This is a genomic window from Rhodococcus sp. NPDC058639 (assembly GCF_042717545.1).
GTDB lineage: Bacteria > Actinomycetota > Actinomycetes > Mycobacteriales > Mycobacteriaceae > Rhodococcus.
Map to the genome: position 1 here is coordinate 544144 of NZ_JBHXRF010000001.1, position 56143 is coordinate 600286.

The 56143-nt window shown below is 66.4% G+C and carries 55 protein-coding genes (2 of these 55 running past the window's edge); 32 read left to right on the top strand and 23 right to left on the bottom strand.

Annotation, left to right across the window (positions count from 1 at the left end; genetic code table 11):
• The 4 genes in view from ACFWU2_RS02595 to ACFWU2_RS02610 are tightly spaced (each overlapping or abutting the next) and all read left to right on the top strand, a layout consistent with a single transcriptional unit that may run on beyond the window.
• On the top strand, positions 1-726 hold the 3' portion of the coding sequence (locus ACFWU2_RS02595; RefSeq protein WP_378599838.1) for an ABC transporter permease. It extends 1545 nt beyond the left edge of the window; 726 of the gene's 2271 nt are visible here — the last part of the coding sequence; its start codon lies beyond the left edge, outside the window; it ends in the stop codon at positions 724-726.
• Positions 719-1462 (top strand): ABC transporter ATP-binding protein, encoded by a 744-nt coding sequence (locus ACFWU2_RS02600; RefSeq protein ID WP_378599843.1) that lies wholly within the window; start codon positions 719-721, stop codon positions 1460-1462. The genes ACFWU2_RS02595 and ACFWU2_RS02600 overlap by 8 nt, the downstream gene beginning before the upstream one ends.
• A complete protein-coding gene (locus tag ACFWU2_RS02605) occupies positions 1459-2163 on the top strand; it encodes an ABC transporter ATP-binding protein (RefSeq protein WP_378599847.1) in 705 nt (234 codons plus the stop codon). Before ACFWU2_RS02600 ends, ACFWU2_RS02605 begins: the two co-directional genes overlap by 4 nt.
• On the top strand, positions 2160-2528 hold the full coding sequence (locus ACFWU2_RS02610) for a hypothetical protein (protein ID WP_378599852.1): 369 nt from the start codon (positions 2160-2162) through the stop codon (positions 2526-2528). The genes ACFWU2_RS02605 and ACFWU2_RS02610 overlap by 4 nt, the downstream gene beginning before the upstream one ends.
• A 91-nt stretch (positions 2529-2619) precedes the next feature.
• Here the strand turns inward: ACFWU2_RS02610 and ACFWU2_RS02615 are convergent, their stop codons facing one another.
• Complete coding sequence (locus ACFWU2_RS02615) at positions 2620-3933, bottom strand: bifunctional o-acetylhomoserine/o-acetylserine sulfhydrylase (protein ID WP_378599856.1); 1314 nt, start codon at positions 3931-3933, stop codon at positions 2620-2622.
• 464 nt (positions 3934-4397) lie between these two features.
• On the opposite strand from ACFWU2_RS02615, the gene ACFWU2_RS02620 reads away from it, so the two are divergent.
• The gene (locus tag ACFWU2_RS02620; protein WP_378600257.1) at positions 4398-5204 is read left to right on the top strand and encodes an IclR family transcriptional regulator; all 807 of its coding nucleotides are present in this window, start codon (positions 4398-4400) and stop codon (positions 5202-5204) included.
• 55 nt (positions 5205-5259) lie between these two features.
• Here the strand turns inward: ACFWU2_RS02620 and ACFWU2_RS02625 are convergent, their stop codons facing one another.
• The 4 genes from ACFWU2_RS02625 to ACFWU2_RS02640 all read right to left on the bottom strand — a co-directional run bounded on the left by ACFWU2_RS02625 (position 5260) and on the right by ACFWU2_RS02640 (position 9909).
• Positions 5260-6039, bottom strand: a complete 780-nt coding sequence (locus tag ACFWU2_RS02625) for an SDR family oxidoreductase (RefSeq protein ID WP_378599859.1) — start codon at positions 6037-6039, stop codon at positions 5260-5262.
• Positions 6040-6098: 59 nt separating this feature from the next.
• A complete protein-coding gene (locus tag ACFWU2_RS02630; RefSeq protein WP_378599863.1) occupies positions 6099-7031 on the bottom strand; it encodes a diiron oxygenase in 933 nt (310 codons plus the stop codon).
• A gap of 118 nt (positions 7032-7149) precedes the next feature.
• Positions 7150-8628, bottom strand: coding sequence for an MFS transporter (locus ACFWU2_RS02635; RefSeq protein ID WP_378600262.1), 1479 nt, complete (start codon positions 8626-8628; stop codon positions 7150-7152).
• A 192-nt stretch (positions 8629-8820) separates the two neighbouring features.
• Entirely contained in the window at positions 8821-9909 is a 1089-nt protein-coding gene (locus ACFWU2_RS02640; protein ID WP_378599867.1) for an adenylate/guanylate cyclase domain-containing protein, read from the bottom strand.
• A gap of 136 nt (positions 9910-10045) precedes the next feature.
• On the opposite strand from ACFWU2_RS02640, the gene ACFWU2_RS02645 reads away from it, so the two are divergent.
• Positions 10046-10879, top strand: coding sequence for a DUF6319 family protein (locus ACFWU2_RS02645; RefSeq protein WP_378599872.1), 834 nt, complete (start codon positions 10046-10048; stop codon positions 10877-10879).
• A gap of 42 nt (positions 10880-10921) precedes the next feature.
• Positions 10922-11584, top strand: coding sequence for a serine protease (locus ACFWU2_RS02650; RefSeq protein ID WP_378599876.1), 663 nt, complete (start codon positions 10922-10924; stop codon positions 11582-11584).
• Between the two features lie 34 nt (positions 11585-11618).
• Here ACFWU2_RS02650 and ilvD read toward each other — a convergent pair whose 3' ends face one another.
• Positions 11619-13331 carry a dihydroxy-acid dehydratase gene (gene ilvD / locus ACFWU2_RS02655; protein WP_378599881.1) on the bottom strand — a complete coding sequence of 571 codons (1713 nt, stop codon included), beginning with the start codon at positions 13329-13331 and terminating at the stop codon, positions 11619-11621.
• Positions 13328-13900, bottom strand: coding sequence for a TIGR03086 family metal-binding protein (locus ACFWU2_RS02660; RefSeq protein WP_378599886.1), 573 nt, complete (start codon positions 13898-13900; stop codon positions 13328-13330). The genes ilvD and ACFWU2_RS02660 overlap by 4 nt, the downstream gene beginning before the upstream one ends.
• A gap of 129 nt (positions 13901-14029) precedes the next feature.
• On the opposite strand from ACFWU2_RS02660, the gene ACFWU2_RS02665 reads away from it, so the two are divergent.
• From ACFWU2_RS02665 to ACFWU2_RS02680, 4 genes are all read left to right on the top strand, one after another.
• Complete coding sequence (locus tag ACFWU2_RS02665) at positions 14030-15034, top strand: aldo/keto reductase (RefSeq protein WP_378599891.1); 1005 nt, start codon at positions 14030-14032, stop codon at positions 15032-15034.
• A 40-nt stretch (positions 15035-15074) separates the two neighbouring features.
• Complete coding sequence (locus ACFWU2_RS02670; protein ID WP_378599896.1) at positions 15075-16415, top strand: nitrate/nitrite transporter; 1341 nt, start codon at positions 15075-15077, stop codon at positions 16413-16415.
• A 13-nt stretch (positions 16416-16428) separates the two neighbouring features.
• Complete coding sequence (locus ACFWU2_RS02675) at positions 16429-17079, top strand: GTP pyrophosphokinase family protein (RefSeq protein ID WP_378600268.1); 651 nt, start codon at positions 16429-16431, stop codon at positions 17077-17079.
• 322 nt (positions 17080-17401) lie between these two features.
• Entirely contained in the window at positions 17402-17869 is a 468-nt protein-coding gene (locus tag ACFWU2_RS02680) for an iron chaperone (RefSeq protein ID WP_378599901.1), read from the top strand.
• An 81-nt stretch (positions 17870-17950) separates the two neighbouring features.
• On the opposite strand, the gene ACFWU2_RS02685 is transcribed toward ACFWU2_RS02680, so the two are convergent.
• The 6 genes from ACFWU2_RS02685 to ACFWU2_RS02710 all read right to left on the bottom strand — a co-directional run bounded on the left by ACFWU2_RS02685 (position 17951) and on the right by ACFWU2_RS02710 (position 25491).
• Positions 17951-20452, bottom strand: coding sequence for an ATP-dependent Clp protease ATP-binding subunit (locus ACFWU2_RS02685; protein WP_378599905.1), 2502 nt, complete (start codon positions 20450-20452; stop codon positions 17951-17953).
• A 375-nt stretch (positions 20453-20827) separates the two neighbouring features.
• Positions 20828-21676, bottom strand: coding sequence for a 3-hydroxybutyryl-CoA dehydrogenase (locus tag ACFWU2_RS02690; protein WP_378600273.1), 849 nt, complete (start codon positions 21674-21676; stop codon positions 20828-20830).
• 61 nt (positions 21677-21737) lie between these two features.
• On the bottom strand, positions 21738-22895 hold the full coding sequence (locus ACFWU2_RS02695; RefSeq protein WP_378599909.1) for an acyl-CoA dehydrogenase: 1158 nt from the start codon (positions 22893-22895) through the stop codon (positions 21738-21740).
• A gap of 143 nt (positions 22896-23038) precedes the next feature.
• Complete coding sequence (locus ACFWU2_RS02700; protein ID WP_378599913.1) at positions 23039-23782, bottom strand: TetR family transcriptional regulator; 744 nt, start codon at positions 23780-23782, stop codon at positions 23039-23041.
• A 212-nt stretch (positions 23783-23994) separates the two neighbouring features.
• Positions 23995-24795, bottom strand: a complete 801-nt coding sequence (locus tag ACFWU2_RS02705; RefSeq protein ID WP_378599917.1) for a 3'-5' exonuclease — start codon at positions 24793-24795, stop codon at positions 23995-23997.
• A 102-nt stretch (positions 24796-24897) separates the two neighbouring features.
• A complete protein-coding gene (locus tag ACFWU2_RS02710; RefSeq protein WP_378599920.1) occupies positions 24898-25491 on the bottom strand; it encodes a hypothetical protein in 594 nt (197 codons plus the stop codon).
• Positions 25492-25592: 101 nt separating this feature from the next.
• Here ACFWU2_RS02710 and ACFWU2_RS02715 point away from each other — a divergent pair, with 101 nt between their 5' ends.
• The 7 genes from ACFWU2_RS02715 to ACFWU2_RS02745 all read left to right on the top strand — a co-directional run bounded on the left by ACFWU2_RS02715 (position 25593) and on the right by ACFWU2_RS02745 (position 33025).
• Positions 25593-26657: an ATP-dependent DNA ligase gene (locus ACFWU2_RS02715; protein WP_378599924.1), complete on the top strand. Its 1065-nt coding sequence runs from the start codon at positions 25593-25595 to the stop codon at positions 26655-26657.
• Complete coding sequence (locus ACFWU2_RS02720; RefSeq protein ID WP_378600276.1) at positions 26657-27712, top strand: DNA polymerase domain-containing protein; 1056 nt, start codon at positions 26657-26659, stop codon at positions 27710-27712. Before ACFWU2_RS02715 ends, ACFWU2_RS02720 begins: the two co-directional genes overlap by 1 nt.
• Before the next feature lie 149 nt (positions 27713-27861).
• Positions 27862-28392 carry a DUF6764 family protein gene (locus ACFWU2_RS02725; protein ID WP_378599929.1) on the top strand — a complete coding sequence of 177 codons (531 nt, stop codon included), beginning with the start codon at positions 27862-27864 and terminating at the stop codon, positions 28390-28392.
• A 158-nt stretch (positions 28393-28550) separates the two neighbouring features.
• Positions 28551-29762: a serine hydrolase domain-containing protein gene (locus tag ACFWU2_RS02730; RefSeq protein ID WP_378599934.1), complete on the top strand. Its 1212-nt coding sequence runs from the start codon at positions 28551-28553 to the stop codon at positions 29760-29762.
• Between the two features lie 126 nt (positions 29763-29888).
• Positions 29889-30113, top strand: coding sequence for a dodecin (locus ACFWU2_RS02735; protein WP_169622896.1), 225 nt, complete (start codon positions 29889-29891; stop codon positions 30111-30113).
• 128 nt (positions 30114-30241) lie between these two features.
• A complete protein-coding gene (locus tag ACFWU2_RS02740) occupies positions 30242-31921 on the top strand; it encodes an FAD-dependent oxidoreductase (RefSeq protein WP_378599939.1) in 1680 nt (559 codons plus the stop codon).
• 159 nt (positions 31922-32080) lie between these two features.
• Complete coding sequence (locus ACFWU2_RS02745; protein ID WP_378599944.1) at positions 32081-33025, top strand: Ig-like domain-containing protein; 945 nt, start codon at positions 32081-32083, stop codon at positions 33023-33025.
• 118 nt (positions 33026-33143) lie between these two features.
• On the opposite strand, the gene ACFWU2_RS02750 is transcribed toward ACFWU2_RS02745, so the two are convergent.
• Positions 33144-33914 carry a DeoR/GlpR family DNA-binding transcription regulator gene (locus ACFWU2_RS02750; protein WP_378599949.1) on the bottom strand — a complete coding sequence of 257 codons (771 nt, stop codon included), beginning with the start codon at positions 33912-33914 and terminating at the stop codon, positions 33144-33146.
• Positions 33915-34224: 310 nt separating this feature from the next.
• Here ACFWU2_RS02750 and fgd point away from each other — a divergent pair, with 310 nt between their 5' ends.
• From fgd to ACFWU2_RS02770, 4 genes are all read left to right on the top strand, one after another.
• Positions 34225-35229, top strand: a complete 1005-nt coding sequence (gene fgd, locus ACFWU2_RS02755; RefSeq protein WP_378599953.1) for a glucose-6-phosphate dehydrogenase (coenzyme-F420) — start codon at positions 34225-34227, stop codon at positions 35227-35229.
• Positions 35230-35251: 22 nt separating this feature from the next.
• Positions 35252-36901 carry a glucose-6-phosphate isomerase gene (pgi, locus tag ACFWU2_RS02760; RefSeq protein WP_378600280.1) on the top strand — a complete coding sequence of 550 codons (1650 nt, stop codon included), beginning with the start codon at positions 35252-35254 and terminating at the stop codon, positions 36899-36901.
• A gap of 2 nt (positions 36902-36903) precedes the next feature.
• Positions 36904-37203 carry a WhiB family transcriptional regulator gene (locus ACFWU2_RS02765; protein WP_378599957.1) on the top strand — a complete coding sequence of 100 codons (300 nt, stop codon included), beginning with the start codon at positions 36904-36906 and terminating at the stop codon, positions 37201-37203.
• Between the two features lie 104 nt (positions 37204-37307).
• On the top strand, positions 37308-37943 hold the full coding sequence (locus ACFWU2_RS02770) for a trimeric intracellular cation channel family protein (protein ID WP_378599961.1): 636 nt from the start codon (positions 37308-37310) through the stop codon (positions 37941-37943).
• Between the two features lie 18 nt (positions 37944-37961).
• Here the strand turns inward: ACFWU2_RS02770 and ACFWU2_RS02775 are convergent, their stop codons facing one another.
• A complete protein-coding gene (locus ACFWU2_RS02775; RefSeq protein WP_378599964.1) occupies positions 37962-38795 on the bottom strand; it encodes an SDR family oxidoreductase in 834 nt (277 codons plus the stop codon).
• Positions 38796-38839: 44 nt separating this feature from the next.
• Here ACFWU2_RS02775 and ACFWU2_RS02780 point away from each other — a divergent pair, with 44 nt between their 5' ends.
• The 4 genes from ACFWU2_RS02780 to ACFWU2_RS02795 are packed head-to-tail and all read left to right on the top strand — an operon-like array spanning position 38840 to position 42918.
• Positions 38840-40459 (top strand): methylmalonyl-CoA mutase family protein, encoded by a 1620-nt coding sequence (locus tag ACFWU2_RS02780; RefSeq protein WP_378599967.1) that lies wholly within the window; start codon positions 38840-38842, stop codon positions 40457-40459.
• Positions 40459-40860 (top strand): cobalamin B12-binding domain-containing protein, encoded by a 402-nt coding sequence (locus tag ACFWU2_RS02785; protein ID WP_378599971.1) that lies wholly within the window; start codon positions 40459-40461, stop codon positions 40858-40860. The genes ACFWU2_RS02780 and ACFWU2_RS02785 overlap by 1 nt, the downstream gene beginning before the upstream one ends.
• Before the next feature lie 46 nt (positions 40861-40906).
• Positions 40907-41863, top strand: coding sequence for an LLM class F420-dependent oxidoreductase (locus tag ACFWU2_RS02790; protein WP_378599978.1), 957 nt, complete (start codon positions 40907-40909; stop codon positions 41861-41863).
• Entirely contained in the window at positions 41860-42918 is a 1059-nt protein-coding gene (locus ACFWU2_RS02795) for a CaiB/BaiF CoA transferase family protein (protein WP_378599982.1), read from the top strand. The genes ACFWU2_RS02790 and ACFWU2_RS02795 overlap by 4 nt, the downstream gene beginning before the upstream one ends.
• A 79-nt stretch (positions 42919-42997) precedes the next feature.
• Here ACFWU2_RS02795 and ACFWU2_RS02800 read toward each other — a convergent pair whose 3' ends face one another.
• Positions 42998-44044 carry a 2Fe-2S iron-sulfur cluster-binding protein gene (locus ACFWU2_RS02800; RefSeq protein WP_378599986.1) on the bottom strand — a complete coding sequence of 349 codons (1047 nt, stop codon included), beginning with the start codon at positions 44042-44044 and terminating at the stop codon, positions 42998-43000.
• A gap of 103 nt (positions 44045-44147) precedes the next feature.
• On the opposite strand from ACFWU2_RS02800, the gene ACFWU2_RS02805 reads away from it, so the two are divergent.
• The 5 genes from ACFWU2_RS02805 (at position 44148) to ACFWU2_RS02825 (ending at position 49373) form a co-directional block, all read left to right on the top strand.
• Entirely contained in the window at positions 44148-45599 is a 1452-nt protein-coding gene (locus ACFWU2_RS02805; RefSeq protein WP_378599991.1) for a class I adenylate-forming enzyme family protein, read from the top strand.
• Positions 45577-46482 (top strand): acyl-CoA dehydrogenase family protein, encoded by a 906-nt coding sequence (locus tag ACFWU2_RS02810; protein ID WP_378599996.1) that lies wholly within the window; start codon positions 45577-45579, stop codon positions 46480-46482. Before ACFWU2_RS02805 ends, ACFWU2_RS02810 begins: the two co-directional genes overlap by 23 nt.
• Positions 46469-47557, top strand: a complete 1089-nt coding sequence (locus ACFWU2_RS02815; RefSeq protein ID WP_378600001.1) for an acyl-CoA dehydrogenase family protein — start codon at positions 46469-46471, stop codon at positions 47555-47557. Before ACFWU2_RS02810 ends, ACFWU2_RS02815 begins: the two co-directional genes overlap by 14 nt.
• 1 nt (position 47558) lies before the next feature.
• Entirely contained in the window at positions 47559-48326 is a 768-nt protein-coding gene (locus ACFWU2_RS02820) for an enoyl-CoA hydratase/isomerase family protein (protein WP_378600007.1), read from the top strand.
• 123 nt (positions 48327-48449) lie between these two features.
• Complete coding sequence (locus tag ACFWU2_RS02825; protein WP_378600012.1) at positions 48450-49373, top strand: alpha/beta hydrolase; 924 nt, start codon at positions 48450-48452, stop codon at positions 49371-49373.
• Between the two features lie 101 nt (positions 49374-49474).
• Here ACFWU2_RS02825 and ACFWU2_RS02830 read toward each other — a convergent pair whose 3' ends face one another.
• From ACFWU2_RS02830 to ACFWU2_RS02860, 7 genes are all read right to left on the bottom strand, one after another.
• Positions 49475-49801 (bottom strand): hypothetical protein, encoded by a 327-nt coding sequence (locus tag ACFWU2_RS02830; protein WP_378600017.1) that lies wholly within the window; start codon positions 49799-49801, stop codon positions 49475-49477.
• Between the two features lie 39 nt (positions 49802-49840).
• A complete protein-coding gene (locus tag ACFWU2_RS02835) occupies positions 49841-50602 on the bottom strand; it encodes an SDR family oxidoreductase (RefSeq protein WP_378600022.1) in 762 nt (253 codons plus the stop codon).
• Positions 50603-50634: 32 nt separating this feature from the next.
• Positions 50635-51906 carry an amidohydrolase family protein gene (locus ACFWU2_RS02840; RefSeq protein ID WP_378600025.1) on the bottom strand — a complete coding sequence of 424 codons (1272 nt, stop codon included), beginning with the start codon at positions 51904-51906 and terminating at the stop codon, positions 50635-50637.
• A gap of 65 nt (positions 51907-51971) precedes the next feature.
• Complete coding sequence (locus ACFWU2_RS02845) at positions 51972-53318, bottom strand: cytochrome P450 (RefSeq protein WP_378600030.1); 1347 nt, start codon at positions 53316-53318, stop codon at positions 51972-51974.
• Between the two features lie 45 nt (positions 53319-53363).
• Positions 53364-53555 (bottom strand): ferredoxin, encoded by a 192-nt coding sequence (locus ACFWU2_RS02850; RefSeq protein WP_378600033.1) that lies wholly within the window; start codon positions 53553-53555, stop codon positions 53364-53366.
• A 411-nt stretch (positions 53556-53966) separates the two neighbouring features.
• Entirely contained in the window at positions 53967-54719 is a 753-nt protein-coding gene (locus tag ACFWU2_RS02855) for an SDR family NAD(P)-dependent oxidoreductase (protein WP_378600038.1), read from the bottom strand.
• Positions 54716-55483, bottom strand: coding sequence for an SDR family NAD(P)-dependent oxidoreductase (locus ACFWU2_RS02860; RefSeq protein ID WP_378600042.1), 768 nt, complete (start codon positions 55481-55483; stop codon positions 54716-54718). The genes ACFWU2_RS02855 and ACFWU2_RS02860 overlap by 4 nt, the downstream gene beginning before the upstream one ends.
• A 53-nt stretch (positions 55484-55536) precedes the next feature.
• On the opposite strand from ACFWU2_RS02860, the gene ACFWU2_RS02865 reads away from it, so the two are divergent.
• On the top strand, positions 55537-56143 hold the 5' end (the start) of the coding sequence (locus tag ACFWU2_RS02865; RefSeq protein ID WP_378600047.1) for a class I adenylate-forming enzyme family protein. Its footprint extends 830 nt past the window's final position; only the first 607 of its 1437 coding nucleotides appear in the window; the start codon lies at positions 55537-55539; its stop codon lies off the right edge, out of view.

The window sequence follows — 56143 nt, forward strand, 5'->3', positions numbered from 1 at the left end:
ATGCTCGGTCAGAGCCTCGTGCGGCTCAAGCTCGGCGTCTTCACACTCTCGGCCGGCATCGCAGGGCTCGGTGGGCTCTTCATGGCGAGCGCGATGGGATCGGTGTCCAACGAGAGCTTCTCGATCATGGTGAGTCTGTCGTTGCTGATGCTCACCGTGGTCGCAGGTATCGGCTACGTGTCGGGCGCATTGTTCGGCGGTTTGATGTCCGGCGTCGGATTCGCGGTCATCATGACCTCGTTCTCGAATCTCGCGTCCGCACAGCCGGACCTCGCGGGCATGTGGACGTTCCTCGGGCACGTCGCGGCGGTGAGCCCGGCACTGATCGGTATCGGCGTCGCGGCCAACCCCAGTGGCAGTGTCCACCAGGTCGTCGAGGGCTACCGTCACCTCGCGAACGCGAAGCCTGTTCTGGCGGGTGGCGCAGCGGTGGTGCTGGTGTCGTACCTGCTCGCGCTCGTCGGAGTACTCGACAACTGGTGGTTCGCGTCGATCACGATTGCGACGGTGTTCATGCTGCCGGTGATGGGGCAGTGGCTGATGCCGGAGGCGGTGCTCGGTGAAGAAGAGGCCGCGCGACGTCGCCCGCTGATCCCGGAACGTATCGGGCTCGACGAGCCGTACAGCGCCGAGGCACGTGACGAGATCGATCGTGAACTCGGAATCTCGGAGTACCTGTCGACCCCGCCTGCCCGGGCGGACAAGGAGCTGGTCACCAATGGCTGACACGCCGATTCTCGAAACACGCGGTATCACTGTCCGATTCGGAGGCCATGTCGCCGTCAAGGACGTGAGTATCGAAGTCGGGCGCGGCACCGTGACCGGTCTGATCGGACCGAACGGTGCCGGCAAGACCACGCTGTTCAACACCATCACCGGGCTGCAGAAGCCGACGGCAGGCCGAGTGTTCGTCGACGGCCGGGACGTGACCACCCTGCCGCCGTACAAGCGGGCGCGAATGGGCCTCGCGCGCACCTTCCAGCGTCTCGAACTGTTCGTGTCGCTGTCGGTGCGGGACAACCTGCGGGTGGCAGGCGACATCCACAATGCGAACTCGCGCGGGCGGATCGACGTGGAAGCGGAAGCCGATCGGTTGCTCGGGCTGACGGGTCTGCGCGACATCGCGGATCAGGATGTGTCCGACATCCCCACCGGGCGGGCACGCGTCGTCGAGGTGGCGCGAGCACTGATGACCGATCCGCAGATCCTGTTGCTCGACGAACCGGCGTCCGGTCAGACGGAGCAGGAAACCGAGGAGTTCGCCGCGTTGCTCACCGGTCTGGCCGAGGACGGGCTCGCGATCTGCCTGGTGGAACACGACATTCCGCTGGTGATGAAGATCTGCTCCACGATCCATGTGCTCGATTACGGCGCAGTGCTGGCAAGTGGGGTTCCCGACGAGATCAAGAACGATCCCGCGGTGATCAACGCCTACATCGGAACCGAGAAGGAGGCGATATGAGTCCCGAACCCTTGCTCGAACTGGCCGGTGTACGTGCGGGATACGGTTCCATCGAAGTGCTGCACGGTGTGGACCTCGCCCTCGCACCGGGAGCGGTCGTCGCGCTGCTCGGACCCAACGGTGGCGGCAAGACGACGACGCTGAAGGTGTGCTCCGGCATCCACCCGGTGTCGTCCGGCGAGCTCCGGCTCGGTGGACATGTCGTGAACGGGGCATCGGCAGCCGAGTTGGCGCGCCTGGGGGTCTGCTCGATTCCCGAGGGGCGCGGGGTCTTCCCCAACCTGACGGTGCGAGAGAACCTGTGGATCGCCACCGGCACGGGTGTCACACTCGCCGAACTCGAGGACGTGGCGTACGCACGGTTCCCCATTCTCGGTGAACGCCGGACTCAGCTGGCGGGATCGATGTCGGGTGGAGAACAGCAGATGCTCGCGTTGTCGCGGGCGCTCGGGACGAATCCCACCGTGTTGCTGCTCGACGAACTCTCCATGGGCCTGGCGCCCCGGATTGTCTCGCAGATCTACGACATCGTGGGAGAGCTTGCGGCGGAAGGGGTCTCGATTCTCGTTGCGGAACAGTTCGCTCGGGCTGTCCTGCCCATCGCCACCAGCGCCGCGCTGATGCTGCAGGGACGCGTGGTGCGCGCGGGTGATCCGGCGGAGATCGAAGAAGAACTGTCTACCAGCTACCTAGGAGGATGACGATGACCACTGCGGTCGACGAACGACGTGAGCAATTCAAGCAGGATGTGGCTGCGCTGGGGCTGGGCACCACGGGCAGCGGATCCGGCGGGAGGGGCCGGATTGCCGGCATGGTGCTGATGATCATCGGGGTGGCAGCCGTATTCGTCGTCTACATCGCCTCGCTGACCCTGTCGGACCTGCGAGACATCGCCTCGTATCAGCTGCTGAGCATGGGATTCATCGCGGTGACGCTGGTCGGCGCTGCCGTCTACGTGGCGTCGGTGGTCGCAAAGGTTCTGAGGTTGTGGCTGGTGCGTCAGCTCCTGGAGGGCAACGCGCAGACCGAGCGTATCGTCGAGGCCCTCTCGCGCGACAAGATCTGACACGGTGAGCCGGGCACACCCGGCGCCCGAAACGGCAGGCCCGGCCTCGGTTCGTCGAGGCCGGGCCTGCCGTCGGTTCGAGCCGAGGGTGTCAGGAACCCGCTGCCTCGAGGCCGGTGGTGATGTCGGCGAGGATGTCGTCGATGTTCTCGATGCCGACGGCCAGGCGGACCAGGCCGGGGGTGACGCCCGCCGCAAGCTGCTCTTCGGCGGTGAGCTGCGAGTGGGTGGTGGACGCCGGATGGATCACCAGCGAACGGACGTCGCCGATGTTGGCGACGTGGCTGTGCAAGGTCAGCGCGTTGACGAACTTCTTACCGGCGTCGATACCGCCCGCGAGTTCGAACACCACGATGGCGCCGGGCCCCTTCGGCGTGAGCTGCTCGGCCCGACCGTGCCAGGGCGAGGACTCCAGGCCCGCATATGCCACCGAGGTGACCTCGGGCCGGGCCTCGAGGAACTCGGCGACCTTCTGCGCGTTGGCGACGTGGCGTTCCATCCGCAGGCTCAGGGTCTCGATTCCCTGCGAGATGAGGAACGCGTTGAACGGCGATACCGCCGAGCCGAGGTCGCGCAGCAACTGCACGCGTGCCTTGAGGGCGTACGCGGGAGCGCCGAGATCGGCGAAGACCACACCGTGGTAGCTGGGGTCGGGCGTGGTGAAGCCGGGATGGCGGCCCTGCGTCCAGTCGAAGGTGCCACCGTCGACGATCACGCCGGCGATTGCCGTGCCGTGGCCGCCGAGGTACTTGGTTGCCGAGTGCACCACGATGTCGGCACCGTGCTCGAGGGGACGCAACAGGTACGGGGTGGCGACCGTGTTGTCCACGATCAGCGGCAGGCCGTTGTCGTGCGCAACGCCGGAGATGCCGGAGATATCGAGGATGTGGTTCTTCGGGTTGGCGATGGTTTCGCCGTAGAACGCCCGCGTGGTGGGCCGCACGGCGTCGCGCCACTGGTCGAGATCGTCCGGGTCCTCGACGAACGAGACCTCGATCCCGAGCTTGGGCAACGTGTAGTGGAAGAGGTTGTACGTGCCGCCGTACAGGTACGGGCTCGAGACGATGTGGTCACCGGAGCCGGCGAGGTTGAGGATCGCGAACGTCTCGGCAGCTTGCCCGGAGGACAGGAGCAGCGCGGCGACGCCACCTTCCAGCGAGGCGATGCGCTGCTCGACCGCGTCCTGGGTCGGGTTCATGATGCGCGTGTAGATGTTGCCCGGCTCGGCGAGACCGAAGAGCGCTGCGGCGTGATCGGTGTTGTCGAACGTGTAGCTGGTGGTCTGGTAGATCGGCAGCGCACGGGCTTTGGTGTCTCCCCCGGCGGGCTGGCCGACGTGGATCTGTTTGGTCTCGAAGCTCCACGACGCGGTGGGATCGACTGCTTCGGGGGTGTTGTCGCTCATGGGTCTGCTGCTCCGGATTCGGTGAGTGGAACGGGTCGTCGAGACGCTGACCTTGCGGCTCCGCGCGCGATGCCGCCGAAAGCGGTCCGCGGGGGCCGGGGTGGGTGCGGGCGGTCAGCCGGCCGGGCACCCGCACATACACAGGAGACAGGCATGACGGTGCGGTCGCTGTGCCAACCGCTCGTACGTCTTGCTCACGGCTTCGACAATAACGGCTGGCGACGATTCCGACCAGGCCCGTAGGAAACCGGGGCCAGGTCAGGGGGTGTGGCCGGTGAACGTTACCTACAGCCTGTGTGTTGCCCTTTCGGAGCCGTGTGTGATCCTGCTAACGTGCTGGAACAGATTCTAGTTTCGTGGGGCGCGCAGGGTCGTGGCCAGTGCTTTTGGAGGTAAATTTGACCGCCGTCGACTTCTCGATCGGGCATGCACCCACTCCGGTGAAGCGCGAATTACCACCGTCGATGATCGATCGGATGACGCTCATCCTCGAGAGTTTCGACAGCAGGGGAGCGCTCACGCTCGAGGAGGTCACCTGCCGTTCGGGGCTTCCCCGCTCGACGGTGCACCGCATCCTCGACCAGCTGGTCGGCCGCGGGTGGATCGACCACGCGTCGTTCGGATACTGCCTGGGGGCACGCGCGCTCGGACTCGGCGGTAGCGACACGGGGCATCGGCGTATCCGGGAGGCGGCAGCGCCGCATCTCCACGAACTCGCGCTGCAGACGGGCGCGGTCGTGCATCTGACCGTCCTCGACGGCAACGAGGTTCTCTACCTCGACAAGGTCGGGGGACAATTCGCGTCGAGTGTGCCGTCGCGTGTCGGCGGCCGTTTTCCCGCCTATGCCACCGCATCCGGCAAAGCGATACTCGCCTGGCTCGAGCCCGAGCGCGTCGACGCTCTCTACGGCAAGCGTCTGCCGCCGTGCACCGACCGCACCATCGGCGACAACGCGACGCTCCATCAGGAACTGAACCGCATCCGCAAGCGTCGGGGTGTCGCTTTCGAACGCGAGGAAGCCGCGCCCGGCATCGGATGCGTCGGCGTGGCGCTGCGGGGCGTCGACGGCCCTGTCGCGGCGCTCTCCCTGGCCGCAGACGCGCGTTCGACCCGCCTCGAATGGGTGGCGCCGATCGTCGCCGACGCGGCCCGCAAGATCACCCGCACGCTCTTTCCGGATCACGATCGGGAAGAGACCGTCCCCGGCACGGCATTGCCGGCGTCCGGCTCACTCGACCGGGTGGTCGCCAAGGCTGCCGGAAGCCGGTAGAGCAGAGAACTCCGGGCGGAGGGCCGAGTTCGCAGCGGAAGGCAGGCGGGCGACGTCAGCGCTCCGGGTGCAGCGCCATGTACCGCGCGGGCAGTTCTCCGCCGCCGTGCACGGCGAGGTCTGCTCCGTTCACGTACGACGCCAGCGGTCCGGCGAGAAACAGGCATGCACCCGCGATGTCCGACGGAACGGCCATGCGTTGCATCGGCAGTGTCTTCGTCACGGCGGCACCACCGTCTGCTCCGTACACCTCCGCTGCGGCTTCGGTCCGGATCAGTCCGGTGGTGATGTGGTTGACCCGTACTGCCGGAGCCCACTCGAGGGCGAGCGCCTTCGTCAGCGCGAGCAGTCCCGCCTTCGCGGCCGTATATGCGGCGGTGCCGGGCTGCGGGTCGTGTGCCGACACGCTCCCGATGTTGATGATCGACCCACCGTCGTCCTGCCGGCACATGACGGCGTTCGCCGCCTGGGCGACGTAGAACGGGGCGAGCAGGTTGAGGGCGACGATCTTGTCGAAGAAGCGCGTCGATACGGTCGCGGCGTCCGAATCGGGGGATCCGCCGGCGTTGTTGACGAGAACGTCGAGACGGCCGAATTTTTCGACGGCCGTCTCGACGAGAGACTTCGCCTGCCCGGCATCACGGATGTCGGCAGCGGTGAACGCAGCGGAACGGGAATCCACGGTGGGCAGCGTGTCGGGCGCGGTGCGACCGCATACGAGTACGTCCGCGCCGGCGGCCAGGAAGGTCTCGGCGATGACGTATCCGATGCCCTTGGTGCCGCCGGTCACGAGGACCGCACGGCCGGTGAAGTCGGCAGGATTGTCGAGGAACATGCCCGGCAGACTATGCCGAAATGCGCGGCGGCGGACCGCCGTTCCCGCTCACCAGTCGACTACAGCAGGTGCACCTTCTTGTAGAGGAACTTCGACGGGCCGCCGACCAGGCCGACGGTGTCGAGGAACGTCATGAGCTTGGCACCGGACTTGCGCACCCGGTCGTGGTGGTACGTGTTGTTCCGTGCTTCGTGAACGGCACGCTCGGCGTCGAGGCCCGCGTTGGCGTAGACGTCGGGGTGGATCATGCTCTTGACGACGAAGTACACGACCACTGCGGTGTTGATGCGTTCGATTGCGAGCCGCAGGCGGCTCGCACCGTTGAGTCGCCGTCCGACCTCTTCGCGAGCGAAGCGGATGTGGCGCGCCTCCTCGAGCACGTGGATCTTCGAGACCGCGCGTGTGACGGGCTGGACGCGTTCGTCGCGCATGAAGTCGCGCTGCATCATGTCGAGGATTTCCTCGGCGGCCATCACCGCGGCGTACGCGTTGGCGCCCTTGAAGAAGTGACCCCACAGCCGTCCGAGGTGGTGGATGTAGCGGGGCGGACCGTAGCCCGGCATGTTCAAGCGCTCGCCGGCCCGGGCGAACATCACGGAGTGGCGGCACTCGTCGGCAACCTCAGTGAGCGCGAACTGCACGTGGCGGCTGTGCTTGTTGCGGTCGTACACGTCGCGCAGGAGCATCTGCATGAGCAGGATCTCGAACCACAGGCCGGTGCTCGACACGCTCGCGGCCTCGTGCTTGGTGAGCTCGATGCGCTGCTTGTCGGTGAGTTCGTCCCACAGCGCGGTGCCGTAGAGGGTGCTCCATTCGGGGGTCATGCCGAATTTGTCGTCGGGGACGGGTGCCTCCCAGTCCACTTCGACGACCGGGTCGTACGACTTGCGGGCGGACGAAGCGAGCAGGCGACCGGCCGTTTCCTCACGATCGGAAAGCCGGATGCCGGGTACGAAACCCTTGCTGGATTCGCGGGTGAGCGATGCGGTCATGTCTCCACCTTTAAGTGTGACGACGGGTAACTGTTAAGTGAGGTTAGCGTGATCGCGCGCACAGCACAACGTCTGCGCCCGACTCCGTGTCGGATGCCGGAGAGGAGTGCCGGGGTAGCTACGAGCGCGCGGGTGCCCAGAGTGCCGACGCGAGTGCGCCTACCAGCAGAATCGCGGCCATCGCCCACAAGCCCTGCTGCATGCCTGCCAGGAACGCGTCCCGGGCGAACGCCGCGAGCACGTCGCCCTGCGGGCCCGCCTGTTCGGCGACCTCGACTGCCGCAGCCAGCGAATCCTGCACTGCGCCTCTCGCCGGTTCGGGAATCGACGGTGCGATCGGATCGATCCGGTGCCCGTACGCGCCCGCGAGCACACTGCCCGCGAGCGCGACGCCGATGGCAGCGCCCACCTCACGGGTCGCGTCGTTGACGGCCGACGCGACACCCAGCTGGTCCTCCGGGGTGTTGGTGACGATCGCGTGGGTCGCGGGCGCGGTGCAGACACCGATTCCGATACCGGCGATCGCCATCGCGATCGCGACGTCGGTGTACGACGAATCCGCGTCCAGCAGACTCATGACGATCATCGACACCCCGATCAGGGCGAGCCCGACGCTCATGAGGACACGGAGTCCGAACCGCCGCAACAACATCGGCATCCCCACCGAGAGCGCCATCACCACCAGGAAGATCGGGGTGAGGGCCACCGCCGACATCAGCGGCGAGTACCCGAGCACGAGTTGCAGGTATTGCACGATGAGGTAGAAGACGCCGAATCCGGCGAGATACTGCAGTGTGAGGCCGCCTGCTCCGACGGCGAACGCGCGCTGGGAGAACAGTCGTACGTCGAGCAGGGGTGCCGGTGAGCGCCGCTCGACGAGCACGAACGCCACTCCTGCGGCCACTCCCGTGACCAGGGCGCCGACGGTGAGTGCGTCGATCCATCCGCGCTGCGGGCCCTCCATCACGCCGAGGACGAACAGTCCGACCGCGGCCACGACGAGCACGGCTCCGACGGTGTCGAACCGCGCCGGTTCCGCCGCCCGGGAGGACATGACCGTGGTGCCCGCGACGACGAGCACGGCCGATATCACCGCGAACCCTGCGAAGATGAGCTTCCACGACCCGTATTCGAGGATGATGCCCGATCCGAGCATGCCGACGACCGCGCCGGACCCGGCTACTCCCGCCCAGATCCCGATGCCCCGGGAACGATGCTCCTCGGTGAACGCCGCGGTGATGAGGGACAGCGTCGCAGGCATGACAAGCGCCGCGCCCACCCCGGCCACGGCGCGCGCGGCGATCACCCAGTTCGGATCGGACAGGAGCAGGGGAAGCGCCGACCCGATCCCGAAGACGACGAGGCCCGCCAGCATGACTCCGCGCCGGCCGAACCTGTCTCCGAGCGCGCCCGCCGGGAGCAGCAGTGCCGCAAGGGTGAGCGTGTATCCGTCGACGATCCACGTGAGCTGGGCCTGTGTCGCCCCGGTCTCGACCGCGATATCCGGTAGTGCCGTGTTGAGCGACGCCATCGCGGCGATGACGGCGGCGACTGCGGCACATGCGACCGTGAGCAGCCATATCTGAGACCCCGTCATGCGGGTCTTCTGCGCGGCGGGCGAAGCTGATTCGGACACGGGCGCCTTCCGGACGAACGTGGTGCCGGATGAAAAAAGACTGTCGGCATCGTAGCCGAAACCGGTGGTGCCGGACCGGTTCGCGACGCAGCGCCCACGGCAGCGTCAGGGCACGGCAGTGTCAGGGCACGGCAGTGTCAGGGCACGGCAGTGTCAGGCGGCGGAGTCCGGAGGGGCCGTGGAGTTCTCCGTGCGCGCATCCTTGTCCCGCCCTCGGCGCAGCACGTACGCGCGTGAATGACTGAAGTCCTTCACCCGCAGGTTCCGCACGACGTGGAGCCTGAATTCGCGGTGGTCCCCGAGTTCCTCGGCGAGTTGCTGGTCGATCAGGATCGAACCGGGGCGAGCGGCACCGGTCAATCGTGCGGCGATGTTGACCACCGATCCGAACAGGTCTCCGAAGCGGGCCAGCGCCGGACCCGAGGCCAGACCGATCCGCAACGCGGGCGTGTCCTCGAACGCGGCGAACGCTTGCTGCAATTCGAGCGCGATCCGCGCGGCGTCGACCGCATCTTCGGCGGCGAACATCACCTCGTCGCCGACGGTCTTGATCACCCAGCCGGCGTGCCGGGTGATCACACCGGACACCGCGGCCTCGAAGTGATCGAGCAGCACGTTGAGTTCGTCGGCATCGATACGCCGGGTCAACTGCGTGTACCCCACCATGTCGGCGAAACCGACGACGAGTGGACGGGTCTGCGCGTCCCCCTGTGCCCGGACGGCGGTGCGGTTGGTCGTGGCAACCAGATGCCGACGCCACATGTAGCCCTGGAGGCTCTCGGCACGGTTCGCCACGCGGCGGAGGATGTCGTCGACGAACTCGCGGATCTCCTCGTCCTCCGGGGGCGCCGACGCGGTGCCGTACGCGGTGGAGAGCTGGGAAACGACGTGGCTGCTCAAGAGAGCGAACTGCCATTCGCTCAGTCGCGACATCGACTGTCCCAGAGAACGCGCCGCGGATATCTCGGCGGAGGGGTCGATGGCGCCGCTGCCGAGAATCGCTGCAAGATTGCGCAGGGCTCCGAGATCCCCGTCTGTGAACATCACCGCGCCCGGGTCGGGGTCGACCGTGAATCCCAGGGCCTGCCACAACTGGCGGACGCGGGTCGGCTCCAGCCCGGCGAGGTCCGAGACCTCGCGCAAGGTGTAGCGGCGAACGCCGAGCAGGGTGCGTTCGAGCTCGGCGCGGATCGTCGCAACCACCTCGGGGGTGGCCTGCGACCGTTCATCGGACGGGGTCACGAGACCATCCTTACCTGTACTTCGGTTGCGGAGGCTGTAGATCCGCCACCGGCGCTCGGTGTCGTGTCGTACACATGTGCGACAGTGGGCGTCGAAAATACGCCGGACAATCCAGCGAGCCGAGAAAGGACATGGCATGCCGCCCCGCACACGCGCGGACCATCTGACGGAGGAGCAACTCGGCGAGCTGAGTAATGCACTCGCGGAGGGTCGTCGCGCGACTGTATATCTCATCGACGGCATTCCGAGCCTCGGCATCGAACCCGGCGCGTCGGCGCGGGTGGTGTCCGTCACCGGCACCACCGTCATGGTGCGGCCGAAAGGGGTCGACGACGAGTTGCCGTTCGAGTCCGACGAACTGCGCCTGACCCGGCAACCCGCCGGGGCGCCGGCGAAGAAGGCGGCGGCCACGAAGTCCGCGCCCGCGAAGGCGGCGGCGTCGACGTCCCCGGCTGTGACCCCTCCTGCCCCCAAGCCTGTTGCCCCCAAGCCTGCTGCCCCCCAGCCTGTTGCCGCCGGTTCCGCTATTGCCAAGCCCGCGTCGAGGCCTGCTCCTCCGGTGCGTGGTGCCCAGACCAAGAGCGTCGAGGAGACGAAACCCGTGAACGACACGACCCCCGGTTCCGCCGCGCCCGCGTCGCCCGCCAAGCCGAAAGCCCCGGCGCGCAAGGGTAAGAAGGCGCCCACGATCAGCATCACGATCACCATCGACCCCGAGAGCGAATGGACCGTCGGAATCGCGCACGGCACACGGAAGGTCGGCAAGCCGTCACCCGTGGCGCCCGACGCCGTCGAACGGGCCGTCAAAGAACTCGGTGATCCCGGTGCCGTCGAGGCGGTCCAGTCCGTGATCGACGCGGCCCGCAGCGCGGCCGAGGAACGTGTCGCGCAGCTCAGCCGCGAACTCGAGGAAGCGCGAAAAGCTCTCGAAAGTCTCGGCGCAACCCCGAAAACAGGCATCGACCTCTAGTACCCTCACAACGAAGGTCGCCCGCCGCGCGAGAGGGACACGATGTTCAGAAGGTTCGCTCTACTGGCCACCGCAGTGATGGCGTTGGCGGGCGGTGGGATGGGGATAGCCACCGCAGCACCTCCTGTCACCCTCGGCGGTGGTTCGGGGATCACTCTCGGCGACGGTGGCCAGGACATCTACGACTGCACCCTCACCACCATCGGAAACGACGCCGCCGGTCGTCTCGTCGGCCTGACCGCGGCGCATTGCGGTCTCCCCGGCATGACCGTGAAGGCCGAGTACGACACCGCGGCCGGTTCCGTCGGCCGGATCGTCTCCTCGAACACCGTGCTCGACTACGCAGTCATCGAGTTCGATCGCAGCAAGGTCGTGCCTGTCAATCGGGTGGGAAACACGTCCATCACCGGCGTGGGGTCCCCCGCGGGCTTCCCCGATATCGCGTGCAAAGAAGGCCGCACGACGGGCAACACGTGCGGCGTCGTCTGGGGCGATGTCTTCGGTTCGCAGGAAACCTGGACCCAGGTGTGCGTGATCGAGGGCGACTCGGGTGCGCCACTGGTCGTCGGCACGACACTCGTCGCGATGGTCAACGCCTACCTGTTCGCGCCGTGCGCAGGCCCGCAGGTCGGAACGAACATCGACGTGATCTTCGCCGACATCGGCGCTCGCGGTGGCGTCGGAACGGGGTTCCGGCCGATCTAGCCGGAACGCCTTCTCCCGCAAGGCCGGTCGGCGGTCACCCGCACACCGCACCGTGTGACGCCGAGCCGACGAGCTTGGTGTATTTGGCGAGCACACCACGTGTGTACCGCGGCGGCAACGGTTCCCACCCTTGCTGCCGCGCCGCCATCTCCTCGTCGCTCACCAGCACGTCGAGGAGGCCGTTGGCCACGTCGAGCCGAATTCGGTCGCCGTCGCGGACGAAGGCGATGGGTCCGCCGTCGACTGCTTCGGGGGCGACGTGCCCGACGCACAGGCCGGTCGTGCCACCGGAGAAGCGGCCGTCGGTGAGCAGCAGGACGTCCTTTCCGAGACCCGCGCCCTTGATGGCGCCGGTGATCGCGAGCATCTCCCGCATCCCGGGCCCACCCTTGGGGCCTTCGTACCGGATGACGACGACGTCGCCCGCCGTGATGGTGCCGTCCTCGAGCGCGTCCATCGCCGAGCGTTCCCGCTCGAATACCCGCGCGGTGCCTTCGAATACCGACTCGTCGAACCCCGCCGACTTCACGACCGCACCGCCGGGAGCGAGGGTGCCCCGCAGGATGGTGATTCCGCCGGTGGGATGAATCGGGTTGCTCAGAGCGCGCAGCACCTTGCCGTCGGGATCGGGCGGAGCGATGCCGGCGAGATTCTCCGACAGCGTGCGGCCGGTGACGGTGAGACAGTCGCCGTGCAGCAGTCCGGCGTCGAGCAGCGCCTTCATGATCACCGGTACGCCGCCGATGTGGTCGACGTCTTTCATGACATGGGTGCCGAACGGTTTGACGTCGGCGAGGTGCGGCACCCGCGCGCCGACGCGCACGAAGTCGTCGAGGGTGAGTTCCACCTGGGCCTCGTGTGCGATGGCAAGCAGATGGAGGACCGCGTTGGTGGATCCACCGAACGCCATGACCACGGCAATCGCGTTCTCGAACGCTTCCTTCGTCAGGATGTCGGATGCGGTGATCCCGCGGCGCAGCATCTCCACGACCGCCTGGCCGCTACGCCGCGCGAATCCGTCGCGCCGACGGTCGGTGGCGGGCGGTGACGCGCTGCCGGGCAGCGACATGCCGAGGGCTTCGGCCGCGCTGGCCATCGTGTTCGCGGTGTACATGCCTCCACATGCGCCTTCTCCCGGGCAGATGGCCCGCTCGATGACACCGAGGTCGGCTTCCGACATCAGGCCCCGCGCGCATGCGCCGACGGCTTCGAACGCATCGATGATCGTCACGTCGCGTTCGGTGCCGTCGGACAGTTTTGCGACTCCCGGCAGGATCGATCCGGCGTACAGGAACACCGACGCGAGGTCGAGGCGCGCGGCGGCCATGAGCATGCCCGGCAGCGACTTGTCGCACCCTGCGAGCAGTACCGATCCGTCGAGTCGCTCGGCCTGCATGACCGTCTCCACACTGTCGGCGATCACTTCCCGCGACACGAGGGAGAAGTGCATCCCCTCGTGTCCCATCGAGATGCCGTCGGACACGGAGATGGTGCCGAACTCGAGTGGGTATCCCCCGGCCGCGTGCACGCCTTCCTTGACGGCTTGCGCCAACCGGTCGAGCGACAGATTGCACGGGGTGATCTCGTTCCACGATGAGGCCACGCCGATCTGCGGTTTCTCCCAGTCGTCGTCGCCCATGCCTACCGCGCGGAGCATGCCGCGGGAGGCGGTCTTCTCGATTCCGTCGGTGACGTCGCGGCTGCGGGGTTTGAGGTCGGGGACGGGCTGCCCGGGCCGATCGGTCATGACGCTCCGTGTCCGCGGGGGTCGCGTCCGGTGAGGGCGAGCAGGCGGTCCTGCACAGACGCATCGTCGCCGACAGGCACGGGATCGGCGAACAGCCCGCTGCCCGCAAGCATGTCGGTCTGTGGCTGGAGGTCCTTGTAGACGGCGTCGACGAGAACCGGATCGAGTTGCTCGTCCGATCCGGTGGCGCGTGCGAGGTCCCACGCGTGCACGGTGATGTCGCCGACCTGCTGCCTCAGGTAATCGATGCACGGCACGGCGCCGTAGGACAGCTGGACTTCCTGGTCGGCCGGCGTCTTGGCCCACGCCTCGGTCGCCTGCTCGGAGAACTTTGCCCAATCGGCAGCAAGGTCGTCGCCGAGCGGTTCGAGAGCGGACTCGGCCTCCTCGAGTGTGCGTCCCGACAGCAACGGCGCTACCCAGCGTTGTTCGTCGACGACGTGCCGGACCAGAGTGGCAATGTCCCATTCGGTGTCGGGGGTGGGGGCGTGCCAGTCGGTGATCCGCGCGACGCGGCGGTCGAACTCGCGCCGAGCGGTGCGTTGTAGTGAAACCCAGTCGTTCGCCATGATTCCCACCCTAGACACGGGCGGGCTGCGATCACGGCGATTTCAACCCGTGCACCTCCGCTCGGGGTGCGTCAGGATCGACGGGGAGCCCGCCGTCTACGGGGTTCGTTGCCGATTCGAGGAGAGCGCATGTCCGTCCCCACCGTCGAGCTCGCCCCCGGGCTGACCGTCAGCGCGCAGGGCTACGGCGCGATGTCGGTTTCCCCCGCATACGGACCGATCGATCCCGGGGAAGCACTCGCCACGCTGCACCACGCGGTGGACCTGGGAGTCACCTTCGTCGACACCGCGAACGTGTACGGCAACGGCACGAGTGAGACCGTGGTCGGGAAGCTGCTCGAATCTCGGCGCGACGAGGTGCAGGTCGCGACAAAATTCGGTCTGGTGGGAGGCATCGGTTCCACCGGCACCGGAAACCGCCGCATCAACGGACGGCCCGAATACGCGAGGCAGGCGATCGACGAGTCGCTCGAGCAGCTCGGGGTGGACAGCGTGGATCTGTACTACCTGCACCGCGTCGATCCGGAGGTGCCCATCGAGGAGACCGTCGGTGCACTCGCCGAACTCGTGCGGGCCGGCAAGGTCCGCCACATCGGATTGTCCGAGGCTACCGGGGACGAGATCCGTCGCGCGCACGCCGTCCACCCGATCACAGCGGTGCAGTCCGAGTGGAGCATCGTGTCGCGGGATGTCGAACGACACGTGGTGCCGACGGCCGCCGAACTGGGCATCGGTTTCGTGCCGTACTCGCCCGTGAGCAGGGGTCTGCTCACCGATTCGTTCGACCCGGAGCAGCTCGGCGAGGGGGATCTGCGTCGCAGATTCCCTCGATTCGAGTCCGGCGCGCTCCCGGGCAACCTCGCCGTGCGAGACGAAGTCCGGGCGGTCGCCGACGAGGCCGGCGCGACCGTCGCACAGGTCGCGCTGGCGTGGCTGGACGCCAAAGGCCGCGAGTTCGGTCTCCCGACGGTGTCGATTCCCGGCACCCGGTACGCCGCGCGTGTCGCCGAGAACGTGGGCGCGCTCGACGTCACGCTGACACCTGACCAGATCGCGCGTCTCGATCTGCTCGCCGACAAGATCGTCGGACCGCGGTCCGCAGATCCGCAGTGGGTGTCGCTCGGTCGCGAGTAGTCGGCGTCGCTCTCGAGCGTGGGAGTAACGTTCGTCCATCATGAGGGCGTGGCTGGTCTGGAGTGTCGGAGTATTCGCCTACATCGTGGCGGTCCTGCACCGGACGGCCTTCGGCGTTTCCGGGCTCGCCGCGACCGAGCGTTTCGAGATCTCCCCGGCGGTGCTGTCGGGGTTCGTCGTCCTCCAGCTCGTCGTGTACGCAGGCATGCAGATCCCGGCTGGGGTGCTCCTCGACCGGTTCGGTTCGCGCTGGGTCATCGCGATCGGTGCGGCTGTCATGGCGGTGGCTCAGTTGGTGCTCGCCACCACGGAGTCGTTGCCGATCGCCTATATGGCCCGGGTGTTCGTCGGGGCGGGTGATGCGCTGACGTTCATCTCGGTTCTCCGGCTGGTGCCGGTGTGGTTCGCGCCGCGACGGGTGCCCCTCGTCTCGCAGCTCACCGGGATCCTCGGCCAGATCGGGCAGGTGCTGTCCGCGGTTCCGTTCGTGCTGGTGCTGACCGGTGTGGGATGGACGGCGGCGTACGGCAGCGCGGCGTCGATCGGTGTGTTCGCCTGCATCCTGGTCATCGCGATGGTGCGTGACGCGCCGTACGGGGACGCGCCGGCCACACAGCCGATGGGTCTTCGTGATTTGGTCGCACAGATCGGTGTGGTGTGGCGCCGTCCGGGCACCAAGCTGGGCTTCTTCACCCACATGGGCACCCAGTTCTCGGTGACGACCTTCGCGTTGATGTGGGGTGTTCCCTATCTGGTCTCCGCGCAGGGGCTGTCGGCAGCCGCGGCCGGCACGATGCTGACGGTCTCGGTGGTCACCGCGATCGCGGCGGGTCCCGTCCTCGGCATCCTGTCCGGCCGCTTTCCTCTCCGGCGCTCCTGGATGGTGCTGGCCATCATGCTGGCGAACGCGACGATCTGGACCGTGGTGCTGGCGCTGCCCGGTCCGGCGCCGATCGCGTTGCTCGTGCTGCTCATCGTCGTCATCTCCGTAGGTGGCCCCGGCTCGATGATCGGGTTCGACTACGCCCGCACGTTCAATCCCGGCACCGCGCTGGGGACCGCGAACGGCATCGTCAACATCGGAGGGTTCCTCGCCACCCTGCTCGTCGTGCAGACGATGGGTCTCGTCCTCGAACGGCTTGGTGGGTACACATTCGACGCGTTCCGTGTCGCGTGGCTCGCGCAGTACCCCGTCTGGGTGATCGCGATCGTCGGTGTTCTCGTGACGCGCGGCCGGGCCCGCCGCGAGGCGGGTGTGCATCCGCGCAGCTCATGGCAGGTTCTGCGGCAGCGGACCGCGGCGCGTCGCGGAGAACTGGCAGACTCGGAGGGGAAAACCCCGAGGAGGACGAGCAGTGACAGCGACGGTGGACGACCCTGATCCGGGCGCCCCGATTCCGGAACATCCCACGGACGGACAGAGCGCGACGTCGCTCTCGCCGCGCGAACTCGCCAGGTTCCTGATGGTGTACAAGTTCGGCATCGACGAGATGATGACCAAGATCAACATCTTGCGGGACGAATTCACCTACGCCCACGACTACAACCCGATCGAGCACGTCAAGTCGCGCCTCAAGACCCCCGAGTCGATTCTCGCGAAGGCCGCCCGCAAGGGCGTCGACCCCACGCTGGACGGCATCCGCGCCAGCCTGCGGGACATCGCGGGTATCCGCATCTCGTGCAGTTTCACGTCCGACGTGTACCGGATCTCGGACATGATCACCCGGCAGCGCGATGTACGCGTCGTCGAGGTGGTGGACTACATCGCGCACCCGAAGCCGAACGGGTACAGCAGCCTGCACGTGATCGTCGAGGTCCCGGTGTTCATGTCGGACCGGGTGGAATCCGTCTACGTGGAACTCCAGATCCGCACGGTCGCGATGGACTTCTGGGCCAGTCTCGAGCACAAAATCTATTACAAACACGACCGTGCCGTGCCGAGCGATCTGCGCGAAGAACTACGGCTCGCGGCCGAAACGGCACGTGCACTCGATGTGCGGATGGAAGCGCTGCACGAGCGGGTGCACGGCCACTTCGGCGACTGACGCGTTCGGTCTCGTCCTGGACGGCTCGGCGGGTGCGCAGTCGTGTCTTGTCAAGTAGGAGAAGGTAATTCGCCGTACCACGGCGGAACTCGTGGCTCAGATGCCACAGTCGGCACATGGGTGCCGCGGGCACGATCCTCAATGGTCGACGGAGAGGGGCACTTTCTGTCGTTCCGGTCTCGTACCGTCGGACTTTCCGTGTGCTGCAGACGTGGCCGTCCACCCGAGGCCCGCTGATCGATCAGGAATCGAGAAGCCGCCGCCCACGGTGGGGACCTAACCTGGGAAACACCGCATGTGACCGACACCGGGGAGGAACACCATGACCACGAAATCGACTGCCCACGAGAGCTTCTCTGCACAGGAGCGCGCTGCCATGAAGGAGCGTGCAGCAGAAATCAGGGCCGAGAACAAGCGCGCGAAGAGCGCCGAGAAGGCCGCGGCGGAGGAGACGGACGTGCTGGAGAAGATCGCCCAGATGCCGGACGGCGACCGCGAGATGGCGGAGCGCGTCCACGCGATCGTCGCAACCGTCGCTCCGGAGCTGGCCCCGAAGCTCTACTACGGACAGCCCGGGTACGCCCGCGACGGCAAAGTGCTCTGCTTCTTCCGTAGTGGACAGATGGACAAGGAGCGCTACTCGACGTTCGGGTTCAGTGTTCAGGCCGAACTGGACTCCGACGACGGAGTCTGGCCGACCGCGTACGCGCTACAGGAGCCGTCCGCGGACGCCTGGGAGCGCCTGGGCGAACTCGTCCGCCGGGCCGTCGGCGCGCCCGGCAGCGACTGACTCTCGGGCGACCGGCTCTCGGGCGACCGGCTCTCGGGCGACCGGCTCTCGGGCGACCGGCTCTCGGGCGACCGGGGCGGTTCAGCCCTTCTCGGACTCGTCGGACGCAGCGTCCTTTCCGTCGCCGCCCGCGGTCACAACACTTTCCTCCGTCACCTCACCGTTTCCGCCGACCGTCTCGATGACGAGGCCGTCCGTCCCGGCATCGACGCGCACCGTGTCGCCGCCGGACAGCGTGCCTGCGAGCAGCAAATTCGAGAGTTTGTTGTCGAGTTCCTTCTGAATCGTGCGGCGCAACGGACGCGCTCCGAACTCCGGCGCGAATCCTGTGTCGACCAGCCAATCCACGGCGCTGTCGGTGATCTCGAACTCGACGTTCTGTGCTCGCAGCAACCGTTTCGTTCCGCCGAGCAGCAATCCGACGATCTGGTGCAGTTGTTCCTTCGCGAGTCGGTGGAACACCACGGTCTCGTCGATCCGGTTGAGGAACTCGGGCCGGAAATGCGCGTGCAGACGTTCCATCAACTGCGGGGTGAGGGACTCGATGTCGTCACCGGAGTGGGCCAGGATCATGTCCGAACCGATATTGCTCGTAAGGATGACGATCGTGTTCTTGAAATCCACCGTGCGTCCCTGGGCATCGGTGACGCGCCCGTCGTCGAGCAGTTGCAGCAACACGTTGAACACGTCCGGGTGCGCCTTTTCGATCTCGTCGAACAGGATCACCGAATACGGCTGACGACGAACCTTGTCGGTCAACTGCCCGGCTTCTTCGTACCCGACGTAACCGGGGGGAGCACCCACCAGTCGTGACACGGTGTGTTTCTCCTGGAACTCGCTCATGTCGAATCGGATCATCCGGTCTTCGTCACCGAACACCGCCTCTGCCAATGCCTTTGCCAGTTCCGTTTTTCCGACACCGGTGGGTCCGAGGAACAGGAACGAACCGATCGGCCGATTCGGGTCGGCGAGTCCGGCACGTGCCCTGCGAACGCCTTCGGCCACCGCCGTGACCGCTTGCTCCTGGCCGATCACCCGCGCGTGGAGCACGTCCTCGAGATCCAGGAGCCGCTGCCGTTCCTCCGCTGTCAAGTCGGACACGGGAATACCGGTCTGCCGGGAGATCACCTCGGCGATGTCGAGCACTTCGACCTGCGGGGTGGACTCGGTTTCTCCGACTCCGGTGCGCTCCTCCAGTGCGGTGATCGCCTTCTTCAGTTCCCCCGCCTTCGCATAGTCTTCGGCAGCGACGGCGGAGTCCTTCTCACGTTCGAGGCGCGCCAGTTCCTCCTCGTGGGAACGGGTGTCCGCGTCGGGAGTCTTCGTCCGCAGGCGGACGCGCGCACCGGCCTGGTCGATCAGGTCGATGGCTTTGTCCGGCATGAAGCGGTCGGTGATGTACCGGTCGGACAGTTCGGCTGCGGCGATCAGCGCCTCGTCGGTGTAGTGGACCTGGTGGTGTTCCTCGTAGACGTCGGCGAGTCCGCGCAGGATTTCTATGGTGTCGTCGACCGAGGGTTCGACCACCATGACCGGCTGGAACCTGCGTTCGAGCGCAGCATCCTTCTCGATGTACCGGCGGTACTCGTCGATCGTGGTCGCGCCCACCGCGTGCAGTTCCCCGCGGGCGAGAGCCGGCTTGAGCAGGTTCCCGGCGTCCATCGACCCTTCCCCGCCGCTGCCTGCGCCGACGATGGTGTGCAACTCGTCGATGAACAGCACCAATTCGTCGGAATGGTCGCGCACCTCGTCGAGAATCTTCGTCAGGCGTTCCTCGAACTCGCCGCGGTATTTACTGCCCGCGACCAGCGACCCCACGTCGAGCGCGACGACTCGCCGGTCGGCGAGGGTGGAGGGCACATCTCCGTTGACGATGCGCTGGGCCAGGCCCTCCACGATCGCGGTTTTACCCACCCCGGGATCTCCGATGAGTACGGGATTGTTCTTCCGGCGCCGAGAGAGGATCTCGACTGTCTGCGCGATCTCGTCGGAACGGCCGACCACCGGGTCCACGTTGCCGGCGCGTGCTTCCGCGGTGAGATCCCGCCCGTACTGGTCGAGTGTGGGTGTCGTGCTGGATGAGCCGTCGCGAGGGCCACCGGTGTCGAGTTTCGCGCCGGCGAGCACATGTGCGGCGGGGTTCTCGCTGTTCTCCGCGATCCCGTACAGGATGTGTTCGGGCCCGATGTAGCTCGTGCCCGATTGTCCTGCCTGCTGCTGGGCAACACGGAATGCACGCTTCGCCGCCGGACTCAGGACCGGCCCCTCGCCCGCGCCCTCACTCTTGCCCGCGAGCGCACGCATCTGCTCGGCAACGGTGTCGGGATCGAGTCCCAGGCTGCTGATCACGCCTCGGGTCGGGTCGTTGAGCGTGGCGGCGTACAGCAGATGTTCGGGAGTCAGTTCCGGATTGCCCCACTCTGCGGCGGCATTTCGGGCATCCGCGACAAGTTTCTTGGCGTCGTCGTTGAGCAGTCGGCTCAGATCGACGCGCTGGACCGGTGGTTGGCGCATTCCTCCGGGACCGAAGAATCGGTCGAAGATGTCTTCGAACGGATCGCGCGAAATCCAGCTGTCGGTCATCGTCACTCCACGGTGTTCGGACCTCAGTTTCCGACACTCACCAGCAGTGCAGCGTATGCGGATCCAAGGATTCGCCCAGGTATCCCGTTATTTGATGGTTGTCGGCTGATAGGTCGATCGTAGTGGCGACGACGAGATTTGTACGTCGCTCCGGCACTTCCGGCCCTCGCGCAGCGTGTAGCGCCGCTCGCGGAGGCGAGGGGCCGGCCTGCCGAGCCGTGACGACAAGTCGTGCGGAATCGCAAGACGCGCAAGGTCGCCCGCCGCGTGCAGGACGAAGGCGCCCCCTCGGTCCGGGATGGATCGAGGGGGCGCCTTCGACGGGTGGCTTACCCGTCGGTGCCTGCGTGTATTCAGCGCCTACTTGTAGAAGGCCTACTTGTAGCTGTAGAAGCCTTCGCCGGTCTTGCGGCCGAGACGGCCGGCGTCGACCATGCGGCGAAGCAGTGCCGGGGGAGCGTAATGCGGCTCGGCGAACTCTTCGTAGAGCGACTGTGCGGCGTTGAGGGTGATATCGAGGCCCACGGTGTCGATGAGGGTGAGCGGGCCCATCGGGTATCCGCAGCCACCCTTCATTGCGGCGTCGATATCTTCCTTTGTGGCATAGCCCGATTCGAGCATGCGCACTGCCGAGCACAGGTACGGGATGAGCAGTGCGTTGACGATGAAGCCGGCGCGGTCGCCCGCGCGCACGGCGGTCTTGCCGAGCGTGTTCTGCGCGTAATCGAACACGGTGTCGGCGGTCTCGGCATCGGTGGTGAGTGCGGAGATGATCTCCACCAGCGGCATCACAGGCACCGGATTGAAGAAGTGCACGCCCACGACCTTGCCGGGCCGCTTCGTCGCCTGTGCCACCTTGATGACGGGGATGGACGACGTGTTGGTGGCGAGGATGCCTTCCGGCTTCACGATCCGGTCCAGTTCGGCGAAGATCTCGACCTTGAGGGCCTCGATCTCCGGTGCCGCCTCGACCACGAGGTCGCGGTCCGCGAACTCCTCGATGTCGGTGGTGACCCGGATCCGTGCGAGCACCGCGTCCGCGTCGTCCTGCGTGATCTTGCCGGACTTGACGCCACGTCCGACCGACTTCGCGAGGCGCTCACGGGCAGCCGCAGCGAATTCCTCGGTGGTCTCCCGGACGAGAACGTCGCTTCCGGCCTTCGCGCAGACTTCGGCGATACCGGCACCCATGGTGCCGCCGCCGATCACGCCTACCTTTTCCACTGTCACTACGAGTACTCCTGATCGGTGTGATGGTTCAGCGGTGTCAACCTACGCGTGCTGCTCAGCGGAGCAGCGCGCGCGACATGACGACGCGCTGGATCTGGTTGGTGCCCTCGTAGATCTGGGTGATCTTGGCGTCGCGCATCATGCGCTCGACGGGGAAGTCGGTGGTGTAGCCGGCACCGCCGAACAGCTGGACCGCGTCGGTGGTGACCTCCATCGCGACGTCCGAGGCGAAGCACTTGGCCGCTGCGGAGATGAAGCCGAGGTTGGCCTCACCGCGCTCGGCGCGGGCTGCGGAGGTGTACACCATGAGGCGCGCGGCTTCGACCTTCATCGCCATGTCGGCGAGCATGAACTGCACGGCCTGGAAGCTCGAGATCGAGGTACCGAACTGCTTGCGATCCTTGGTGTAGGCGATCGCGGCGTCGAGCGCACCCTGTGCGAGGCCGACGGCCTGCGCACCGATCGTCGGGCGGGTGTGGTCGAGGGTCGCGAGGGCGGTCTTGAAGCCGGTGCCGGGCTCGCCGATGATGCGGTCGCCGGGGATGCGGCAGTTCTCGAAGTACAACTCAGCGGTAGGGGAGCCCTTGATGCCGAGCTTCTTTTCCTTGGGTCCGACGACGAAGCCTTCGTCGTCCTTGTGGACCATGAACGAGGAGATCCCGTTGGCACCCTTGTCGGGGTCCGTCACGGCCATCACCGTGTACCAGGTGGACTTTCCGCCGTTGGTGATCCAGCACTTGGAGCCGTTGAGGATCCAGTCGTCGCCGTCGGCCTTCGCGCGGGTGCGCATCGAGGCGGCGTCGGATCCTGCCTCCCGCTCGGAGAGTGCGTACGACGCCATGGCGCCGTTGACGATGTCGGGCAGCACCTTGGCCTTGAGCTCGTCGGAGCCGCGGAGGATCAGGCCCATCGTGCCGAGCTTGTTGACGGCCGGGATCAGCGACGAGGAGCCGCAGACGCGGGCGACTTCTTCGATGACGATGCAGGTCGCGACGGAGTCGGCGCCCTGGCCTTCGAACTGCTCGGGGACGTGGATCGCGTTGAAGCCCGAACGGTTGAGGGCGTCGAGTGCTTCCTGCGGGAAGCGGGAGTTCTCGTCGACGTCCTTCGCGTGCGGCGCGATCTCCTTCTCGGCGAGGGCGCGGATCGCCGCGCGCAGTTCGTCGTGCTCGTCTCCGAGCTTGAAGAGATCGAAGTCGGGATTGAGGGCCACGGTGGCAAACTCCTAACGGCACTCGGTGCCATTAATTGGGGCGGATCCGCACCACCTTATCGACTGCAAAGGCGTGCGACGTCACGGAATTCTTTCATTTTACCTCGGGCACTGAGTGCCAGGTCAATGGCAGGGGACGTTCGTCACGAAGACGGCCGGTTTTGTTCCAGCTCGCGACGAACCTGCTCGGCGACCTCGGCCGGCGAGGCCCCCACCGGAAAGGTCACCACCGTGACGGCCCGCTGGGGCAGGTCCGCGCCCGGGTGGGCGCCGGTGGCGGCCTGGGGTACCACCCCGAATGTCCGGCGAACCTCGTAGAGCGCTCGGTGCAGTTGCTCGGAGGTGGCCGTGTCGTCCCCCCGGATCATCGCCCGGAGCAGATAGTTGTGCGTCGCCGTCATCGCGGCCGCGAAACTCACGATGTGCACGGGCTTCGCCGTGGGCGCCGCGGCCCGCAGGAAGTCGGTGAACAGCCGTTCGTAGCGATAGGTCGTGACCAGTTCGCGTTCACGCAACGCCGGTACCCGTTGCACCACGCGGTACCGCCAGACCGCCAGCTCACGCCGGTCGCGAAAATGCCCGAACACCAGTTCGGCGGCATCGCATGCCGCGAGCCACGGATCGGCGAAGTCGCCCGAGAGGTACCCGGCGACCTGCTCGAGCAGCGATTCGTGGTCGGCGAAGATCACGTCTTCCTTCGACCGGAACTGACGGAAGAACGTCCTGCGGGACACACCGGCCGCCGCCGCGATCTGCTCGACCGTCGTGGACTCGTATCCGAATTCGGAGAACAGCCGGATCGCCTGGGTTACGACATGCACCCGGAACTGAGCCGGGTCGGGTCCTGCCGCGTCGGGACGGCGCGGGGTGCCGGTGCCTGATGTCATGACAGTCCAGTATTCAAGGTCGGCGCGTCGGGGATACGCAGCACCACCGGTCTACGCCGCGCAGAGTCCGCGACGCCGCGGAAGTAATGAGCACAGGACTCGGTGGACACAGACACCTCCGGAGGGTCTCGCGACCGGCGTTGCCTGTGATCGTCGCAATCCCGAACGGTACAGAGGTGACGAATCGCCGAATTGGGCCTTCGGAGGTGGCCTCACCTCGTCGCGCGGCTGCCGGTGCCACGGAAGAACGCGCGCAGCCGTTGCGCGACACGCCGGTGCCAGGCCACACGCCCGGTCTCGGTCGCCGGCCGTTCGAGAACACCGGTGCTGCCTGTTTCCGGCCGGCGCACCGGCCAGTTGTCGTCGATGTCGGTGACGTCGCGGCCGAGGCCGCGGAGATATTCCGCGAAGCTGCGCTGCCGCTCCGCGTGCCACGCGGCCTGGTCGGCCATGATGTCGAGGTCTGCCAGCTGCGGGTACCGGTCGATGAGCGCACGGGTCAGGTGACCGGCGGCGAGCGCGTCGGCCTCCGCTTCGTGGGGGCTGGCGAGCTGGACGCCGTACACCTCGCAGACCGCCTGGAGTGTGCGCCTGCCGCTGCGAGTGCGGTCCATCTCGCGATCGATGACGTACGGGTCCACGACGGTGCCGATGTCGAGTTCCGGTAGCCCGAGTCGGCGGCCTTCGGCGTCGAGGATGGTCAGGTCGTAGCTGGCGTTGAATGCGACCACGATGTGTCCGCGCTCCCACGCGTCGCACACCGCCTGCCGGATCTGGCGATACCCGGCGAGGTAGTCCATGCCCTCTGCGCGGGCGCGTTCGGTGCTGATGCCGTGAATGGCGGTGGTTTCGGGTGGTATCGCGATGCCGGGGTCGAGCAGCCACGAACGGGACTCGATCTTGTCACCGTCGAAGGTGGCCACGCAGGCAGCGACGATGCGTGCGGTACGGGGATCGCGGTCGGTGGTCTCGAGGTCGAATGCGCAGATCGGTCTGTCTGGCCAGTGCGTCATCCGTGTGTCCTCGCGTCCTGTTCGATCGTGTTCTGCCTACAGCCCGCATTGTTGCCGGGGGTACCGACACGACCGTGGTGGTGCGAGGTGGCGGGCGATGCCTCAGAACGAATCGCTGCACACCACGAAGTTGCGTTCCTCGTACACGTATCCGGAGTCCGACAACGAGCACTCGTTCACATCGGAGGTGTCGGTGAGGATCTCGGTGACCTTTTCGCCCTGGATCGCAGTCGCCGAGCAGTCGATCCGCTGGGGATCCTCTCCGCCCAGGTCCATGCACTCGCCGACTGTCCAGTCGATGTCGAGGCACAGGGCACCGGTCTCGACGCCCCCGAGCGTCTCGAAGTACGTCTGGTCGATGTCCCCGGAGCACTCGTCGCTCGATGCGACGACGTTCACGACCTTGTAATTGGAGGCGCGGCTACCGCAGTCGGCGTTGTCGATGGTGGCGTCGTCGACGGCGCCCCCCAGTGCGACACAGTCCCCGGGCTCGACGTCGACTTCCAGATTCAGGTCTGCGGCCGTCGTGCTCGCGGTCGTCGAACGCGAGGTCGCCGGAGCCGGCGTCGCGGTCGTGGTCGCGACGGCGTCGGCGCCGGGCAGCGCGCGGCCCTCGGTCTCGGAGGCGCATCCGCCGAGCACGGCTACCGCCACCACCGTCACGAGAGCGAGCCCCGCCCGCCGGAGAATGATCATGTGTGGAGGGTACGGAATGTCCGTTTCCGCCGTCCCGTCCAGGTCGTGGATTTCCGACGATCCCGAGCGCGGAATGCCCCCCGGAGTGCGACCATGTGCGCATGGACCTCCCAGTGGTTCCACCCCTGGCACCGATGCTGGCGAAGGCTGCCACCGCGGTTCCGGCACAACCCGACGACGGAACGGCCGTGTGGTCGTACGAGCCCAAGTGGGACGGCTTCCGGGCGATCGTGTTTCGCGACGGTGAGGAGGTGGTGTTCTCGTCGCGCGGTGGCAAGGATCTGGCGAGGTACTTTCCCGAACTCGTCGCGGCAGTGCGGGCGGAACTTCCCGCGAGGTGTGTCGTCGACGGTGAAATCGTCGTTCCGCGCGAGAGCGACGGGCTGACCCGGCTCGACTGGCAGTCGTTGTCCGAACGTATCCATCCCGCGGCGAGCCGGGTGGCACTGCTCGCCGAGCAGACACCGGCCCAGTTCGTGGGCTTCGACCTCCTTGCGCTCGGCGACGAGAATCTCATGACCAGTCCGTTCGCCGACCGTCGTGCACGGTTGCGCGACGCGCTCGGAGGCGGCCCCAGCTGTCACGTCACGGCGTCCACCACGGACGCCGCGACCGCCCGGCGATGGTTCGAGGAATTCGAAGGCGCCGGCCTCGACGGTGTGGTCGCCAAGCGTCTCGACGGAATCTACCGCCCCGACAAGCGAGAGATGATCAAGCTCAAACACGCTCGCACCGCGGACTGCGTTCTCATCGGATATCGCAAGCACAAGAGTGTCGACGGTGTCGGTTCCCTTCTGCTCGGTCTCTATCACGACGGTGAACTCGCCATGGTCGGCGGCGCTTCCGCTTTCACCACCGCGCGGCGGAAGGCATTGCTCGCCGAGTTGGAGCCGCTGCGTGTCGGTGCGGACGTCGTCGCCGAGGGGGAAGCGACCCGCTGGCGGTCGGGAGTGGATCGCAGTTGGGTGCCGTTGCGTCCGGAGCGCGTACTCGAGGTGGCGTACGACCAGATGGAAGGCACGGCCGGAGCAGGAATGCGGTTCCGGCACGCCGCGCGGTTCCAGCGGTGGCGACCCGACCGGGACCCGGCAAGCTGCACTTACGATCAGCTGGACGTGCCCGTGCGATACGACCTGGGCGACGTGCTCGACCGGACGGAGGACTGATCGTGGCTGCCGAACGCTCGCCCGCAGAGGAACTCGACGTCGGCGGAGTTCCTGTCCGGCTGTCGAATCCGGACAAGATCTACTTCCCCCAGCTGGGCTCGTCCGGCGGCACGAAACGGCACCTGGTGGAGTACTACCGGACGGTGACCACCGAACTCGGTGCGCCGCTGCTCGGCGCGTTGCGCGAACGGCCCACCCACCTTCAGCGCTTTCCCGGCGGTATCGACTCCGAGGAGATCTACCAGAAGCGGGCACCCGCCAAGCGGCCCGATCATGTCGCCACGTGCGAGATCACGTTTCCCTCGGGCCGTACCGCGGACGCGCTTCGCGTGCGCACGGCGGCCGACGTCGTCTGGGCGGCGAATCTCGGCACGGTCACCTTCCATCCGTGGGCCGTGCGCTGCGGCGACGTGGACCGGCCCGACGAACTCCGCATCGATCTCGATCCGGCCGACGGGACGGGATTCGGCGCGGCACGTGCCGTCGCGCTCGACGTGGTGCGGCCCCTGCTCGACGAGTTGGGGCTCACCGGATTCCCCAAGACGTCGGGGGGTCGTGGTCTGCATGTCTACCTGCGGATCGTGCCGGAGTGGGATTTCGTCGGTGTGCGACGCGCCGGTATCGCGCTCATGCGTGAAATCGAGCGTCGCAGCGACGGGCGCGCGACCACCTCGTGGTGGAAGGAGGAGCGGGGCGACCGTTTGTTCCTCGACTACAACCAGAACGCCCGCGACAAGACCATCGCCTCGGCCTATTCGGTGCGGCGAACACCCATCGCCACCGTGTCGACCCCGTTGACGTGGGACGAACTTGCCGACGCCGAACCGGACGACTTCACCATCGCGACGGTGCCGGAGTTGCTCGCACGCCGCGGCGATCCGATGTCCACACTCGACGACCACGCTCACTCGCTCGATGTGCTTCTCGAGATGGCGGATCGGGATGCCGCCGACGGCCTCGGCGATCTGCCGTATCCACCGACCCACCCGAAGATGCCCGGCGAACCCAAGCGGGTGCAGCCGTCGCGGGACACGGACCGGAAGACGACCGGCTGAGAAGTACCGGCACGATCCGCCTCGTTCGCCCGGTCCGGCTCGGGTGCCGAATTGGTCCCCGGTCGTTACCTCGTCGGAAGATCAGCGTCTCTGGATTTCCATAGACTGGCCGGAAACCTGTTCGCCGGAGTCTCGGGAGGATCGCCACTGTGTCTCGCACGTGGATGTCGGGTCGGCTGTTCGGTGCCGGTGTGATCGGCGCCGCCGTCGTGGGGGCAGGTCTCGTCGTTCCGGGATCCGCGCTCGCCGCCACCACATGCGCGGCACCGCCGGGAGGCCCGGCGGAGGTGACTCGGGTCGACGGCCCCGCGGCCTGTGGGGCGACCACCGACGGGACGGGCAGTGCCTGGAGCCTCGGTGAGTCCGGCGTCGGATTCGCGGATGCCGGCGCCGGCGCGACGGTCGGGGCCGCAGGGTTCGCCGGTGGGGTCGGTGCAGGCGAGAGCCGTGGCGGACGACTCCTCGCAGTCGGATACGGATTCGAGTCCCTCGCGCTGGGTTTGCTGGACGAGCCCGGCACCGCCCTCGTCGTGACGGGTCCTCGATCCCAGGCTTTCGTCGGTGACGCCGACGATCCGGTGTTGTGTGAGGGTGAGTTGGCCGCGACGATCAACTTCGGGACCGGGTCGGGGTGCGTCGTGGCCGGTGCCTTTCGCTACGTGACCCCGACCGCCCGCTGATTCCACGGGCACCGGGTCGTGTTGCCACGTCCGTAGTTCGCGCCCGCGGGCCGCGCGCCGGCGGCACCGGATTGGGAATACAGACAGCCTGTACGGAAACCCTTCCGTTCACTGTCGTCCGCACGTAGCCTTCGGCACATGTCGAGGGGAGGGTGTCGATGACGACCGGAGCGGTGCTTGCCGCGGAGGGGCACGACGACCACCTGTTGCGGACCGCGATGCATGTCGATCCGCGGTTCCTCCCGTTGGCCGACAGGTTCTTCGCGCTGTACACACAACCTCACCACGGCGGTGGAGCCCTCACCGCCTACCTGCACGGCGAGAAGGTCCTCGACGTCTGGGCGGGCTGGGCGGACCGCACGCGCCGGTGGACGCAGGACACGATGGCGCTGTCCTTCTCGACGGGCAAAGGCGTCGCATCCACCGTCGTGCACCGTCTCGCCGAACGCGGACTGATCGACTATTTCGCCCCGGTCGCGCAGTACTGGCCCGAGTTCGCGGCCGGCGGCAAGGGATCTCTCACCGTCGCAGATGTCATGACGCATCGGGCCGGACTGCACCGCGTCCGTGGGCTCGTCCCAGGGAAAAGGGGCATTCTCGACTACGACGCGACCGTCGCCGCGCTTGCTGCGGCCACCCCCGACCGTCGGAGAACGTCGGGTTCGGGTTACCACGCGGTGACCTATGGCTGGCTGGTCGCCGAAATCGTCCAGCGCGTAACCGGGTTGCCGTTCACCGAAGTCGTCGACCGTGAGATCGCGCAGCCCCTCGGGTGTGAGGACTTCTGGTACCGGGTCCCGCACGACGAGCGCGGCCGCATCGCACGATTGTTCCCGCGGATCAATCCGGTGGGTCTCGACTGGGGTGTCAGTGCCTCCGTCCTGTCACGGGTCGCGCCGACGCGGGGACTGGTCGAGGCGGCAATGCCTGCGGGCTTCGACGAACTCGTTCGCGATCCGGCGGTGCACGATTCGGTGATGCCGGGCTGGAACGGCGTATTCACCGCCCGTTCGCTCGCTCGTATGTACGGCGCGATCGCGGGTGGCGGCACGATCGACGGAGTGAAGTTCCTCGATCCGTCGACCATTGCCGCGATGGACGAGGTGCGGTCGCGGAGCCGCGACTACGTGCTGGGTGTGCCGATGGCGTGGCGTCTCGGCTACCACCAGCCGATATTCGCCAGCCGCGAGCGCCCGCGCGGCGCGTTCGGTCACTACGGGGTCGGTGGTTCCGGAGCATTCGCCGATCTGGATTCGGGAATGTCGCTCGCATTCGTCACCAACCGTCTCGGCGTCGGCGCGATGCCCCTCGGCGACCTGCGCCTGGCTCGGCTCGGCGCCCTCGCACGCGACCTGGCTCGCCTGGCCTGACACCGCAGCGCGCTCCGGTCGATGTCCGGCCATTTTCGCGGATTCGGGCACGCGGACCCACCGTGGGCGGGAGTATCCGACCAGGACACGGACCGGTGTTCGGTGGCGATGCCAAGGAGCGTTGGAATGAACCACGTCTATCGAGTGATCGAAGTGGTCGGCTCGTCGACCACCGGGGTGGACGACGCGATCGCGAAAGCGGTGGCGCGGGCGGCGGAGAAGACGCGGCATCTGGAATGGTTCGAAATGGTCAATGTGCGGGGTCACATCGACGACGGAAAGGTCGCTCATACCCAAGTGACGCTCAAGATCGGATTCAGGATAGAGTCGGGAGACGAGTTGGCGCGTTGAGGTCATTCTCGAGCACTGAAATGCCCTGCTAGAGTGACGATAACGGCGTTCTCGACCAGAGTTGTAACGTGTTATAGTCTGGGACCCGATCGTCGTACCCCACCGGCACTTTCAGGCAGGTATCCACTGTGGCTTATGTGATCACCCAGGCATGTTGCAACGACGTCTCGTGCGTCGAAGTCTGCCCGGTCAACTGCATCCATCCCACGCCCGACGAAGCGCCGTTCGCTACGACGGAGATGCTCTACATCGATCCCGATACGTGCATCGACTGCGGGGCGTGCGTCGACGAGTGCCCGGTCGATGCCATCGCGGCCGACAACGAGCTCACCCCCGCCCAGGAGCCGTACCTCGAAATCAACGCCGAGTACTACCGGCGTTACCCGATCGGACCGGACTGGCCGGAGCTGCGGCCGCGCCGCAAGATCCCTGCCGACCTCGGAACGCTGCGGGTCGCGATCGTCGGGTCCGGGCCTGCGGCGTGCTACGCCGCACAGGAACTGACTTCGCATTCGGCCGTGCAGGTCGACATCTTCGATCGGCTTCCGACGCCGTTCGGCCTGGTCCGGGCCGGCGTCGCGCCGGACCACCAGAGCACCAAAGGCATTGCCAACGTCTTCCGGAGCGCCATCGGCCACAAGAACACCCAGTGCTACTTCAACGTCGAGGTGGGTACGCACATCACCCACGAGGAACTGCTCGCGCATCACCACGCCGTGCTCTACGCCGTCGGCGCGTCCAGCGATCGGCGCCTCGGCGTTCCCGGTGAAGATCTGCCCGGCTCGTTCGCTGCCACCGAGTTCGTCGCCTGGTACAACGGCCACCCCGACTATGCCCACCGCACATTCGACCTCTCCGGCGAACGCGCGGTCATCATCGGCAACGGCAACGTGGCCCTCGACGTCGCGCGTGCTCTCGTGATGAACCCGGACGAACTCGCCCGCACCGACATGGCCGAGCACGCCGTCGAAGCGTTGCGCAACTCCGCGATCCAGGAAGTGGTGGTCGTGGGCCGGCGCGGTCCCGCGCAGGCGGCCTACACGAACCCGGAACTGCTCGCCCTCGGCGGCCTCGAAGGCGTCGACGTGATGGTCGATCCTGCTGAACTCGAACTCGACCCCGCGAGCCGCGCCCTCGTGGACGACCCCGACGTCGAACCCCGCATCGCACTCAAGGTCCGGCAGGTCGGCGAGTATGCGAAGACGAGCCCGACGCCCGGTAACAAGCGGATCGTCCTTCGGTACCTCGCATCGCCCGTCGAGATCACCGGGGACGACGCCGTCACGTCGATCACCCTCGAACGCAACGAACTGGTCGAGGTCGACGGACGCCTCGAAGCCCGGCCTACGGGCAACACCGACACGCTCGGCGCCGGACTGGTGCTGCGTTCGATCGGGTACCGGGGCACCCCCGTCAAGGGCGTGCCGTTCGACGAGCGCCGAGGAGTGCTCCCGAACCACCTCGGTCGCGTCGTCGATCCCGAGACCGATGAGCCGGTGCCGGGTGTCTACACCGCCGGATGGATCAAGCGCGGGCCGAGCGGCGTCATCGGCACCAACAAGCAGTGCTCCAACGAGACCGTCGAGCAGATCCTCGACGACTTCATCGCCGGAAAGCTGCCCGAACCCGTCGCCGATCGCGAGAAGCTTGCGACCCTCGTCGCCGAGCGGCGGCCCGAGTTCGTCGATTACCGCGGGTGGCAGCAGATCGACAAGCAGGAGAAGTCGCGTGGATCGGCGGCCGGCCGGTCTCGTCTCAAATTCGTCTCGGTGGAGGAATTGCTCGCGGCATCGCGAACCGGTTCTTGAATGCGTCAACAATCCACAAGCGCCTGACCTGGGGCGATGCGGGTTCTATCTGTACCCGAATTGCCCGGGTCGAGTTCGCGCGTGTCTAATGAGAAGTAACGAAAGCGTCGCGACGGGGAAATAGGTGTCACGACGCACCGTCCAACGATGGGTTGTGGAATGGTCGAAAAGCATGTCTTGTCGAACCGTCGCCGCCGGGCTGGACGCCGGTCCGCGCGCGTAGCGATCGCATTCGCCGGTGCCGCCGCAGTCGCCCTCACCGCTGCCGGCCCCGCCGCCGCAGTGCCGTTGTGGCCGGGTGGGCCGGAAGTACCGAGTGTCGAGGATGTCATCCGGAGCGTCGTCCCGCAGGGGCCGGGGGCGCCCCAGTTGCCGCCGCAGTTGCTGCCCGAGCAGCCCGCTCCGTTCTCGGCCCCGTCGGTGAACCCGTCGAACGGTGAGACGGTCGGTGTCGCGCAGCCGATCATCATTCGTTTCAACGAGGCCGTCGGCGACCGCGCCGCCGCCGAACGTGCCATCCGCATCACCTCCCAGCCGCCGGTCGACGGTCATTTCTACTGGGCATCCGACAGCCAGGTGCGCTGGAAGCCGTTCGAGTTCTGGCCGGCGAACACGTCGGTCACCGTCGCGGCCGGTGACACCCGGTCGTCGTTCACGATCGGTGACGCCCTTGTCACGGTGGCGGACAACAACACCAAGACGATCACGGTCACCCGTAACGGAGAGGTCGTGCGGACGATGCCGACGTCGTTCGGCAAGCCCGGCCACGACACTCCCAACGGCACCTACATCGTCGGTGACAAGTTCCGCGACATGTACATGGACTCCTCGACCTACGGGGTGCCCGTCGACAGCCCGGAGGGCTACCGCACGTACGTCGAGTACGCGACCCGCATGTCCAACAGCGGCATCTTCCTGCACGCCGCGCCGTGGTCGGTGGATGCACAGGGCAACACGAATGTCAGCCACGGTTGCCTCAATGTGAGTACCGAGGACGGCAAGTGGTTCTTCGAGAATTCCAAGAAGGGTGACCCCGTGATCGTGCAGAACACGGCCGGCGGCACCCTCAACGGCTGGGACGGCCTCGGAGACTGGAACCTCTAAGTTCCACCGAGTTTTCGTCTGTACGCATTTCGTCCGACGCCCCCTCCTTCCGGCACCGTCTACGGTCCGGAAGTGCAGGGGGCGTCGGGCTTTCGTGTCGTTTCCGGAACCCCGGTGGTCAGGCGGGCGAAAGCGGTTCGGCGATGACGAGCGTCGGCCCGTAGGCATCGCGCTGGTCGGCGGCCAGTCCGGAATCCGACACGAGCGTGTCGATGTCCTCGACCGCAGCAACTTTCGCAAGCGCACGGTGCCCGAATTTCGAATGGTCGGCGACGAGCACGGTCCGCGCCGCAGCCTGGATCAAGGCCCTCTTGATCGGAACCTCGAGCGTGTTGGTGTTAGTGATGCCCGCGATCGGATCGATGGCGTCGGCACCGAGGAACGCCCAATCCGCCGAGTACGACGACATGAACCGGACGGCGTGCTCGCCGACGAGAGTGAAGACCGAACCGAGCAGTTCGCCGCCGGTGACGAGTAGCCGTACTTCCGGAAAGCTCGCCACGTACTTGGCAATCCGCAGATCGTTGGTGATTACGGTGAGTGACGAGCGACGACGCAGCGCCACAGCCACTTCATAGGTGGTGGATCCGCTGTCGAGGACCACGCTGTCCCCGTCCGAGACCATGGCCGCTGCAACGGCGGCGATCGCCGCCTTCTCGGCCCGTCGTACGTCCTTCTTCACCGCGTAGGGCACCTCGGGCCCGGCACCCTCCACCGGGCGTGCACCGCCGTGGGTGCGTTCGACCTTTCCTTCGCGGGCGAGCGCGTCGAGGTCCCGCCGGATCGTGGACGTGTCGACCCCCAGGTCGCCGGCGAGCGTTTTCGCGTCGATATAGCCATCGGCCATCAGTCGGTGGAAGATCTCACGTCGCCGTGCACTCGCGGACACGAATACTCCTCCGGATTCTGCTGGGGTGCTGCGCGGTTCGGTCTGCGCCGTTCTTGTTGTGCATGTGGGATTCCCGCGGTGGGATCACGCGGATTCGGTTGTGCGGAACGATCGCACGACGATAGCGCACCCACACCTGCGTGCGCACAGATATTGACACAAACACCCGGAAATGTGCATTATTTCGTGCAGTATATGCGCGAATTTGCGTGATCATAGTGAGCATCACCAGGGCCGCCGAGGCTCCGGGCGCCGGGTCGACGATGCCCTCCTCTGTGGCGAGGCGATGTCGATGTGGAGGCGGACGGACATGCTGAAGTTGGGATACAAGGCGTCGGCGGAGCAGTTCGGGCCGCGTGAGCTGGTCGAACTCGGGGTGCTCGCGGAGGCGCACGGGATGGATTCGGCGACGGTGTCGGATCATTTCCAGCCGTGGCGGCACAACGGTGGGCATGCGCCGTTTTCGTTGGCGTGGATGACTGCGGTGGGGGAGCGGACGGAGCGGTTGCAGTTGGGGACGTCGGTGTTGACTCCGACGTTTCGGTACAACCCGGCGGTGATTGCGCAGGCGTTCGCGACGATGGGGTGTTTGTATCCGGGGCGGGTGTTTTTGGGGGTGGGGACGGGGGAGGCGCTCAACGAGATCGCGACCGGTTATGCGGGGGAGTGGCCGGAGTTCAAGGAGCGGTTTGCGCGGTTGCGGGAGTCGGTGGCGTTGATGCGGCAGTTGTGGGGTGGGGATCGGGTGGATTTCGAGGGGGAGTTCTATTCGACGAAGGGGGCGTCGATTTATGACGTGCCCGAGGGTGGGATTCCGGTGTATGTGGCGGCGGGTGGTCCGGTGGTGGCGCGGTATGCGGGTCGGGCGGGGGATGGGTTCATCTGTACGTCGGGTAAGGGCATGGAGTTGTATACGGAGAAGTTGTTGCCGGCGGTGGCGGAGGGTGCGGCGAAGGCCGAGCGCGATGTCGCCGGGGTCGACAAGATGATCGAGATCAAGATTTCGTACGACACCGATCCGGAGTTGGCGCTGGAGAATACGCGGTTTTGGGCGCCGTTGTCGTTGTCGGCGGAGCAGAAGCACAGCATCGATGATCCGGTGGAGATGGAGGCGGCGGCGGATGCGTTGCCGATCGAGCAGGTGGCGAAGCGGTGGATTGTGGCGTCGGATCCGGATGAGGCGGTGGAGTTGGTGCGGGCGTATGTGGATGCGGGGTTGAATCATTTGGTGTTTCATGCGCCGGGTCATGATCAGCGGCGGTTTTTGGAGTTGTTCGAGCGGGATTTGGCGCCGCGTTTGCGCGCACTCGCCTGACCGGGAGGAACGAATGAACGAGATGTCCTCGGCAGCAAAAACCTTGACGGAAATCCCGGAGTGGCAGGCCCTCGTCGCGCACGGTGCGGAATTCGAGGGGATGCATCTGCGGGAGATGTTCGCCGCTGATCCCGGCCGCGCCGACGCGATGACCGCCGTCGCCGGGGATCTGGTCGTCGACTACAGCAAACACCGGGTCACCGCCCACACCATGGACCTACTGCTCGATCTCGCCCGGGCAGTCGGGATCGAGGCGGCCCGCGATGCGATGTTCACCGGCGAGCACATCAACGTCACCGAGGACCGGGCGGTGTTGCACACCGCGTTGCGGTTGCCGCGGTCGGCTCGGTTGGTCGTCGACGGGCAGGACGTCGTCGCCGATGTGCACGAAGTACTCGATGCGATGGGCGAATTCACCGATCGGGTGCGTGACGGGCGGTGGCGCGGGGCGACCGGGGAGAAGATCACCACGGTGGTCAACATCGGGATCGGGGGGTCGGATCTGGGGCCGGTGATGGTGACGCGGGCGTTGCGGCACTATCACGACGGTCCGCAGGTGCGGTTCGTCTCGAATGTCGATCCGGCGGATCTGACGGGGGTGCTGACGGGGCTGGATCCGGCGTCGACGTTGTTCGTGGTGGCGTCGAAGACGTTCTCCACGCTCGAGACGTTGTGCAATGCCACGGCGGCGCGGCGGTGGCTGGTGGCGGCGCTCGGTGAGGAGGCGGTGGCGTCGCATTTCGTGGCGGTGTCGACGCATGCGCAGCGGGTGGCGGAGTTCGGGATCGATCCGGTGAACATGTTCGGGTTCTGGGAGTGGGTGGGGGGCCGGTATTCGGTGGATTCGGCGATCGGGTTGGCGGTGATGTGCGGGATCGGGCGGGAGCGGTTCGGCGAGTTGCTGGCCGGGTTCCGGGTGATGGACGAGCATTTCCTGTCGGCGCCGCTCGAGCGCAATGTTCCGGTGCTGTTGGGGTTGCTGGGGGTGTGGTACACGTCGGTGCTGGGGGCGCAGTCGCGGGTGGTGTTGCCGTATGCGAATGATCTGGTGCGGTTTCCGGCGTATTTGCAGCAGTTGGCGATGGAGTCGAACGGTAAGTCGGTGCGGGTGGACGGGTCGCCGGTGTCGTATCGGACGGGGGAGATTTTTTGGGGGGAGCCGGGGACGAACGGGCAGCATGCGTTTTTCCAGTTGTTGCATCAGGGGACGCATCTGGTGCCGGCGGATTTCATCGGGTTCGGTCGGTCGACCGATGATCTGCCGGTGGCTGAGGGGTCGGGGTCGATGCATGAGGTGTTGATGGCGAACATGTTTGCGCAGGCGAAGGTGTTGGCGTTCGGGAAGTCGGCGGCGGAGATTCGGGGGGAGGGGGTGGCGGAGGAGTTGGTGGCGCACAAGGTGATGCCGGGTGATCGGCCGTCGACGACGGTGTTGGCGCCGGTGTTGTCGCCGTCGACGTTGGGGCAGTTGATTGCGTTGTACGAGCATGAGGTGTTTGTGGAGGGTGTGGTGTGGGGGGTCGATTCGTTCGATCAGTGGGGTGTGGAGTTGGGGAAGGCGCAGGCGTCGGTGTTGTCGCCGGTGTTGGGGGGTGTGGGTGAGCCGGAGTCGGGTGATGCGTCCACGGACAACCTGATCCGCATATACCGTCGTATGGCGAAGGAGGTGTGACCGTGCCCGCGCTGAAGTTGCTCAAGCTGCCGCCGCCCGTCGCGGAGTCGTGGGAATGGCAGATGCATGCCGAGTGCCGCGACGTGGACGGTTCGCTGTTCTTCCACCCCGACAACGAGCGAGGTGCCGCGCGGGAGAACCGCCTCGTCGCTGCGAAGACGGTGTGCGGGCAATGTGCGGTGCGGGAACAGTGCCTGGAATACGCTCTGGAATCCGGCGAGCGCCACGGTATCTGGGGTGGACTTTCGGAAGACGAACGCACCCGGGTGCGACGCGGGCAACGGCGCACCTCCCGCTCCTAGCGCGAGCGTGTGCCTCCCGGCTCGCCGGGACGGCGGGCGGTCGTCACACCTCCGGTCCGCCGAAAACGGAGAATCTCCCGGCGACACCGGGTATATCTCGTGCAATGCCGATCGAAACACCAGTGTGGATGGTGCTCGACCTCGTCGGGACATTTGCGTTCGCACTCAACGGCGCGCTGACAGCGGTGCGTGCCGAGAAACTCGACATCGTCGGGATCGTCACTCTCGGCATGTTCACCGGTCTGGGCGGCGGGACGGTCCGCGACGTGCTTCTCGGGGCCCTGCCCCCGGCAACTTTCCTCGACTGGCGATATCTCGCCCTCGCGGCTTCCGGTGGACTCGTCGCCTTCGTCCTCGGCCGCAGGCTCGATCGCCTGAACGCGACGATCACCGTATTCGACGCGATCGGATTGAGTGTGTTCGCAGTGCTGGGCGCGTACAAGGCGCTGGACCTGGGTTTCGGGGTGACCCAGGCCGTTCTCGTCGGTGCCGTGACCGCGGTGGGTGGCGGGACCATCCGTGACGTCATGATCGGTCGTGTGCCCACCGTCCTGCGGAGTGAGCTCTACGCAATTCCGGCCCTGGTCGGAGCCGGAATATTCACGGCTGCACACAGTTTGGGGTATCAGGGCACTATCGTCGCGTTCGGCGCGGCGGCGGTGTGCTTCGTGATCCGCATGATCGGCGTGCGCTTCGATCTTCACGCGCCGTACCCACCCGGCCGACACGGCGCGGGGTGAGCACGGCGCGGTGGTCGGTCAGTCCTTGTCGAGGAACAGGTCCCACTGCGGGTTGTCGCCGCCGCCGTAGCCGGACAGATCGGCCACGCCTGATTCGGTGAGTACGTCCGCGTCGATGAAACAGCGGCCCGTGGTGTCCTTCGCGGAACGCGACAGGATCGCCACCGCGGCGTCGGCCATGATCTCCGGGCTGCGCGAGGACGACAGGAGCGCGTCACCGTCCGGCATGTGTGCCACCGCCGACGTCGCGATGAACGTCTCGGGCCAGAGGCAGTTCGCCGCTATGCCGGCCTCGGCGAACTCGGCTGCGAAACCCAACGTCAGTAAGGACATCCCGTACTTCGACAGGGTGTAGGCGGGGTGCGCTCCGAGCCAGTAGGGGTTCATGTTCAGTGGCGGGGAGATGGTGAGCACGTGTGCGTTGGGAGAGTTCCGCAGGTGCGGCAGCGCCGCTTTCGTGAGCAGGAAGGTGCCGCGGCAGTTGATTTCCTGCATGAGGTCGTACTTCTTGGCCGACAGCTGTTCCGTTGATTCCGTGGCGATCGCGCTCGCGTTGTTGACACAGAAGTCGATACCGCCGAAACGCTCCACCGCGGCATCGACGGCCTGCTGGACGTCGCTTTCCTTGCGCACATCGCCGACCACGGCGACGGCCTTACCGCCGGCCGCCTCGATCTCGGCGACAGCGGTGTGGACCGTGCCCTTCAGCCGGGGGTGTGGCTCGGCGGTCTTGGCGAGCAGGACCACGTTCGCACCCTGCCGGGCCGCTGCGGTGGCGATCGCGAGGCCGATCCCGCGGCTGGCGCCGGAGATGACCATGGTGCGGTCGGTGAGTGCGTTCTGGCTCGTCATCGTTCTCCCAGGTCGTATCAGTGAAAACCGTTCCGTTCTCAGCGATGATATTGGCATTCTCTTTTTCTGCAAGTAATGTATCCAGCGTGAACGACTTCACCGAAACCTCGTCGGGTATCCCGCTCGAGCCGGTCTACGGACCGGACGACCGGGGCACCGAGCCGCCTGCGCCGGGCAAATTCCCCTTCACCCGCGGCAATTTCGCCACCGGCTATCGGGGCCGGTTGTGGACGTTCCGCCAATACTCCGGATTCGGTACCGCCGAGGAGTCCAACCGGCGGTACCGCTACCTCCTCGAGCAGGGAGGCACGGGCCTGTCGGTCGCGCTCGATCTCCCTACTCAGTGCGGTTACGACTCCGACGATCCGGAGGTCGGTGAGGAGGTGGGTCGCGTCGGCGTCGCCGTCGACACCCTCGCCGACGCCGAAATCCTGTTCGAGGACATTCCGCTCGACAAGATCAGCACGAGCTTCACCATCAACGGAACCGCCGCCATCCTGCTGGCCTTCTACGTCGCCGCCGCCGAGCGCAAGGGGGTGCCGCGCGAGAAACTCACCGGCACCATCCAGAACGACATCCTCAAGGAGTACGCGTCCCGCGGCACGTGGATCTGGCCACCGGAACCGTCGCTGCGGCTCATCGCCGACACCATCGAATTCTGTGCAGCCGAGGTACCGCGCTTCAACGCGATCTCGGTGGCAGGCGCGCACTTCCGTGACGCGGGCGCCAACGCGGTCCAGGAGATGGCATTCACTCTCGCCGACGGTGTCACCTACTGCGACACCGTCCTCGCGCGCGGCCGGATGACCATCGAGCAGTTCGCTCCGCAGATCTCGTTCTTCTTCTACACCCACGGTGACTTCTTCGAGGAGATCGCCAAGTACCGCGCCGGACGCCGGCGGTGGGCAACCATCGTCCGCGAGCGTTACGGTGCGACCACCGACAAGGCGTCGATGTTCCGCTTCGGGTGCGTGGCCGGTGGTGCGTCGCTCTACGCGCCGCAGGCTCAGAACAACCTCGTGCGGGTCGCCTACGAATCCATGGCCTCCGTGCTCGGCGGCGTGCAGTCGATGTTCACCGCTGCGTGGGACGAACCGTTCGCCCTCCCCAGCGAGGAATCGGCGACCCTCGCGCTGCGCACGCAGCAGATCCTCGCGTACGAAACCGGCGTGACCCGCGTTGCCGACCCCCTCGGCGGCTCGTACTTCGTCGAGGCACTCACCGATGCCACCGAAGAACGCATCATCGAGATCATGGCCGACCTCGAAGCGCACGGCGGCATGGTCCGTGCGATCGAAGACGGTTACCTGCAGGGTCTGATCGCCGACGAGGCGTACAAGACCCACAAGGAGATCGAAGGCGGCGAGCGTCCCGTGGTCGGCGTCAACAAGTTCGTCTCCGACGAGCCCGCGCCGGAGATCTCGACGTACGAGCTCGATGCGCTGGGACGCGAGATGCAACTCGAGCGACTGGCGAAAGTGAAGGCAGAACGTGACCCCGAGGCCGTGCGCACCACCCTCGCCGAATTGTCCCGCGCTGCGGAAGGAACCGAGAATTTGATGCACCGCCTGATCGACTGCGCCAACGCGTATTGCACCGTCGGAGAAATGGTGTCCACGCTCAAGAACGTCTGGGGCGAGTTCCAGCAGCCGGTGGTGTTCTGATGGGCGCCCGCATCCTCGTTGCCAAGCCCGGTCTCGACGGGCACGATCGCGGCGCCAAGATCGTGGCCCGTGCCCTCCGCGACGCCGGATTCGAAGTGATCTACACCGGCATCCGTCAGAAGGTCGAAGACATCGTCTCCATCGCAGTGCAGGAAGACGTCGCGGTGGTGGGCCTCAGCATTCTCTCGGGCGCCCACGTCGCACTCACGACCAAGGTCGTCGAACAACTCCGTGCGGCCGACGCCGGCGATATCGCCGTGATCGTCGGCGGCACGATTCCGCAGAGCGATGTGCCCAAGCTTCTCGCCGCGGGCGCAGCAGCCGTGTGTCCCACCAGTACTCCGCTGGATGTCCTGGTCGACGAGGTCCGGAAACTGACGGGCACGGCTGCGCCGCTGTGACGACGCGCGGCACCCACACAATCGAGTTCGGGAAGTTGGAGGAATCGTGCGTATCGGAGTGATGGTCGGCCCGGAGCAGGGTGATACCGCCCGCAAGGTCGACCGCATGCTGAAAGACGTCGAATGGGCGGAAGCCGCGGGATTCGACACGGTGTGGGTTCCGCAGATCCCCACGGACTTCGATGCCCTCACTGCGGTTGCGTTGATGGGCACGAGGACCAGCCGCATCGAGATCGGCACGGCGGTCGTACCGCTCCAGGCGCAGCACCCGATCGCACTTGCCCGGCAATCGCTGTCGACGCACGCCGCTCTGAACGGGCGGCTCGCGCTGGGTGTCGGTCCGTCGCACCACTGGATCGTGGAGGACATGCTGGGACTGTCCTACGACAAGCCTGCCAAGTACACCCGCGATTACCTCGAGGTTCTCAACGCGGCACAGCGCGGTCCGGGTTCCGTGGACGTGGAGAACGACACATTCACCGTGCACAACCCGCTCGATATCGCCCCGGTCGCACCGATGCCGATCCTGGTGGCCGCGCTCGGGCCGGTCATGCTCCGGATCGCGGGCGAGCACACGGACGGAACGATCCTGTGGATGGCCGACGAGCGCGCGATCGGTGAGCACATCGTGCCGCGAATCACCAAGGCAGCAGCCGAAGCCGGACGCCCGGATCCGCGGATCGTGGCGGGTGTCCCGGTGTGCCTCTGCGCGCCGGACGAGGAGGGGGTCGCTCGCGAGCGAGCCAACCGGATCCTCGCCGAGGCCGAGATCTCGCCGAACTACCAGCGACTCCTCGAGCAGGGTGAGGCCAAGGACATCGGCTCCATGGCGATCGTCGGTGACGAGGAAGCGATCCTCGCCGGGTTCCGTCGTTACCGCGACGCCGGCGTGACGGACCTGTCCATGCGCTTGCTGCCGATCGGCAACACCCGCGACGAACTGGTCGCGTCGAAGTACCGGACCCGCGAAGTCGTTGCCGAGCTGGCGAAGGAACTGAGGTGACGGCGGGTCCACTCGCGGGTATTCGTATTCTCGAGGTCGGCCACATCCTCGCGGGCCCGTACGCCACGATGATGCTCGCCGATCTCGGCGCCGAGGTCACGAAGATCGAGCCGCCGACCGGTGATCTCTCCCGGCAGGTGAGCGACGCGTATTTTGCGAGTCTCAACCGCGGGAAACGTAGTATCTGCCTGGATCTTTCGACCGAGGAGGGGCAGGAGAAGCTCGGTGAGCTGGCGTCCGTCTCCCATGCGTTGCTCGTCAATCTCAAACCGTCGGCGATCCGGAAGTTCGGACTGACATACGAGTCGTTGCGCACCCGCAACGACAAGATCGTGTGTGTCGCACTCACCGGGTACGGCCTGCACTCCGGCGACGATCCGGCGTTCGACTACGTCATCCAGGCCGTCACGGGCGTCGCAGCCCTGACCGGCGATCCCGACGGGCCGCCCACGCTTCCCGGTTATTCGGCGGCAGACAACTCCACCGGCCTGACCGCCGCGCTGGGTCTGCTCGCGCAGATCGTGTCCGGTCGCGGTGGGCAACTGGATGTCTCGTTGCACGACGTGATGCTGTCGCAGCTCAACTACCGTGCCTCGGCGTATCTGAACGAGGGCACCGTGCCACGGCGCATGCCACACGGCGCCCACTCGTATTATGTTCCGGCGCAGCTGTTCCCGACCGCTGACGGAACTCTCGCGTTGTTCATCACGCACGACGGCTTCTGGCGGACGTTCGCTGCCGAAGCGGGCATCGACGGTTTCGGGACGATGGCCGAACGCGCCGCGCGCCGCGACGAGGTGCTCGAGGTCGTCACGGCCGTGCTGGCCGGTGACAGCGCATCGGGATGGGAACGCCGGCTACGGCCGCTCGGGGTTCCGGCCGCAGCGGTGCGTTCGCTGCCGGACGCGCTCGAGGCAACGCCGGACGCGGTGATCACCGCCGGCGATTTCCGTCTCGTGGGCAGTCCGATCCGCATCGAGGGATACGAACCGCGGTACGGCGCACCGCCGCGTCTCGGCGAGCACAACGACGACGTACCCGCTCCTCCACTCTGAACATCTGCTCGGAACAGTGATCTGCTCGGGAACATCCTGAGCAGATCACTGTCCGTCGTGCAGGTTTCGGGGTGAACGTCTACTCGTACCGCACCCGGATGTCGTTGCTGTCGGGCACTGCCTGGCACGTGAGGATGTAACCGTCGGCGATCTCGTCGTCGCTGAGTGCGTCGTTCACGCGCATCGTCGCAGTGCCGTCGACGATCTTGGCGATGCAGGTCGCGCAGTTCCCCGCCTCGCACGAGAACGGCGGCGCCAACCCGGCCCGCCGGGCGCTCTCGAGCAGAGTCTCACCCGGATGGCGCGGGACGGACACCCGCTGGCTCCCGAGACGGATCGAGACGGTGCCCTCGATCGGCGGAGCGGGTGTTGCGGCGGCCACGGGTGCGTCCGTAGCCGGGAGGTCCGCGACCGGGACGTCGGGGCGGATGGGTTCCGCGGCACTTCCGAAGCGTTCGCTGTAGACGTTGCCGGGGCCCGTCAGTGCGCCTTCGATCATGTCCATGAAGGGTTCCGGCCCGCACAGGTAACTGTCGGCCGCGGTGTCGGATCCGACGAAAGCCACGACGGAGGCGGGGTCGAGCAGTCCGCTCTCGTCGTCGTAGTGCCGGACGACGTCGAGCCGGCCCGGATATCTCGCCGCGAGGTCGGCGGTGACCGTCTCGAAGATGGCAGAGGCACGATCGCGGTCGGCGATGAGCAGGCGGACCCGCCGGTCGGTGGAGGCGAGGGCACTCTTGGCCAGCGACAGGATCGGAGTGATGCCGCTGCCGCCGGCGAATCCGAGCACCGGGCCCTCGGCCGGGCGGAGCAGGAACGTGCCTGCCGGACGGGTGATGTCGACTTCGTCGCCCTCTGCCACATGATCGTGGAGCCAGTTGGAGACCGCGCCGCCGGGTACCCGCTTGACGGTGGTCATCAGTTCGGTGTCGGTCTCGGGAGCGCTCGACATCGAGTACGACCGGTACAGGTCGGTTCCGTCGACCGTCACCTTGAAGGTGCAGAACTGCCCCGACTTGTAGGTGAACGGTCCGTCGTGCGGAGCGAGCACGTAGGTGCGCGCGTCGTCGGTCTCCTTGACGATCCGGGTCACGGTCGCGCGCTGAAACAATGGTGGTCTCGCCATGGACCGTCTCCTCCTGGTATGAATATTCTACTAAGTGGAGAGTACTATTCTCACACGCGAGAGTGAAACCTCTCGGGACGATTCCCATACGCGAGAGAGCCCCATGACAGAGCCCGCCGTGCTGGCATTCGACGATCGCGAGTACACCCTCGCCGATCTCGACGCATGCGCCGACGGTCTCGCACTGCGTCTCCGCGAACAGGGCGTCCGTACGGGTAACCGCGTCGCACTGATGTCGTCGAACCGTCCCGAGTTCCTGATCGCGGTCAAAGCGATCTGGCGCCTCGGCGCCGTCGTCGTTCTCCTGAGCCCGTCCTGGAAGCGGACCGAGGTCGAGCACGCCTTCGCCGTCACCGACCCGACGGCGGCGGTAGGGGACGCGGCCGTCCTCGCCGAAGCCGCGGCGGACCGCGCTGCTCCCATCCCGATGCTGCACCTCGACGATCCCGTCCCGAAGCGCCGGGAAAGCACTTACGGGGCAATGGGCTTCCCCTCGGTCGTGGATCGGGACGCGGACGCAGTGCTCGTGTTCAGTTCGGGAACCACGGGTTTGCCCAAAGCCGTGCGGCACACACACGCGTCGTTCGGCGCCGCAGTCGTGCACTGGCGCGACGCTCTCGCGTTGACGCCGGCAGACCGGATCCAGATCGCCACGCCGCCGTCACACATCCTCGGCCTCCTCAACATCGCCACGGTGCTCGAAGCCGGTGCCTGGATGCGACTCCACAAGCGGTTCGACCTCGAGACCGTGTTGCGTCACATCGAGCGGGACAGGATCACCGTGGAGATGGCCGTCGCTCCCATCGCCATGGCCATCGCCTCGTATCCCGACCTCGAGTCGCTGGACCTGTCCTCGCTCCGCTACATCATGTGGGGAGCCACCCCGGTCACGGAAAGTGTCGCCGAGACGGTCACGCGCCGCACCGGTGTGCCGTGGGTCCCGGCCTACGGTGCAAGCGAAGTACCCGTCATCGCGTGTAACCCGGTGAGCGGCGCCCGTCTCGACAGTGTCGGTCGCGCCGCCCCCGGGGTGGAGTTGCGTGTCGTGTCGCTCGACACGGGCGAACAGGTCGCGCCGGGCGAACGCGGTGAGATCCAGGTGAAATCCCCGTCGCTCATGGCCGGCTATCTTCCGGACGAGGCGACCGTCGACGCCTTCGACGACGGGTGGTACCGAACGGGCGATGTGGGGTCCGTCGACGAAGACGGCTGGGTCCGGATCACCGACCGATCCAAGGAAATGATCAAGGTCAGAGGCTTTCAGGTCGCTCCCGCCGAAGTCGAAGCGGTACTGCACGGCCACCCGGACGTAGCCGACTGCGCGGTGTTCGGAGTGGCCGACGAGACCGCGGGCGAGGCAGTGGTCGCGGCGGTGTCGACCACTGCGACCACGACGCTCGATCCCGACGAGGTCATCGCCTATGTGGGCGAACGGCTCGCGTCCTACAAGCGACCCAGCCGCGTGATCCTCGTCCCCGAAATTCCCCGCTTGCCCTCCGGCAAGGTGTTGCGCCGACTACTCGAGGAGCGCCATGGACGTACGTCTGACGAATGAACAACAGCAGCTGAGAGACGCTGCCGCCAGGCTCGCCGACGAGCTGGGCCCGGGATCGGTCCAGGACCTCGACGACGCGGCGCGCCGCGCGCGACTGGAGAAGACCGTCGACTCGACCGGCTGGCGCTCGCTGCGCTCCGACGGGGCGTCAGGAGTAGAGGTGGCGATCATCGCCGAGGAATTCGGCCGTGGCCTCGTCGACGTCCCCTTCCTCGGGCCCGTGCTCGCCGACGACCTGCGTCGTCACCTCAGCGAGGACCAGCAGACGTGGGCGATCGCGATCGGTGACGACGCGTTCGACGCGCACGGCCTGAAGCAGGCACTGGTGGTCCGTGGCACGACAGTGCTGTCGGCGGAGATCGGCGAGGCAGCACCCGGCGCCGACCTCACCCGTGAGTTCGCCACCCTCACCGAGCCGTACACCGCGATCGGAGATCTGGACGCCGAGCCCATCGAGCGCGGATACGCCCTCGCCTTGGTCGCGACGTGTGCCGATCTCGTCGGCACGTCCCGCGGAGCGCAGGGTGTCGCGGTCGAATACGCCAAGATTCGCGAACAGTACGGCAAGGCGATCGGCTCGTATCAGGCCGTGGCGCATCTGCTCGCCGAGAGCCAAGCGCTGATCGAAGGATCGATCAGCGTGCTGCGTCACGCGGCATGGGCGGTCGACGAGCTTGCACCGCCCGACGCGGTCCGCGCAGCGCGGATCGCGAAGATCTATTGCGCGCGAGCGGCACGCACGGTGTGCGAAACCGCCGTCCAGGTGCACGGCGGCATCGGCAACACCTGGGAGTGCATCGAGCACGTCTATCTGCGGCGGGCGTTGACGTCCACCGAACTGTTCCCCGTGAGCCTGGAGGAGATCGACCTTGGACTTTCGTGACTCGCCGGACGAAGCAGCCTTCCGCGAACGCCTGCGCACGTGGCTCGCTCAGGTAGCCGGCACGTTCCCCACCTCGGGCGACGAGTACTGGGCTCGCCAGGGTGACTGGCACCAGGCACTGTACGGCGCCGGATTCTTCGGTTTGTCCTGGCCGAAAAAGCATGGCGGACAAGACCTGCCGCCTGTATACGACGTGATCCTCGACGAGGAACTCGCCATCGCAGGCGCGCCGCCGCGGCCCAGCCTGGGGTACCTCGTCGTGGGGCTCGGCCACCACGCCGGCGACGAACTGTGCGATCGATTCCTGCCGGGGATGATCAACGGGACCGAACGGTGGTGCCAGGGGTTCAGCGAACCCGGTGCCGGCTCCGACCTGGCGTCGCTCACGACAACCGCCACGCGAGACGGCGACGAGTACGTCCTGCACGGACACAAGGTCTGGACGAGTTATTCCGATGTGGCGGATTGGTGTCTGCTGCTCGCACGCACCGATCCGACGGCACCCCGGCACAAGGGGATTTCGGCGTTCATCGTCGACATGCACCAGGACGGGATCGAGCAGCGGCCACTGAAGATGATCAGTGGCGTCACCAAGGAATTCGGACAGGTGCTGTTCGACGGTGCACGGGTTCCCGCGGACCGGATGGTCGGTGCGCCCGGCGAAGGCTGGCGTGTGGCGATGACGGTCGTCGGACACGAGCGGGAACCGTCCACGCTCGGATTCGCCGCCCGCTACGGCAAGCTCGTCCGCCAGCTCGCCGCCCGAGTCGAGGGCAGCCCGCCCGAGGACCTGGCCTGGGCCGCGGTGCAATCGGAGATGTTGCGACTGCACGTGCGGCGCCGGTTGTCCGAACAGCTCGACGGCGTCTCGCACGGGTCGGAGGGCTCGCTCGACAAGCTGCTCATGACGTGGGTCGACCAGTCGGTCGGACACGCGGCATTGTCCGTGGCCGGCACCCGAGATCCCGAGCTGCTGGGGTCGTACATGTACAGCCGGGCACAAAGTGTCATGGGCGGCACTTCGCAGATCCAGAAGAACATCATCGCTTCGCGCATCCTCGGATTGGGGGTCTGACATGTACGACATGCCCGACGAAATCGACGTCAAGGCCGACGGTTCCCTGCGGATCATCACCCTCAACCGGCCCGACGATCTCAACGCCGTCAACGACCCCCTGCACGAGGGACTTGCCCGGTTGTGGCCGCGCCTGAGTGCCGACCGCGATGCGCGTGCTGCGGTGATCACCGGTGCCGGCCGGGCATTCTCCGCCGGTGGCGACCTCGCCTACCTCGCCGAACTGGCGAAAGACGCGGACCTGCGGGCGAAGACGATCGCCGACGGCCGGGAGATCGTGCTCGGAATGGCGCGGTGCCGGGTTCCCGTGGTCGCGGCGGTCAACGGTCCGGCCGTGGGTCTGGGCTGCAGCCTGGTGGCGCTCAGCGACATGGTCTACATGGGCGAGGAGTCGTACTTGGCGGATCCCCACGTCCAGGTCGGTCTGGTCGCCGCAGACGGCGGCCCCCTGACGTGGCCGCTCCAGATCAGCTTGCTGCAGGCCAAGGAGTTCGCGTTCAGCGGCCAGAGGATTCCTGCCGAACGTGCCTGCCAACTGGGTCTGGCGAACCACGTCGTCGCCGACCCGCTGAGCGAAGCGCTCGCCTGCGCCAAGCGCATTTCGGAACAGCCGCAGAAGGCGATCGAGGCAACCAAGAGACTGCTCAACATTCATCTCGAACGGGCGGTGCTCGCGACGCTCGACTACGCGATGAGTGCCGAGGAGATGACGTTCCAGAGCGCGGACTTCCAGTCCAACATCGCAAAGCTGACTGCCGCCAAGTCCTGATCCGGCGGGCATCGAGACGGGCACCGGACACCGAGCACCCGGGGCCCGTCTCGATGCGTCTATTATCGCCGGACCCGGAACGACAAGGAGATCAACGATGCCGGTTGCCGACCGAGGTGATTCTTGATCGATCGCCTGCGTTCGCTACCTGGATTCCACCCTGATCTGCGGTGGATCGCGCTGCTCGCACCCCGCCGGACGGTCACGCCGCGGTCGCTGCCGGTGCTGCGCACGCTGACTCGCGTGATCCGTGGCAACGACCCGGATGTCTATGTGCTCGAACCGGGTGTCGCCGTCCGCTGGTTCCGGCCGTCGACCGCGCGGGGCAGCGAACCCGGTCCCGCCTTGCTCTGGATTCACGGCGGTGGCTACGTGTTCGGGCGCGCCGCACAGGACGACGCACTGTGCCGGCGGTTCGCGGAAGAACTCGGGATCACGGTGGCGTCGGTCGAGTACCGGCTCGCGCCGGAGCATTCGTATCCGGTCCCTGTCGAGGACTGCAGCCGGATCTACGAGTGGCTGACCCGGCGTCCGGAGGTTGACGCCTCGCGGGTTGCGATCGGCGGTGCGAGCGCCGGCGGGGGACTTGCTGCCGCGCTCGCGTTCCGCGCTCGTGACCAGGAGATCCCACCGCCGGTTTTCCAGTTGCTGGTGTACCCGATGCTCGACGACCGCACCGACACGGGCCCACGACATATCCGTTTGTGGGACGAGAGGTCGAATCGGTTCGGGTGGGAAAGCTACCTCGGCGCGGCCGATCGGAGCGAAGCGGTTCCGGCGCGACGTGACGACCTCGGCGATCTTCCTCCGACGTGGATCGGTGTGGGTTCACACGATCTGTTCTTCGAAGAGAATCGCGCGTACGCCGACCGGTTGGCGTCGGCGGGAGTGCCGTGCGGATTTCATATCGTCGAGGGCGCATTCCACGGGTTCGATCTCATAGCGTCGAGAACACGCGTAGCGCAAGGCTTCTTCGACGAGCAATGTGACGTGCTGGCTGCCGCGTTGGGGGTGCGGCGCTCCCGGGGCAACCTCGAGGAGTACTGAGCCATAGGCGAAGCACGGCCGCGAAGCGCCGAGGGCGAGGACGCTATCGCGTCCCCGCCCGTCGCAAAGGGGTTTTCGTCGCCCCCGTGGCTCGTGATGCGCTATACGCGCGGCTTGGAGTATTCCGATTGCAACGCGAGGATACGCATCTTCGGGATCGGGCCGTAGCTCAGCGAGTCGGACATGTTCAGCTGCTTCGCCGCCGCCGCCGCGTGCACATTGTCCTTGGCGGCCTGTGGGTCACCCTCGAGTTCGTAGATCGTGACCGACGGCCCCCCGTCGGGGTCGGCCGGAGCCAGGCGGATGGCGCCGACGAATCCGTCGAGTGCCACAACCTCGGGGATATGGACCTCGTCGTACCACCGATTGAATTCCTCGAGACGCTCGGGATGAGAGGGATGTGATTCGACGAGCAGGTAGTTCTTCATGCGTTCACTTTCGACGAGAAGTATTGACGGACAGGATCATCAGACTCGTACGACCCAGCCGCCGTCGATGTTGAGGGTGTGGCCGGTCACCCAGTCGCTGCCGGACGAGACCAGATACAGCAGCCCGGGAATCAGCTCCTCCGGTTCGCCGAAGGGGAACGGGATGGCGTGCTTCACCATCTCCTTGAGCTCGGGCGGTGAGGCGATCGACCCCGCCTCGGTGTTGACCATTCCCGGTGCGATCGCGTTTACGCGGATACCGAACGGCGCCAGTTCGCGTGCCAGTGACACGGTCATGCTCACCAGGCCCAGTTTGGTGATGCCGTAGGCCTGTGCGGCCATGAAGGCGCCGCTCGACGACTGGTTCACGATCTTGCCGTAGCCGCGTTCCTTCATATAGGGAACGACGGCGCGGCTGCAGAGCAGGGGACCGGTGAGGTTGACGGCGAGCGTGCGGTTCCAGAGGTCTATGTCCATGGTGGTGAGAGAGCCCTCGCCGACCACTTCGGCCATCAGTCCGGCATTGTTCACCAGGATGTCGACGGACCCGAAGTGCGCGGCCGCCGTGGCCGCCATCTCACCGGTGCTCGTTTCGTCCCGGACGTCGACGGCGACGGCGAGTGCACGATGTCCCGCGGCCGTCAGGTCGTCGGCAGCCGCTGTGGCGGACTCGATGTTGACGTCGGCAAGCACCACGGCTGCGCCGGCTTCGGCGAGTCCCCGGGAGTAGGCGCGCCCGATGCCGCCTCCGGCGCCGGTGACGATGGCGACCTTGCCATCGAGCTGCGGAGTATCTGTCATGTCGTGTTTCCTTTTCGGTCGGCGGTCGCCGCTTACGACTGGGCGAGCTCGTAGCGGCGGCGGTATTCGGTCTTGGACGTCTCGCTGATGTCGACGTCGGAGGCCCGGGCGCGCAGAGCACCGACCGTCGCCTGCTCACGAGGGATGTGGGCGAAGGGATCCCAGTCGAAGAAGCGCGCGGCGTTCCCGAACGTGATCTTGTCGATCTCCTCGTCGGTGCAGCGTGCTCGATCCAGCTCGGCTTTCAAGATTTCCGGTGAGTTCGGCCAGGTCGAATCCGAGTGCGGGTAGTCGCACTCCCACGCGATGGTGTCGATCCCCAAGTGGTCGCGGTTGTTCAGGCCGCTCGGCTCGGTGATGTAGCACGCCAGGAAGTTGCTGCGCCACACGTCCGTCGGTGTCATGCCCGTGGGCAGGAAGCTCGCTCCCGTCCAGGACTGGTTGACGATGTGCCGCTCCAGCCGGTCGAGCCAGGGAGCCACCCAGCCCACGCCGCCCTCGCTCATCGCGACCTTGAGATCCGGAAACTTTTGGAAGGCTCCGCTGAGCATGATGTCGGTGGCGGCGATGGTGGAGATGAGGGGTGTCAGCATCAGCATGTCGTCGATGTTGAAACCTTCGGGCCGCTTGACCAGGTTGATTCCCCCGCCGATGTGCAGGCTGAGCACGATGTTGTTGTCGACGCAGGCCTTGAAGATCGGGTCCCAGTAGCCGGACTTGAAGTCGGGAAAGCCTTCGCCGACGCCGTAGGGGGTTTCCGGGATGCTGATCGAGCGGCATCCCATGGCGGCGAGCCGCGCGATCTCCTTGACGGATTCGTCGACGTCGAAGAACGGGATGATGCCGAGCGGGATGAATCGTCCGGGGTGGGCGTTGGGTACTTCCCCGACCACCCAGTCGTTGAACGCCTTACAGGCGGCGAGGGACAGCTTCTTGTCGGGAAGGCTCGCCAGGTGGGTGCCGGCGAAGCCGGGGAAGGTGGCGAACAGCGTGGCGGCGAGGGTGCCGTTGGCATCCATGTCGCGGACGCGCATGTCCATGTCGTAGACGCCGGGCCGCATTTCGGCGTATCCGGTGGGGTCCATGCCCCATTCGTTCTTGGGCCAGGAGACGACGGCGTTGAGTCCGGAGCTGCCGACGACTGTGTCCTGGAACAGCCAGGCTTGCACGTTGGGGTTGCGTGGGTGGGTGGTCAGGCGCGGTGCCTGGTCCATCAGGCTCTTGGGGAAATGCTTTTCGAAGATGTCAGCTGGTTCCACGACGTGGTCGTCGATGCTGATCATCACCATATCGTCGATATTCATCGATTCCTCTTCCGTGACCGGCCCGCGTGTGACTACTGAGGCGAACCGGTGACGCGTCGGCGTTGTTACTTGTGGGCCGTCACGGGCGCGGCGAGTTCCTGTTCGTCGACCACCCGTTGGAGTTCGGCGAGGGTTTCCTCCAGGCCGGGACCGATCCGGGTGCCGGGCGTGAAGGTGGCGGGGAGTTTGCGCATGCCCTGGATGACTCCGATGGAGTCGTAATGGACGGTGCCTTCCGGGTCACATCGGAAGTCCGGCATGCGGTCGAGCACCGCGACCAGCATCCGCTTGAACATGATGCGAGCCAGGTTGGAGCCGATACAGCGGTGCACTCCCAACCCGAAACTGAAGTGCCGGTTGCCGGTACGTTCGAGGTCGATGCTGTGAGGGTCGTCGAACAGCTCCGGGTCGCGATTCGCCATCGCCCACGAGAGCCAGACCCGTTCGCCCTCTTTGAACTGCACGCCACCGAGATCGACGTCGGCGGAGAAGGTGCGGCCGTCGCCGGCAGAGGGGCAGAAGTAGCGCAGGAACTCTTCGGTCGCCGAGTCGAGCAGCCTCTCGCGCTCGGTGCTGAGGATTTCGCGCTGATCAGGATTCTGGGACAGCCATTCGAGTGCGTGGGACGTCAACGCGGTGGTGGTGTCGAACCCCCCGCCGATGAGCAGGCTGAGGACACCGAGAAGTTCCAGATCGTCCGGCTTTTCACCGTTGACGGTGGCGCGGGCGACCGCGTCGACCATGCCCGGGCGAGGGTTCTCCCGGATTTCGTGAAGGTTCGCGAGAAGGTCCAGTCCCATGTTGCGGTGCAGCTCTGCCACGCGGGGGACGTCGGGCGAATCGGGCGGGGTGTACATGGCGGCGTGGACAGGTTCGCAGTAGACCTGCCACTTGGCGACGGGAATCCCCAGCATCGCGAGGGTGATCACCGCGGGGACGATGTTCACGAGGTCGTCGATGAAGTCGATCTCGCCGGACTCGATCTTGTCGTCGAGACAGGCTCTGATCACTTCGTCGATCGGTGCGATCCACTTCTTGATGGCGGCAGGGGACAAGTAGGGATTGAGCACCGCGCGAAACTCGCGGTGCTCGGGATCGTCCATTTCGAGGATGCCGCCCCGGACTCCGGAGGCCCTGGCCGCAGAGGGGATCATGATCCCCTTGTAACCGCGCCGGATCCCTTTGACGTCGTGATCGTTGGAGATATCCGCCGAACGGGTGAGGGCGAATACTTCGTCGCTTCCCGCGGCGACCCAGTGGCCGCCGTGGGTGTCGGACCACGCCACAGGGCACTTCGAGTGCATTTCATCGGTGATGCTCAGAAAGTTGTCGCGGTAATCCGGTGCGTGCCGGTCGAACTGGAAAACAGGTGTCCGGTGACCGGAGTCGGTGACGGCGTCGTCGACGCTCATGGCCTAGCCCTCTCGTCGTGCGGTGATCGCGATACGGATGGGACGTCAGAGAATGGTGATCGCCTGTTCAGGGCAACTGCGGGCGGCTTCCCGCGCGGTCTCCTCGCGCTCGGCGGGAACTTCGGCGTCCACGGCGGTGGCGTGTCCGTCGATGTCGCTCAACTCGAACAGTTCCGGCGCAGCCATGGCGCACAGCGTGTGTCCCTGGCAACGGTGTGCGTCCACTTCCACCTTCATGACAACCTCGATTCTGTATGAAACAAATTGATGCACAGCATGGTTCGGCACCGGACGTCACTACCCGGTTGATGTGGAGGGGTCGCGGTCCGGCCCGGGAAGGGTGTCCTCGACGCGAGGACAGTCCCCAACTCTCGATTTCCAGAATGAGCTTCCGAATTGCGAGAACCATAGTCTCTGGCTGGTTCGACGGCAAGGATTCGGCGACATCTCGTGTGACCACCGAGGGGAGAAGAGTGCGACGACGACTTGGAAGGCACCGCTCACACGACGACGAAGGTCCCGGTCATCCTGTGGATGACCGGGACCTCCGTCGTGGTGGATCGGTGGTGCTACGGATTCAGCACTGCTGCCGGACCTCTGTCGTTGTGCGAGTCACTGTCGTTGCGAGAGTCACTGTCGTTGCGAGAGTCACTGTCGTTGCGGGACGAGCACTTCGGACTGGGAAATCGTGCCCGTGATGCCTGTCGAGTCCTGCGCTGCCAACAGGACCGCGGCAGCGCCCATCGTCTCGGGTGGCTCCACCATTTCGGGTGGGATCGCCCGTCCGCCGCCGCCGGCTGTCCATCCCTCGGTGAGGACGACGCGCGACGGTGCCAGGCAGTTGACCGCGATATTGTCCGCCTTCAGGTCGGCCGCGAGACCCGCGTAGAGGCGTTCGACGCCTGCCTTCGACACCCAATACGCGTTGGCACCGCGATCGATCATGGTGACCCCGTTCGTGGTCACCGCGATCATGGACCCTCCGCCGCGGGCGCGCAGGTGTGGGATCGCCGCCTTCGTCACGGTGAACACGCCCGTGAGGTTGACGTCCAGGCACAGCTGCCATCGCTTTGCGGGCGTCGATTCGATCGGTCCCATCCACAGCACGCCGGCATTGGCGACGAGGATGTCGAGGCCGCCGAATGTCTCGACGGTCGCGGTGATCGCCTCGTCGACCGACTGTTCGTCGGTGACATCGCACGGGACGGGAATGGCCCGTCCGCCGGCGTGCGTAATCCGTTCGGCAACCGAGTGGATCGTGCCCGGGAGCTTGCCTTCTCGTTCCGAGCGTGCGGCAACCGCGACCGTGGCGCCTGCGTCGGCAAGTGCCACGGCGATCGCCGCGCCTATCCCCCGGCTGGCGCCGGCGACGAAAGCGACCTTTCCGTCGAGACGGCTCACTTCGGCGGGAACCTCAGGGCGCCGTCGAGACGGATGACTTCACCGTTGAGGTAATCGTTCTCGACGATCGATGCGACCAGCGTCGCGTATTCGTTCGGACGACCCATGCGCTTGGGGTGCGGCACCTGCGGGCCCCAGTACGCCTCGAGCTGATCGCCCGCCTTGCCGTACGCGGGAGTGAGGATGGTTCCGGGCGCGATGGTGTTCACCCGGATCCCCAGCGGGGAAAGGTCGCGCGCGGCGACGAGGGTCATGCCGATGACACCGCCCTTGGCTGCTGCGTAGGGAAGCTGGCCGATCTGGCCTTCGTATCCGGCGATCGACGCGGTGTTGATGATGACGCCGCGGCTTCCTTCGTCGTCGAACGGATCCTGCTGGGCAATCGCGGCGGCGGCGAGGCGCATCACGTTGAAAGTCGAGGTCAGGTACGACTGGATCGTCTTCGTGAAGGCCTCGAGCGGCATCGCGCTGCCGTCCTTGCCGACGAGACGGCCACCGCCGGCGGGTCCACCGTGGCAGTCCACCGAGATGCGGAGCGGTGCCAGCGACTGGGCCTCTGCGATTGCGGCCGAGACCGAGTCCTCGTCACCGGCATCGGTGCTGACGTAACGAACTCCCAGTTCCTGCTCGAGTTCCTTGCCTTTTTCGTCGTTGACGTCGGCGATGACGACCTTGGCGCCGGCTGCGTGGAGACGACGGACCGTGGCCTGACCGAGCCCACCCGTACCGCCGACGACAATCGCGGAGCTACCTTCTACCTGCATCTCGATTTCCCTTCTTGCAACTGCGGCTCTGCACCTGTGAGAATAATGTTCTCATGAACCTAAGCATGATTCTAGAAATGGCCGCAAGCAACGGCGATCGGGCGGTGGCGACCGTCGGCGATCGCACACTGACGGCCGCGCGCCTCGACACCCTGGCACGCCGCGCTGCCGTCGACTTCCGGAATCATCCGGCGGTCCTGTATTCGGGAGCGAACCATCTCGCGTACCCCGTCGCCCTGTTCGGCGCGGCTCTGGCCGGTGTGCCGTTCGTTCCACTCAACTATCGGCTCGGGGAGCAGCAACTCACCGCACTGAAGGACCGGCACCCGGGGGCGCTCGTCCTCGACGAGGCCGACCTCGACGCGCTCACCGACGACGCGCTCGGTGAAGTCGACACGTCCGACCTGGAAGGCCAGTGGGACGGAGACGCGGTCGCGGCCATCATCTACACGAGTGGGACGACGTCCGATCCGAAGCCCGCAATCCTGCGGCACCGCCATTTGCTGGCCTACGTTCTCAATACGATGGAGTTCGCCTCGGCCGCCGAGACCGACGCCTCACTCGTGTCGGTCCCGCCGTACCACATCGCGGGTCTGACCAATCTCCTGTCGAACTTCTACACGGGACGCAGGGTGGTGTATCTCGCCGCGTTCGACCCGA

What these genes read in the sequence shown, in the direction of transcription:
- ACFWU2_RS02605 (WP_378599847.1), top strand. Translation starts at nt 1,459, where the DNA reads ATGAGTCCCGAACCCTTGCTCGAACTGGCCGGTGTACGTGCGGGATAC.
- ACFWU2_RS02650 (WP_378599876.1), top strand. Translation starts at nt 10,922, where the DNA reads ATGTTCAGAAGGTTCGCTCTACTGGCCACCGCAGTGATGGCGTTGGCG.
- ACFWU2_RS02680 (WP_378599901.1), top strand. Translation starts at nt 17,402, where the DNA reads ATGACCACGAAATCGACTGCCCACGAGAGCTTCTCTGCACAGGAGCGC.
- ACFWU2_RS02835 (WP_378600022.1), bottom strand. Translation starts at nt 50,602, where the DNA reads ATGACAGATACTCCGCAGCTCGATGGCAAGGTCGCCATCGTCACCGGC.
- ACFWU2_RS02845 (WP_378600030.1), bottom strand. Translation starts at nt 53,318, where the DNA reads ATGAGCGTCGACGACGCCGTCACCGACTCCGGTCACCGGACACCTGTT.
- ACFWU2_RS02770 (WP_378599961.1), top strand. Translation starts at nt 37,308, where the DNA reads ATGCCGATCGAAACACCAGTGTGGATGGTGCTCGACCTCGTCGGGACA.
- pgi (WP_378600280.1), top strand. Translation starts at nt 35,252, where the DNA reads ATGTCCTCGGCAGCAAAAACCTTGACGGAAATCCCGGAGTGGCAGGCC.
- ACFWU2_RS02860 (WP_378600042.1), bottom strand. Translation starts at nt 55,483, where the DNA reads ATGCAGGTAGAAGGTAGCTCCGCGATTGTCGTCGGCGGTACGGGTGGG.
- ACFWU2_RS02670 (WP_378599896.1), top strand. Translation starts at nt 15,075, where the DNA reads ATGAGGGCGTGGCTGGTCTGGAGTGTCGGAGTATTCGCCTACATCGTG.
- ACFWU2_RS02620 (WP_378600257.1), top strand. Translation starts at nt 4,398, where the DNA reads ATGATCGATCGGATGACGCTCATCCTCGAGAGTTTCGACAGCAGGGGA.
- ilvD (WP_378599881.1), bottom strand. Translation starts at nt 13,331, where the DNA reads ATGACCGATCGGCCCGGGCAGCCCGTCCCCGACCTCAAACCCCGCAGC.
- ACFWU2_RS02820 (WP_378600007.1), top strand. Translation starts at nt 47,559, where the DNA reads ATGTACGACATGCCCGACGAAATCGACGTCAAGGCCGACGGTTCCCTG.
- ACFWU2_RS02715 (WP_378599924.1), top strand. Translation starts at nt 25,593, where the DNA reads ATGGACCTCCCAGTGGTTCCACCCCTGGCACCGATGCTGGCGAAGGCT.
- ACFWU2_RS02805 (WP_378599991.1), top strand. Translation starts at nt 44,148, where the DNA reads ATGACAGAGCCCGCCGTGCTGGCATTCGACGATCGCGAGTACACCCTC.
- ACFWU2_RS02625 (WP_378599859.1), bottom strand. Translation starts at nt 6,039, where the DNA reads ATGTTCCTCGACAATCCTGCCGACTTCACCGGCCGTGCGGTCCTCGTG.
- fgd (WP_378599953.1), top strand. Translation starts at nt 34,225, where the DNA reads ATGCTGAAGTTGGGATACAAGGCGTCGGCGGAGCAGTTCGGGCCGCGT.
- ACFWU2_RS02800 (WP_378599986.1), bottom strand. Translation starts at nt 44,044, where the DNA reads ATGGCGAGACCACCATTGTTTCAGCGCGCGACCGTGACCCGGATCGTC.
- ACFWU2_RS02705 (WP_378599917.1), bottom strand. Translation starts at nt 24,795, where the DNA reads ATGACGCACTGGCCAGACAGACCGATCTGCGCATTCGACCTCGAGACC.
- ACFWU2_RS02840 (WP_378600025.1), bottom strand. Translation starts at nt 51,906, where the DNA reads ATGAATATCGACGATATGGTGATGATCAGCATCGACGACCACGTCGTG.
- ACFWU2_RS02700 (WP_378599913.1), bottom strand. Translation starts at nt 23,782, where the DNA reads ATGACATCAGGCACCGGCACCCCGCGCCGTCCCGACGCGGCAGGACCC.
- ACFWU2_RS02775 (WP_378599964.1), bottom strand. Translation starts at nt 38,795, where the DNA reads ATGACGAGCCAGAACGCACTCACCGACCGCACCATGGTCATCTCCGGC.
- ACFWU2_RS02850 (WP_378600033.1), bottom strand. Translation starts at nt 53,555, where the DNA reads ATGAAGGTGGAAGTGGACGCACACCGTTGCCAGGGACACACGCTGTGC.
- ACFWU2_RS02730 (WP_378599934.1), top strand. Translation starts at nt 28,551, where the DNA reads ATGACGACCGGAGCGGTGCTTGCCGCGGAGGGGCACGACGACCACCTG.
- ACFWU2_RS02665 (WP_378599891.1), top strand. Translation starts at nt 14,030, where the DNA reads ATGTCCGTCCCCACCGTCGAGCTCGCCCCCGGGCTGACCGTCAGCGCG.
- ACFWU2_RS02780 (WP_378599967.1), top strand. Translation starts at nt 38,840, where the DNA reads ATGATATTGGCATTCTCTTTTTCTGCAAGTAATGTATCCAGCGTGAAC.
- ACFWU2_RS02810 (WP_378599996.1), top strand. Translation starts at nt 45,577, where the DNA reads ATGGACGTACGTCTGACGAATGAACAACAGCAGCTGAGAGACGCTGCC.
- ACFWU2_RS02600 (WP_378599843.1), top strand. Translation starts at nt 719, where the DNA reads ATGGCTGACACGCCGATTCTCGAAACACGCGGTATCACTGTCCGATTC.
- ACFWU2_RS02630 (WP_378599863.1), bottom strand. Translation starts at nt 7,031, where the DNA reads ATGACCGCATCGCTCACCCGCGAATCCAGCAAGGGTTTCGTACCCGGC.
- ACFWU2_RS02615 (WP_378599856.1), bottom strand. Translation starts at nt 3,933, where the DNA reads ATGAGCGACAACACCCCCGAAGCAGTCGATCCCACCGCGTCGTGGAGC.
- ACFWU2_RS02635 (WP_378600262.1), bottom strand. Translation starts at nt 8,628, where the DNA reads ATGACGGGGTCTCAGATATGGCTGCTCACGGTCGCATGTGCCGCAGTC.
- ACFWU2_RS02610 (WP_378599852.1), top strand. Translation starts at nt 2,160, where the DNA reads ATGACGATGACCACTGCGGTCGACGAACGACGTGAGCAATTCAAGCAG.
- ACFWU2_RS02735 (WP_169622896.1), top strand. Translation starts at nt 29,889, where the DNA reads ATGAACCACGTCTATCGAGTGATCGAAGTGGTCGGCTCGTCGACCACC.
- ACFWU2_RS02660 (WP_378599886.1), bottom strand. Translation starts at nt 13,900, where the DNA reads ATGGCGAACGACTGGGTTTCACTACAACGCACCGCTCGGCGCGAGTTC.
- ACFWU2_RS02785 (WP_378599971.1), top strand. Translation starts at nt 40,459, where the DNA reads ATGGGCGCCCGCATCCTCGTTGCCAAGCCCGGTCTCGACGGGCACGAT.
- ACFWU2_RS02830 (WP_378600017.1), bottom strand. Translation starts at nt 49,801, where the DNA reads ATGAAGAACTACCTGCTCGTCGAATCACATCCCTCTCATCCCGAGCGT.
- ACFWU2_RS02710 (WP_378599920.1), bottom strand. Translation starts at nt 25,491, where the DNA reads ATGATCATTCTCCGGCGGGCGGGGCTCGCTCTCGTGACGGTGGTGGCG.
- ACFWU2_RS02645 (WP_378599872.1), top strand. Translation starts at nt 10,046, where the DNA reads ATGCCGCCCCGCACACGCGCGGACCATCTGACGGAGGAGCAACTCGGC.
- ACFWU2_RS02745 (WP_378599944.1), top strand. Translation starts at nt 32,081, where the DNA reads ATGGTCGAAAAGCATGTCTTGTCGAACCGTCGCCGCCGGGCTGGACGC.
- ACFWU2_RS02685 (WP_378599905.1), bottom strand. Translation starts at nt 20,452, where the DNA reads ATGACCGACAGCTGGATTTCGCGCGATCCGTTCGAAGACATCTTCGAC.